This is a genomic window from Variovorax sp. F042 (assembly GCF_057814215.1).
In genome coordinates this window covers 54,795-110,488 of sequence record NZ_JBVASX010000010.1, presented here as the reverse complement: position 1 = coordinate 110,488, position 55,694 = coordinate 54,795, and the positions used below count along the sequence as shown (strand labels likewise).

55 protein-coding genes (2 of these 55 cut by a window edge) are annotated in these 55,694 nt (G+C 65.9%); 14 read left to right on the top strand and 41 right to left on the bottom strand.

Annotated features, from left to right (window positions below):
• The 11 genes from mraY to dksA form a co-directional block, all read right to left on the bottom strand.
• Nucleotides 1-1,081 carry the 5' portion of a phospho-N-acetylmuramoyl-pentapeptide-transferase gene (gene mraY / locus ACZYSP_RS25825; RefSeq protein ID WP_093056272.1) on the bottom strand. Its footprint begins 98 nt before the window's first position, so only the first 1,081 of its 1,179 coding nucleotides appear in the window; it begins with the start codon at nt 1,079-1,081; the stop codon falls past the left edge of the window.
• A gap of 15 nt (nt 1,082-1,096) precedes the next feature.
• Nucleotides 1,097-2,533: a UDP-N-acetylmuramoyl-tripeptide--D-alanyl-D-alanine ligase gene (locus tag ACZYSP_RS25820; protein ID WP_307616375.1), complete on the bottom strand. Its 1,437-nt coding sequence runs from the start codon at nt 2,531-2,533 to the stop codon at nt 1,097-1,099.
• Entirely contained in the window at nt 2,530-4,089 is a 1,560-nt protein-coding gene (locus tag ACZYSP_RS25815; RefSeq protein WP_489017384.1) for a UDP-N-acetylmuramoyl-L-alanyl-D-glutamate--2,6-diaminopimelate ligase, read from the bottom strand. The genes ACZYSP_RS25820 and ACZYSP_RS25815 overlap by 4 nt, the downstream gene beginning before the upstream one ends.
• 2 nt (nt 4,090-4,091) lie before the next feature.
• Nucleotides 4,092-5,846, bottom strand: a complete 1,755-nt coding sequence (locus ACZYSP_RS25810; RefSeq protein WP_093056277.1) for a peptidoglycan D,D-transpeptidase FtsI family protein — start codon at nt 5,844-5,846, stop codon at nt 4,092-4,094.
• Nucleotides 5,843-6,199: a cell division protein FtsL gene (ftsL, locus tag ACZYSP_RS25805; protein ID WP_440533483.1), complete on the bottom strand. Its 357-nt coding sequence runs from the start codon at nt 6,197-6,199 to the stop codon at nt 5,843-5,845. Before ftsL ends, ACZYSP_RS25810 begins: the two co-directional genes overlap by 4 nt.
• A gap of 2 nt (nt 6,200-6,201) precedes the next feature.
• The gene (gene rsmH / locus ACZYSP_RS25800; protein ID WP_093078604.1) at nt 6,202-7,125 is read right to left on the bottom strand and encodes a 16S rRNA (cytosine(1402)-N(4))-methyltransferase RsmH; all 924 of its coding nucleotides are present in this window, start codon (nt 7,123-7,125) and stop codon (nt 6,202-6,204) included.
• An 8-nt stretch (nt 7,126-7,133) separates the two neighbouring features.
• A complete protein-coding gene (mraZ, locus tag ACZYSP_RS25795; protein ID WP_081270207.1) occupies nt 7,134-7,562 on the bottom strand; it encodes a division/cell wall cluster transcriptional repressor MraZ in 429 nt (142 codons plus the stop codon).
• A gap of 271 nt (nt 7,563-7,833) precedes the next feature.
• Nucleotides 7,834-9,156: an ATP-dependent protease ATPase subunit HslU gene (gene hslU, locus ACZYSP_RS25790; protein WP_093056283.1), complete on the bottom strand. Its 1,323-nt coding sequence runs from the start codon at nt 9,154-9,156 to the stop codon at nt 7,834-7,836.
• 2 nt (nt 9,157-9,158) lie between these two features.
• On the bottom strand, nt 9,159-9,704 hold the full coding sequence (gene hslV / locus ACZYSP_RS25785; RefSeq protein WP_042578379.1) for an ATP-dependent protease subunit HslV: 546 nt from the start codon (nt 9,702-9,704) through the stop codon (nt 9,159-9,161).
• Between the two features lie 56 nt (nt 9,705-9,760).
• The gene (locus tag ACZYSP_RS25780) at nt 9,761-11,443 is read right to left on the bottom strand and encodes an STAS domain-containing protein (RefSeq protein WP_097200140.1); all 1,683 of its coding nucleotides are present in this window, start codon (nt 11,441-11,443) and stop codon (nt 9,761-9,763) included.
• 49 nt (nt 11,444-11,492) lie between these two features.
• Complete coding sequence (dksA, locus tag ACZYSP_RS25775; protein ID WP_256216869.1) at nt 11,493-12,467, bottom strand: RNA polymerase-binding protein DksA; 975 nt, start codon at nt 12,465-12,467, stop codon at nt 11,493-11,495.
• Nucleotides 12,468-12,850: 383 nt separating this feature from the next.
• On the opposite strand from dksA, the gene ACZYSP_RS25770 reads away from it, so the two are divergent.
• Entirely contained in the window at nt 12,851-14,368 is a 1,518-nt protein-coding gene (locus ACZYSP_RS25770; RefSeq protein WP_489017380.1) for a YdgA family protein, read from the top strand.
• A gap of 76 nt (nt 14,369-14,444) precedes the next feature.
• Here the strand turns inward: ACZYSP_RS25770 and ACZYSP_RS25765 are convergent, their stop codons facing one another.
• The 12 genes from ACZYSP_RS25765 to ACZYSP_RS25710 all read right to left on the bottom strand — a co-directional run bounded on the left by ACZYSP_RS25765 (nt 14,445) and on the right by ACZYSP_RS25710 (nt 25,955).
• Entirely contained in the window at nt 14,445-15,497 is a 1,053-nt protein-coding gene (locus ACZYSP_RS25765) for a CobW family GTP-binding protein (RefSeq protein ID WP_093056291.1), read from the bottom strand.
• A gap of 119 nt (nt 15,498-15,616) precedes the next feature.
• Nucleotides 15,617-16,831 carry a class I SAM-dependent rRNA methyltransferase gene (locus tag ACZYSP_RS25760; protein ID WP_489017378.1) on the bottom strand — a complete coding sequence of 405 codons (1,215 nt, stop codon included), beginning with the start codon at nt 16,829-16,831 and terminating at the stop codon, nt 15,617-15,619.
• A 10-nt stretch (nt 16,832-16,841) separates the two neighbouring features.
• Nucleotides 16,842-17,858: a tyrosine recombinase XerC gene (locus ACZYSP_RS25755; protein WP_489017376.1), complete on the bottom strand. Its 1,017-nt coding sequence runs from the start codon at nt 17,856-17,858 to the stop codon at nt 16,842-16,844.
• Nucleotides 17,842-18,477, bottom strand: a complete 636-nt coding sequence (locus ACZYSP_RS25750) for a YdcF family protein (protein WP_489017374.1) — start codon at nt 18,475-18,477, stop codon at nt 17,842-17,844. The genes ACZYSP_RS25755 and ACZYSP_RS25750 overlap by 17 nt, the downstream gene beginning before the upstream one ends.
• Nucleotides 18,474-19,178 (bottom strand): DUF484 family protein, encoded by a 705-nt coding sequence (locus ACZYSP_RS25745; RefSeq protein ID WP_093056297.1) that lies wholly within the window; start codon nt 19,176-19,178, stop codon nt 18,474-18,476. The genes ACZYSP_RS25750 and ACZYSP_RS25745 overlap by 4 nt, the downstream gene beginning before the upstream one ends.
• Entirely contained in the window at nt 19,175-20,050 is an 876-nt protein-coding gene (gene dapF, locus ACZYSP_RS25740; protein ID WP_489017372.1) for a diaminopimelate epimerase, read from the bottom strand. Before dapF ends, ACZYSP_RS25745 begins: the two co-directional genes overlap by 4 nt.
• A 72-nt stretch (nt 20,051-20,122) precedes the next feature.
• Complete coding sequence (locus tag ACZYSP_RS25735; RefSeq protein WP_489017370.1) at nt 20,123-20,944, bottom strand: alpha/beta fold hydrolase; 822 nt, start codon at nt 20,942-20,944, stop codon at nt 20,123-20,125.
• Between the two features lie 51 nt (nt 20,945-20,995).
• Nucleotides 20,996-22,597, bottom strand: coding sequence for an MFS transporter (locus ACZYSP_RS25730; RefSeq protein ID WP_489017368.1), 1,602 nt, complete (start codon nt 22,595-22,597; stop codon nt 20,996-20,998).
• Entirely contained in the window at nt 22,590-22,988 is a 399-nt protein-coding gene (locus ACZYSP_RS25725) for a DoxX family protein (protein ID WP_093056393.1), read from the bottom strand. Before ACZYSP_RS25725 ends, ACZYSP_RS25730 begins: the two co-directional genes overlap by 8 nt.
• 2 nt (nt 22,989-22,990) lie before the next feature.
• Nucleotides 22,991-24,886, bottom strand: coding sequence for an amidohydrolase (locus ACZYSP_RS25720; RefSeq protein ID WP_489017474.1), 1,896 nt, complete (start codon nt 24,884-24,886; stop codon nt 22,991-22,993).
• A 95-nt stretch (nt 24,887-24,981) separates the two neighbouring features.
• Nucleotides 24,982-25,275, bottom strand: coding sequence for a DUF1427 family protein (locus ACZYSP_RS25715; RefSeq protein WP_489017366.1), 294 nt, complete (start codon nt 25,273-25,275; stop codon nt 24,982-24,984).
• A gap of 26 nt (nt 25,276-25,301) precedes the next feature.
• Nucleotides 25,302-25,955 carry a hydrolase gene (locus ACZYSP_RS25710; protein ID WP_489017364.1) on the bottom strand — a complete coding sequence of 218 codons (654 nt, stop codon included), beginning with the start codon at nt 25,953-25,955 and terminating at the stop codon, nt 25,302-25,304.
• A 198-nt stretch (nt 25,956-26,153) separates the two neighbouring features.
• Here ACZYSP_RS25710 and ACZYSP_RS25705 point away from each other — a divergent pair, with 198 nt between their 5' ends.
• Nucleotides 26,154-27,071, top strand: a complete 918-nt coding sequence (locus ACZYSP_RS25705; RefSeq protein ID WP_093056309.1) for a LysR family transcriptional regulator — start codon at nt 26,154-26,156, stop codon at nt 27,069-27,071.
• A 9-nt stretch (nt 27,072-27,080) separates the two neighbouring features.
• Here ACZYSP_RS25705 and ACZYSP_RS25700 read toward each other — a convergent pair whose 3' ends face one another.
• Nucleotides 27,081-27,710 carry a 2-hydroxychromene-2-carboxylate isomerase gene (locus ACZYSP_RS25700; RefSeq protein WP_093056311.1) on the bottom strand — a complete coding sequence of 210 codons (630 nt, stop codon included), beginning with the start codon at nt 27,708-27,710 and terminating at the stop codon, nt 27,081-27,083.
• Between the two features lie 85 nt (nt 27,711-27,795).
• Between ACZYSP_RS25700 and ACZYSP_RS25695 the strand changes: the two genes are divergently transcribed.
• Entirely contained in the window at nt 27,796-28,986 is a 1,191-nt protein-coding gene (locus ACZYSP_RS25695; protein WP_489017361.1) for an MFS transporter, read from the top strand.
• 27 nt (nt 28,987-29,013) lie between these two features.
• Nucleotides 29,014-29,952 (top strand): LysR family transcriptional regulator, encoded by a 939-nt coding sequence (locus ACZYSP_RS25690; RefSeq protein WP_093078584.1) that lies wholly within the window; start codon nt 29,014-29,016, stop codon nt 29,950-29,952.
• Here ACZYSP_RS25690 and ACZYSP_RS25685 read toward each other — a convergent pair.
• The 5 genes from ACZYSP_RS25685 to ACZYSP_RS25665 form a co-directional block, all read right to left on the bottom strand.
• Nucleotides 29,915-32,053, bottom strand: coding sequence for an alpha/beta hydrolase domain-containing protein (locus tag ACZYSP_RS25685; protein ID WP_489017359.1), 2,139 nt, complete (start codon nt 32,051-32,053; stop codon nt 29,915-29,917). The two genes, ACZYSP_RS25690 and ACZYSP_RS25685, sit on opposite strands and share 38 nt — an antisense overlap.
• Before the next feature lie 133 nt (nt 32,054-32,186).
• A complete protein-coding gene (locus ACZYSP_RS25680; RefSeq protein ID WP_489017357.1) occupies nt 32,187-32,903 on the bottom strand; it encodes an anti-sigma factor in 717 nt (238 codons plus the stop codon).
• Complete coding sequence (locus ACZYSP_RS25675; RefSeq protein ID WP_489017355.1) at nt 32,900-33,475, bottom strand: sigma-70 family RNA polymerase sigma factor; 576 nt, start codon at nt 33,473-33,475, stop codon at nt 32,900-32,902. Before ACZYSP_RS25675 ends, ACZYSP_RS25680 begins: the two co-directional genes overlap by 4 nt.
• Before the next feature lie 49 nt (nt 33,476-33,524).
• Nucleotides 33,525-34,094: a DUF3455 domain-containing protein gene (locus ACZYSP_RS25670; protein ID WP_489017353.1), complete on the bottom strand. Its 570-nt coding sequence runs from the start codon at nt 34,092-34,094 to the stop codon at nt 33,525-33,527.
• 789 nt (nt 34,095-34,883) lie between these two features.
• The gene (locus tag ACZYSP_RS25665) at nt 34,884-35,294 is read right to left on the bottom strand and encodes a hypothetical protein (protein ID WP_489017351.1); all 411 of its coding nucleotides are present in this window, start codon (nt 35,292-35,294) and stop codon (nt 34,884-34,886) included.
• A 432-nt stretch (nt 35,295-35,726) separates the two neighbouring features.
• Between ACZYSP_RS25665 and ACZYSP_RS25660 the strand changes: the two genes are divergently transcribed.
• The 3 genes from ACZYSP_RS25660 to ACZYSP_RS25650 are packed head-to-tail and all read left to right on the top strand — an operon-like array spanning nt 35,727 to nt 37,154.
• Nucleotides 35,727-36,221 (top strand): OmpA family protein, encoded by a 495-nt coding sequence (locus ACZYSP_RS25660; protein WP_489017349.1) that lies wholly within the window; start codon nt 35,727-35,729, stop codon nt 36,219-36,221.
• Complete coding sequence (locus ACZYSP_RS25655) at nt 36,218-36,682, top strand: hypothetical protein (RefSeq protein WP_489017347.1); 465 nt, start codon at nt 36,218-36,220, stop codon at nt 36,680-36,682. Before ACZYSP_RS25660 ends, ACZYSP_RS25655 begins: the two co-directional genes overlap by 4 nt.
• Before the next feature lie 4 nt (nt 36,683-36,686).
• A complete protein-coding gene (locus tag ACZYSP_RS25650; RefSeq protein WP_489017345.1) occupies nt 36,687-37,154 on the top strand; it encodes a hypothetical protein in 468 nt (155 codons plus the stop codon).
• Nucleotides 37,155-37,390: 236 nt separating this feature from the next.
• On the opposite strand, the gene ACZYSP_RS25645 is transcribed toward ACZYSP_RS25650, so the two are convergent.
• The 3 genes from ACZYSP_RS25645 to ACZYSP_RS25635 form a co-directional block, all read right to left on the bottom strand.
• A complete protein-coding gene (locus ACZYSP_RS25645) occupies nt 37,391-37,681 on the bottom strand; it encodes a putative quinol monooxygenase (RefSeq protein ID WP_489017343.1) in 291 nt (96 codons plus the stop codon).
• A gap of 147 nt (nt 37,682-37,828) precedes the next feature.
• A complete protein-coding gene (locus tag ACZYSP_RS25640) occupies nt 37,829-38,764 on the bottom strand; it encodes an AraC family transcriptional regulator (protein WP_489017341.1) in 936 nt (311 codons plus the stop codon).
• Nucleotides 38,765-38,866: 102 nt separating this feature from the next.
• A complete protein-coding gene (locus tag ACZYSP_RS25635) occupies nt 38,867-39,178 on the bottom strand; it encodes a hypothetical protein (protein ID WP_489017339.1) in 312 nt (103 codons plus the stop codon).
• A 364-nt stretch (nt 39,179-39,542) separates the two neighbouring features.
• Between ACZYSP_RS25635 and ACZYSP_RS25630 the strand changes: the two genes are divergently transcribed.
• From ACZYSP_RS25630 to dkgB, 3 genes are all read left to right on the top strand, one after another.
• The gene (locus ACZYSP_RS25630) at nt 39,543-40,325 is read left to right on the top strand and encodes a cyclodeaminase/cyclohydrolase family protein (protein ID WP_489017337.1); all 783 of its coding nucleotides are present in this window, start codon (nt 39,543-39,545) and stop codon (nt 40,323-40,325) included.
• 149 nt (nt 40,326-40,474) lie between these two features.
• On the top strand, nt 40,475-41,677 hold the full coding sequence (locus tag ACZYSP_RS25625) for an MFS transporter (protein ID WP_489017335.1): 1,203 nt from the start codon (nt 40,475-40,477) through the stop codon (nt 41,675-41,677).
• A gap of 40 nt (nt 41,678-41,717) precedes the next feature.
• Nucleotides 41,718-42,536 carry a 2,5-didehydrogluconate reductase DkgB gene (gene dkgB / locus ACZYSP_RS25620; RefSeq protein WP_489017333.1) on the top strand — a complete coding sequence of 273 codons (819 nt, stop codon included), beginning with the start codon at nt 41,718-41,720 and terminating at the stop codon, nt 42,534-42,536.
• A 19-nt stretch (nt 42,537-42,555) separates the two neighbouring features.
• On the opposite strand, the gene ACZYSP_RS25615 is transcribed toward dkgB, so the two are convergent.
• The 3 genes from ACZYSP_RS25615 to ACZYSP_RS25605 form a co-directional block, all read right to left on the bottom strand.
• Complete coding sequence (locus tag ACZYSP_RS25615) at nt 42,556-43,098, bottom strand: hypothetical protein (RefSeq protein ID WP_489017331.1); 543 nt, start codon at nt 43,096-43,098, stop codon at nt 42,556-42,558.
• A gap of 44 nt (nt 43,099-43,142) precedes the next feature.
• Nucleotides 43,143-44,144: a patatin-like phospholipase family protein gene (locus tag ACZYSP_RS25610; protein WP_489017329.1), complete on the bottom strand. Its 1,002-nt coding sequence runs from the start codon at nt 44,142-44,144 to the stop codon at nt 43,143-43,145.
• Between the two features lie 188 nt (nt 44,145-44,332).
• Nucleotides 44,333-44,596, bottom strand: coding sequence for a hypothetical protein (locus ACZYSP_RS25605; protein ID WP_489017327.1), 264 nt, complete (start codon nt 44,594-44,596; stop codon nt 44,333-44,335).
• A gap of 214 nt (nt 44,597-44,810) precedes the next feature.
• On the opposite strand from ACZYSP_RS25605, the gene ACZYSP_RS25600 reads away from it, so the two are divergent.
• Entirely contained in the window at nt 44,811-46,646 is a 1,836-nt protein-coding gene (locus tag ACZYSP_RS25600; RefSeq protein ID WP_489017325.1) for a hypothetical protein, read from the top strand.
• Nucleotides 46,647-46,665: 19 nt separating this feature from the next.
• Here ACZYSP_RS25600 and ACZYSP_RS25595 read toward each other — a convergent pair whose 3' ends face one another.
• The 5 genes from ACZYSP_RS25595 to ACZYSP_RS25575 are packed head-to-tail and all read right to left on the bottom strand — an operon-like array spanning nt 46,666 to nt 51,355.
• Nucleotides 46,666-47,160, bottom strand: a complete 495-nt coding sequence (locus ACZYSP_RS25595) for a nucleoside deaminase (protein ID WP_489017323.1) — start codon at nt 47,158-47,160, stop codon at nt 46,666-46,668.
• A gap of 5 nt (nt 47,161-47,165) precedes the next feature.
• Complete coding sequence (locus tag ACZYSP_RS25590; RefSeq protein ID WP_489017321.1) at nt 47,166-48,434, bottom strand: cyanate transporter; 1,269 nt, start codon at nt 48,432-48,434, stop codon at nt 47,166-47,168.
• Between the two features lie 5 nt (nt 48,435-48,439).
• Nucleotides 48,440-49,642 (bottom strand): amidohydrolase family protein, encoded by a 1,203-nt coding sequence (locus ACZYSP_RS25585; RefSeq protein WP_489017319.1) that lies wholly within the window; start codon nt 49,640-49,642, stop codon nt 48,440-48,442.
• A 25-nt stretch (nt 49,643-49,667) separates the two neighbouring features.
• The gene (locus ACZYSP_RS25580; RefSeq protein ID WP_489017317.1) at nt 49,668-51,143 is read right to left on the bottom strand and encodes a sodium:solute symporter family protein; all 1,476 of its coding nucleotides are present in this window, start codon (nt 51,141-51,143) and stop codon (nt 49,668-49,670) included.
• Nucleotides 51,140-51,355: a DUF3311 domain-containing protein gene (locus ACZYSP_RS25575; RefSeq protein ID WP_093173126.1), complete on the bottom strand. Its 216-nt coding sequence runs from the start codon at nt 51,353-51,355 to the stop codon at nt 51,140-51,142. Before ACZYSP_RS25575 ends, ACZYSP_RS25580 begins: the two co-directional genes overlap by 4 nt.
• A 167-nt stretch (nt 51,356-51,522) precedes the next feature.
• Here ACZYSP_RS25575 and ACZYSP_RS25570 point away from each other — a divergent pair, with 167 nt between their 5' ends.
• Together ACZYSP_RS25570 and ACZYSP_RS25565 are read left to right on the top strand one after the other, a co-directional pair.
• A complete protein-coding gene (locus ACZYSP_RS25570) occupies nt 51,523-52,287 on the top strand; it encodes a GntR family transcriptional regulator (RefSeq protein ID WP_093056332.1) in 765 nt (254 codons plus the stop codon).
• A gap of 61 nt (nt 52,288-52,348) precedes the next feature.
• Complete coding sequence (locus ACZYSP_RS25565) at nt 52,349-53,260, top strand: DMT family transporter (protein WP_489017314.1); 912 nt, start codon at nt 52,349-52,351, stop codon at nt 53,258-53,260.
• Nucleotides 53,261-53,287: 27 nt separating this feature from the next.
• Here the strand turns inward: ACZYSP_RS25565 and ACZYSP_RS25560 are convergent, their stop codons facing one another.
• Nucleotides 53,288-54,289: a Bug family tripartite tricarboxylate transporter substrate binding protein gene (locus ACZYSP_RS25560; RefSeq protein ID WP_176928812.1), complete on the bottom strand. Its 1,002-nt coding sequence runs from the start codon at nt 54,287-54,289 to the stop codon at nt 53,288-53,290.
• A gap of 141 nt (nt 54,290-54,430) precedes the next feature.
• Here ACZYSP_RS25560 and ACZYSP_RS25555 point away from each other — a divergent pair, with 141 nt between their 5' ends.
• Nucleotides 54,431-55,694, top strand: partial view of an MBL fold metallo-hydrolase gene (locus ACZYSP_RS25555; protein ID WP_489017312.1) — the 5' portion only. The gene runs 401 nt beyond the window's last position; 1,264 of the gene's 1,665 nt are visible here — the first part of the coding sequence; it begins with the start codon at nt 54,431-54,433; its stop codon lies beyond the right edge, outside the window.

Below are 55,694 nucleotides of genomic sequence, written 5' to 3'. Positions count from 1 at the left end.
CGAAGTGATGGTGCAGCGGCGCCATCTTGAGCACGCGGCGGCCTTCGCCGTAGCGCTTCTTCGTGTACTTGAAGTACATGACCTGCGCCATCACCGAGATCGCCTCGACCACGAAGATGCCGCCCATGATGAAGAACACGATCTCCTGGCGCACGATGACCGCGATGGTGCCCAGCGCGCCGCCCAGCGCCAGCGCGCCCACGTCGCCCATGAAGACCTGTGCCGGGTGCGTGTTGAACCAGAGGAACGCGAGCCCCGCGCCGGCCATTGCCGAGCAGAACACCAGCAACTCGCCCGAGCCCGGGATGTTGGGGAACAGCAGGTACTTGGAGTACACCGCGCTGCCCGTGACATAGGCGAACACGCCCAGCGCCGAGCCCACCATCACCACCGGCATGATCGCCAGGCCATCGAGGCCGTCGGTCAGGTTCACCGCATTGCTCGCGCCCACGATCACGAGGTACGTGAGGATCACGAAGCCGATGCCGCCCAGCGGGTAGCTCACCTCCTTGAAGAACGGCACCAGCAGGTTGATCTTGGGCGGAAAGTCGAGGTCGAAGCCCGACTGCACCCACGCGAAGAACAGCTGCACCACGCGCCAGTTGGAGCTCTCCGAGATGCTGAAGAGCAGGTAGAAGGCCGCAATCAGGCCGACCACCGACTGCCAGAAATACTTCTCGCGCGAGCGCATGCCTTCCGGGTCCTTGCGCACCACCTTGCGCCAGTCATCGACCCAGCCGATGGCGCCGAAGCCCATCGTGACCCACAGCACGATCCACACGAACCGGTTCGAAATATCGAACCACAGCAGCGTGGCGAAGGCGATGGCGAACAGCACCAGCACACCGCCCATGGTGGGCGTGCCGCTCTTGGTCAGGTGCGTTTCCATGCCGTAGCCGCGAATCGGCTGGCCGATCTTGAGCGCGGCCAGGCGGCGGATCACGTACGGGCCGGCCACCAGGCCGACCACGAGCGCGGTCAGCGCAGCCATCAGCGCGCGGAAGGTGAGGTATTGAAAAACGCGCAAGAACCCGAACTCGGGCGAGAGCGTCTGCAGCCATTGGGCCAGGGTCATCAGCATGTGGTTTCGCGCGGCTCATGCGTCATGACCGGCCTCCTTTTGTTGTTGTGGTTGTGCTTGCGCCTCGACGACCTGCACCACGCGCTCCATCTTCATGAAGCGCGATCCCTTGACGAGCACGCTGCCGAGTTGCGGCAGGCGCGCGAGCACGGCCGCGCCGAGCGCGTCGAACTCTTCGAAATGGCGTCCGTCGGCACCGCCGAAAGCAGCGGTGGTGTGCGCCGTCGCGGCGCCCAGCGTGTAGACGGACTCGATACCGCGCTGGCGCGCCCGCTCGCCGACTTCGGCGTGGAACTCGGGCGAGCGGTCGCCCACCTCGCCCATGTCGCCGAGCACCAGCAGGCGCGGGCCCGGCAGGGCGGCGAGCACGTCGATGGCGGCAATCACGGAATCGGGGTTGGCGTTGTAGCTGTCGTCGACCAGCGTGAGCGCATGGCCACCGGCCAGCACGATCTCGTTGGCGCGCGAACGGCCCTTGACCGGCTCGAAGGCCGACAGGCCCGCTGCAATGGTCTCGACCGACACGCCGGCCGCGAGCGCACAGGCCGTGGCGGCCAGCGCATTGACGACGTTGTGCCGGCCCGCGATGTGCAGGCGCGCATCGAAGGCGCCGATCGGCGTGCGGATGCGCACGGCCCAGGCACCCTGCTTCCATTCGGCGCTGTCGAGCGAGATGTCGGCATCTTCCGATTCGCCGAAGGTCATGCAGCGGCGCGAGCCGCCGGCGTGCGCCATGTCGGTCCACAGAGAAGTGAAGGCGTCGCCGTAAGGGAACACGGCGGTGCCGCCTTCGGGCAGCACCGCGAACACGGCGGCATTCTCGACGGCCACCGCCTCGACGGTGGCCATGAACTCCTGGTGCTCGCGCTGGGCGTTGTTGACGAGTGCGATGGTCGGGCGCGAGATGGCGGCCAGCCGCGCGATCTCGCCCGGATGGTTCATGCCCAGTTCGAGCACCGCGCGCTGGTGCTGCGCGCGCAGGCGCAGCAGCGTGAGCGGCACGCCGATCTCGTTGTTGAAGTTGCCGGCGGTGGCCAGCGCGCGTTCGGCGCGGAAGGCGAACAGCACGGCCGCGATCATCTGCGTGACCGTGGTCTTGCCGTTGCTGCCGGTCACGGCGATCAGTGGCAGTTCGAACTGCGCGCGCCAGCCCGCGCCGAGCGCGCCGAGCGCGACCAGCGAGTCGGGCACTTCGAGGCCGCTGAGGCCGGCGGCCTCGAGGCCGTGGTGCGCAATGGCGGCCACGGCGCCGCGCTTCTTGGCGTCCGCCAGGAAGTCGTTGGCATCGAAGCGCTCGCCCTTGAGCGCGACGAACAGGTCGCCCTGCGCGAGCGTGCGCGTGTCGGTGTGCACACGGGCGATGACGGTCGAAGCGTCACCCACCAGGCGCGATCCCGGAATCCATTGCTGCACCTGGGCCAGCGTGATGTTGAGAGGCGTCGTGTCGGTCATGCCGCGGCCCCCCTCTTTGCCAGCGCCTGCAGCGCATGGGTCTTGTCTGAAAATTCGATGCGCTGGCCGGCGATTTCCTGCCAAGCCTCGTGGCCCTTGCCGGCGATCAGCACCACGTCTTGCGGGGCTGCCTGCGCGATCGCATCGGCGATGGCGGCTGCGCGGTCGGGCTGCACCTGGGCGGCTTCGGGACTGGAGAAGCCGCGCAGCACCTGGCTGATGATCGCGTCGGGCTTTTCGCTGCGCGGGTTGTCGCTGGTGACGACCACGCGGTCGGCCTGGCGCTCGGCGACGGCGGCCATCATCGGGCGCTTGATCGGGTCGCGGTCGCCGCCGCAGCCGAACAGGCACCAGAGCGCACCGCCGCGCTGCTTTGCCAGCGGGCGCAGGCCGATCAGGGCCTTGTCGAGCGCGTCGGGGGTGTGGGCATAGTCGACCACGGCGAGCGGTGCGCCTTCGCCGGTGCCTGCGCGGTCCATGCGGCCCGGCACGCTGGTGAGGTTGGCGCAGGCTGCCACGGCCTGGGCGAGCGTGAGGCCCAGCGCGCGCAGCGTGCCGAGCACGCCCAGCAGGTTGGCCACGTTGTACTGGCCGATCAGGCCGGTCGACAGGCGCTCCACCGCGGCGGTGCCGTGCTCGGCCACCGAGAACTGCAGGCCCTGCGCGTCGTAGCCGATGTCGCGCGCCACGAGGCGGGCCGGCTTGCCGCCGGCAGAGACGGTCCACACGTCGAGTGCGCCGATGCCGGCGTCGATCAGGTTCGCGCACAGGCTGGCGCCGTGCGTGTCGTCGATGTTGATCACCGCCGCGCGCAGGCCGGGCCAGCGGAACAGCTCGGCCTTGGCTTGCCAGTAGGCGTCCATGCTGCCGTGGTAGTCGAGGTGGTCCTGCGTGAAGTTGGTGAACACGGCCACGGCGATCTGCGCGCCGTCGAGGCGGCGCTCGGCGATGCCGATGGACGAGGCCTCGATGGCGCAGGCGCCGAAGCCGCGCGTGACCAGCGAGCGCAACTCGCGCTGCATCATCACCGGGTCGGGCGTGGTGAGGCCGGTGTAGGTCAGCTCGGGCGGCACGCCGATGCCCAGCGTGCCCATCACCGCGCAGGGTGACGGCGCATCGCGCTGCATGGTGCCGTCTGGCCGCATCGCGCGCACGCCGCCCGCCGCCCGCAGCGTGGAGAGCGATTCGGCCAGCCACCAGGCGGTGGAGGTCTTGCCGTTGGTGCCGGTCACGGCCAGCACGTCGAGCAGGGCCGAGGGGTTGTCGTAGAAGGCCGAGGCGATCGGGCCGGTGGCGGCCTTCAGGCCGGGGTAGCTGACGATGCGGTCGTCGCCTTCGAAGCCGAAGGCCTCGACGCCCTCGTGTTCCACCAGGCAGACCGCCGCGCCCAGCGCCAGCGCGGCCGCCACATGCTTGCGCCCGTCGGTGGCGGCGCCGGGCCAGGCGATGAAGACGTCGCCCGCGCCCACGGCACGGCTGTCGGCGTGCAGCGCGGCCTGCGGCACGCGCTCCTTGAGCCAGGCCGCGGCGAGTTGGGGGGAAGTGAAGCTCAGCATGTTCAGAAACTCTCGTCGACGCCCTGCGTCATCACAAGCGGTTTGACCGCCAGATCGGGCGGTACGTTCATCATGCGCAGCGTCTGCTGCACGACTTCGCTGAACACGGGCGCCGCAGCGACGCCGCCGAAATACTGGCCGTCGCTGGGCTCGTCGATCATCACAGCGACGATGATGCGCGGCTTGTCGATGGGCGCCATGCCGGTGAACCAGGCGCGATATTTGTTACTCGCGTAACCCTTGCCGACCTGCTTGTGGGCCGTGCCCGACTTGCCGCCGACCGAGTAGCCGACCGTCTGCGCGCGTGTGCCGGTGCCGCCGGGGCCGGCAGCCATCTGCAGCATCTTGCGCACCGCCAGTGCGTTCGACGGCGAGAACACGCGCACGCCGACCGGTGGCTCGGAATTCTTCAGGATGGTGACCGGAATGATCGAGCCGTCGTGCGCGAACGAGGTGTACGAATGCGCCATCTGGAACAGCGACGCCGACAGGCCGTAGCCATAGGCCATGGTGGCCTGCTCGACCGGCTTCCAGGTCTTCCACGGGCGCAGCCGGCCCGTCACGGCGCCGGGGAACTGGATCTGCGGCTTCTGGCCGTAACCGAGCGCGGTGTAGGTGTCCCACATCTCGTGCGGGGTCATCTTCTGGGCGATCTTGAGCGCGCCGACGTTGCTCGACTTCTGGATCACGCCTTCGACCGTCAGCGTGCCGTAGTTGTGCGTGTCGCTGATGGTGAAGCCGCCGATCTGGAATCGGCCGGGGCCGGTTTCGATCAGGGTCGAGGGCTTCACGCGGCCGGCTTCGAGTGCCATGCCCACCGTGATCGGCTTCATGGTCGAACCGGGCTCGAAGGTGTCGGTGAGCGCGCGGTTGCGCAATTGCTCGCCGGTGAGGTTCTGGCGCTTGTCGGGCACGTAGCTCGGGTAGTTGGCCAGCGCCAGCACTTCGCCGGTGACGGAGTCGAGCACCACCACGCTGCCGGCCTTGGCCTTGCGCGCGGTCACGGCATCGCGCAGCTTCTGGTAGGCGAAGAACTGCACCTTGCTGTCGACGCTGAGCTGGATGTCCTTGCCGTCGAGCGGCGGCACGGTTTCGCCAACGCCCTCGACCACGCGGCCCAGGCGGTCCTTGATGACCCGGCGCGACCCGGCCTTGCCGGCCAGCTCCTTGTTGAATGCGAGCTCGATGCCTTCCTGGCCGTTGTCTTCCACGTTGGTAAAGCCCACCACGTGCGCGGCAGCCTCGCCCTCGGGGTACTGGCGCTTGTATTCCTTGCGCTGGTAGATGCCCTTGAGATTCATGGCCGCAATCTGCTTGGCGATGGGCTCGTCAACCTGGCGCTTGATCCAAACGAAGGTCTTGTCCTCGTCTTCGAGCTTCTTGTCGAAATCCTTCTGCGACATCTCCAGCAGCTTGGCGACCTGCTTGAGCTTGGCGCGCACTTCGGGGTCGTCGCGCTCGATGTCTTCCGGAATGGCCCAGATGCTGGGCGCCACCACGCTGGAGGCCAGGATGAGCCCGTTGCGGTCGAGGATGCGGCCGCGGTTGGCCGGCAGCTCGAGCGTGCGCGCAAAGCGCACTTCGCCCTGCCGCTGGAAGAAGCTGTTGTTGAGCACCTGCACATAGGCCGCCCGGCCCGCGAGCATGACAAAGCCGAGCGCAATGCCCGCGACGATGAACTTGCTGCGCCACACCGGCGTCTTGCTCGCGAGCAAGGGGCTGGTGGTGTAGCGCACGCTGCGGTTGCCCCGGTTCATCGTGCGGCCCTCGCTGCGGTGACGGGCTTGGCCGCCGGCTTGGGCGCGGTCGGCGCAGGCGCCACCGGCGCGACCGCGGGGATCACCGTGCCGTCAGGGCGCACGTACTGCGTGATTGCCGGCGAGGTGGTGCGCATCTGCAGCTGCTCCTTGGCGAGCTTCTCGACGCGCAGCGGCGTGGCCTGTGCGCGCTTCTCGACCTGCAGGCGATCGCGGTCGGTCTCCAGGCGACGGGCTTCCTGCTGCACGCGGTCGAGCTCGGTATAGAGCTGACGCGACATGTACTGCGTGTGCACGAGGTACAAAGCCGTCGCAATGACGGCCAGCAGCAGCAGGATGTTGAGGCGGGCCATGGTCAGCTGGCCCCGGTGCGTTCTGCGACGCGAAGAATGGCGCTGCGCGAGCGCGGGTTGCCGCCCACCTCGGCGTCGGACGGCTTGATGCGCTCCAGCGCGCGCAGCTTCATGACCTTCGGGGCGGCAAACGGCGCGCGGCGGTCGTAGACCTCCTTCGAGTGCTTGGCGATGAACTGCTTCACGATGCGGTCTTCCAGCGAGTGGAAGCTGATCACCGCGAGCCGCCCCTGGGGTTTGAGCACGGACAGACTCGCTTCTAGCGCCTGTTGCAGCTCTTCAAGCTCGGCGTTGATGAAAATCCGAAAAGCCTGAAATGTGCGCGTTGCAGGGTTCTGGCCCTGCTCGCGGGTTTTGACCGTGCCAGCCACGAGCTCGGCCAGTTCGGTGGTGGTTGAAATTGGGCCCCGTTCTTGTCGGCGAGCAACAATCGCCTTTGCAATCTGAACAGCAAACCGTTCTTCGCCATAGTCACGGATCACCTCTGCAATCTGCTGAAGTTCGGCCGTTGCCAGCCATTCGGCCACGCTCTCGCCGCGCGTGGTGTCCATGCGCATGTCGAGCGGGCCGTCGAAACGAAAACTGAAACCGCGCACCGGGTTGTCGATCTGCGGCGAGCTCACGCCCAGGTCCATCAGCAGGCCGTCGACGCTCGCGTCGGGCAATTCGCCCAGCGAGCGGAATCCCTGGTGGCGGATAGAAAAACGCGCATCGGAGATGCGCGCTGCTTCGGCCACTGCTTCCGCATCCTTGTCGAATGCGATCAGCCTGCCTTCCGGCGCCAGCCTGGAGAGGATTGCACGCGCATGCCCTCCCCGCCCGAAGGTAGCGTCCACGTAGGTGCCGGTTGCCGCCGTGCTGCCGGAAAGAAGGGCTTCCACCGCTTCGTTCAGCAAGACGGTCGTATGGGTCCATGGGGTGTTCACTTGGGTCCTCAGAACGCAAAGTCCTGAAACACATCCGGCATCTCGCCCTGGGTGGCCTCGGCCTCCTTGGCCTCGTACGTGGCCTTGTCCCAGAGTTCGAAGTGGTTGCCCATGCCCAGCAGCAGCGTCTCTCGCGTGATGCCGGTGGCCGCGCGCAGTTCGGGCGACACCAGGATGCGGCCGGTGCCGTCCATCTCGACGTCCATCGCGTTGCCCAGGAAGACGCGCTTCCACCACTGCGCCGACATCGGCAGTGCGGCGATGCGCTCGCGGAATTTTTCCCATTCGGGACGGGGAAACACCATCAGGCATCCGTGCGGATGCTTGGTGATCGTGAGCTGGCCGCCTGCCGTCGCGCTCAGGACGTCACGATGCCGGGTCGGCACGGAGAGCCGCCCCTTGGCATCCAGACTGAGCGATGAAGCGCCTTGAAACACGACCACGAACCCCTGTGTTGGGAGTGCTGCAGCACCCGAAAGGAGCACTACCCGCACTTTTTCCCACTTAACTGCACTTTTTTGCACTGTAGCAGGAAACACTTCGGAAGCAACTGGCCGTTTGGGCTATTTTTTGTAATGGAATCAACGACTTAGCGCCGATTCCAAAACCATGGAATCGGCGAATTTCGTTGAAAATGAAGTACTTAGCTCACGCAATGAATGTGATGCGTGAAGGATTCCCCCGTTACAGGGGGAAGGAGAAGCGGCTTCAGAGAATGAAGCGCGAAAGGTCTTCGTCGTGACTTAGTGCCGCAAGGCGCTGGTCGACATAAGCGGCATCGATGCGGATCGATTGCCCTTCGAGGCGGGTCGCGTCGAAGCTTACCTCATCCAGCAGGCGTTCCATCACGGTCGACAAACGGCGTGCGCCGATGTTCTCGGTGCGCTCGTTCACCTCGAAGGCGATGGCGGCCAGCCGGTTCACGCCTTCGGGCGTGAATTCGAGCGTCACGCCCTCGGTGGCGAGCAGCGCCTGGTACTGCTTCACCAGCGACGCGCGGGTCTGCGTGAGGATGCTTTCGAAGTCCGCCACCGAGAGCGACTGCAGCTCCACGCGGATCGGAAAGCGCCCCTGCAGCTCGGGGATCAGGTCGCTCGGCTTGCTCAGGTGGAAGGCGCCGCTCGCGATGAACAGCATGTGATCGGTGCGCACCACGCCGTATTTGGTGGTGACGGCCGTGCCCTCCACCAATGGCAGCAGGTCGCGCTGCACGCCCTGGCGCGACACGTCGGAGCCCTGCGCTTCGCTGCGCGTGGCAACCTTGTCGATCTCGTCGATGAAGACGATGCCGTTCTGCTCGGCATTGGTGATCGCCTGCGTGCGGATCTCGTCCTCGTTCACCAGCTTGGCCGCTTCCTCGTCGATCAACAGGCGCAGTGCCTCGGCGATCTTGAGTTTGCGCGTCTTGCGCTTGCCGCCGCCGATCTGGCCGAACATGCCGCGCAACTGCTCGGTCATTTCCTCCATGCCGGCGGGGCCCATGATTTCCAGCGGGGTGCGGGTCTCGGCGAGGTCGAGTTCGATCTCCTTGTCGTCCAGCTGGTGCTCGCGCAGTTTCTTGCGGAAGGCCTGGCGGGTGGCGTTGCCCGTGTCGGCCACAGCGCCATCGGCACCGCGTGCGGGAGGCAGCAGCACGTCGAGGATGCGGTCTTCGGCGGCGTCTTCGGCACGCGCGCGCACCTTGGCGCTTTCCGATTCGCGGGTCTGCTTGACGGCGATTTCGGCGAGGTCGCGAATGATCGAATCGACGTCCTTGCCCACGTAGCCGACCTCGGTGAACTTGGTGGCCTCGACCTTGATGAAGGGCGCGTCGGCCAGGCGCGCGAGGCGGCGGGCGATTTCGGTCTTGCCCACGCCCGTGGGGCCGATCATGAGAATGTTCTTCGGGGTGATCTCGTGGCGCAGCTTGTCTTCGACCTGCTGGCGGCGCCAGCGGTTGCGCAGGGCGATGGCCACGGCGCGCTTGGCGGCCGGCTGGCCGACGATGTGGTTGTCGAGCTCGGAGACGATTTCCTGGGGGGTCATGGACATGGTCAGAGCGCTTCCACCGTGTGGTTCATGTTCGTGTAAATGCAGATTTCTCCGGCGATCGCCAGCGATTTGCGCACGATCTGCTCGGCCGAGAGGTCTGTGTTGTCGATCAGCGCCTTGGCCGCCGACTGGGCATACGCCCCGCCCGAACCGATGGCGATCACGCCGTCTTCGGGCTCCAGCACGTCGCCGTTGCCGGTGATGATGAGCGAGGTGGTGGCGTCGGCCACGGCGAGCATGGCCTCGAGCTTGCGCAGCACGCGGTCGGTGCGCCAGTCCTTGGTGAGTTCGACTGCCGCGCGGGTCAGGTGCCCCTGGTGCTTTTCGAGCTTGGCCTCGAAGCGCTCGAAGAGCGTGAAGGCGTCGGCCGTGGCGCCGGCAAAGCCTGCGAGCACCTTGCCGTGATAGAGGCGGCGCACTTTGCGCGCCGTGCCCTTGATGACGATATTGCCGAGAGTGACCTGCCCGTCCCCACCGATGGCGACCTGATCGCCTTGGGGGGTCTTGCGGCGCACGCTCACGATGGTGGTGCCGTGAAACTGTTCCATCGCAGCCATCTGGGGGTGCGCCGCGGCAATGCAACCGCCATCGGGCGGCGCAGGTTTTAGTTTTTCCTAACCGTCACTGTCGAATGATCGGCAATGCCTACCAGGTTGAACAGCGCAGCAATCAACCGGTGCGCATCGACGAACTGCACGCGCTCGCCATTGGCATCGCGTGCGCGCACCCAGCTCAGCAGCGTGCCCACGGCGGCCAGGTCCATGCGCAGCAGCGCGGCACACGAAATGACCGGGGCCGTGGTGTGGCGCAGGTCGTTGTCCAGCCGTTGCCAGCTCGACAGCGATTCGCCCCGCAGATCGCCCGCCAGCGCGGCAAAACCGCTGTCGGTGGACGGAAAGCTCTCCGAATCGCCACCGACCGACAGCAGCGACCACACCGAGCTGGGCCGGCTTGCGGGCGGCGCGGCCAGCGTGGTGCATTCGCCCTTCGGGTCTTGCCAGGAAGGCGGCGACACCTCGTAGGTGATGCAGTAGTTGAGCGCCACCAGCTCGAAGTCGTCGGGCAGGTGCATCAGGCGAAGCGCCGCAAGGTGCAGCTGCCACCAGATGTCGTCGGTGCCACGCTCGTTGTTGGGTGCGGCCTCGGACAGCACGGCCAGCAGTTGCGCCGAGCCCATGAACCGCAGCTGCACCGGCGAATCGGCCCAGTGGGTGAACAGCACGCGCAGCGGCGCAGCAGCCTCAGGCTCGACGGCGTGCAGCCCGCGCCAGTCCAGCGTCCATACCGAGCCTGCCTTTGACAGCGCACGGGTGAGCTCCATCAGGCCTTCGCGCGCCAGGCGCGTGGGACAGGTCCAGTCGGCATGGGCGCTGCTGCCTTCAGCAGCGGCCCCGGCCGCCTCTTCGCTGGCAGTGACGGCCTTGACGCTGCGGGCCAGCTCATCGAGCGAAACCCAGTCGGGGCCCATGCGCCGCATGCGCTGCGCATAGCGCATGCGGGCGGCTGCGAACTTGGCGGCGTCACCGGTTGCGCGGTACAGATCGAACAGGGCGCGCCAGCGGTTGTCGTCGCGTTCGGCCGCGGCGTCGTGCCCACCCTCGGTGGGCGTCGTGCCTTCGGTGGAGGCCAGGGCCTGCAGCAGGATGGCTTCGGCACCGGTGTCGTCGCCGTGCGCGAAGCGGATCACCGCCTCTTCCAGCGCACCGTCGTGCGCAAGGCGCGACGACAGCAACGGCACGCTGGCGGCCACCGCCGGGGCATCGTCACCAGCCTCGGCTGCAGCCGCTGGCGGGATGATGGGCAACACGGCAGGCTCGGACAGCAGATCGTCGGTATGCACCGGCGGCAGCGTCTCGGCGCCGGCGTCAGGCGGCGGGTTGACCAGCGTTTCGCCGTTCGGGCCCCGCCCCTTCCACCACTGCTGCGACATCTGCTGCTCGATCTCGTCGATCTTCTTGAGCGTGAGCGCGCGGCCTTCCGATTTCTCGGAGGTGCTGTTGATGTTGAAGGAAGACGGCGTGACCGTCGCCTCGAAGGCGTGGGCGGCGGCCTCGCGCTGGCGCAGCTTGCGCAGCATGTCGAACTCGCGCCGGCGCACGAAATCGTTGCGCTGGCGCCGCTCGATCATCTCCTTCAGCATCTCGCGGCTGTAGGTCTGCTGGGCGGGCAGCGAGGAGTCCGAGGTCGAGGCGGAGGCAGGGGCATCCAGCTCCGACCAATCCTTCAGGGGATTGCGGACAAATTTGGCCACCTTGGAAAAAAGGCGGCCCGATTCTTCCTTAGGCATTCGGCGAAGGCTATCGAAGTCGCTGGGTTCTATCTACCTTGACCCTGTTTCAATCCCCGAACATCTTTTGCTTGAGTTCGCGGCGCTGTTGCGCTTCGAGCGACAGCGTGGCAGTCGGGCGGGCCAGCAGGCGGCCGACACCGATGGGTTCGCCGGTTTCGTCGCAGTAGCCGTAGTCGCCGGCGTCGATGCGCTGGATCGACTGCTCGATCTTCTTGAGCAGCTTGCGCTCGCGGTCGCGGGTGCGCAGTTCGAGGGCATGTTCTTCCTCGATGGTGGCGCGGTCGGCCGGGTCGGGCACGACCACCGTGTCTTCACGCAGATGCTCGGTGGTCTCGCCGGCGTTCTCGAGAATGCCGCGCTTGAGTTCTTCGAGCTTCAGGCGGAAGAACGCCATCTGCTTTTCGTTCATGTACTCGTCGTCGGGCATGGCGATGACTTCAGCGTCGCTCAGCTCGGAAGGAGTCTTGGTCTTCCAGTTGTTGGCCAGCTTCGGGTCTTTCTTCACGGCCAGGGGCGGCGGCGGCACCAGCGCGGTGGAAGGCGCCTGCGAGAAGCTGGACTTGGCGGCGGTCGATGCGACAGATTGCGGCATCGAGGGCACGGTAAGTTGCGACAGCCGGGACACGCGGCCACCACGCGCGGCGGGTGCGGGCGTGGGGGTTTGAACGGGCATCGAGGGTGTCGCCGGGGCGGAAGTGGAGGCGGCAGCCGTTTTTTTCATGGGGATCGAGGGGGCAGAAGGAACGGCAGCAGGGCGGCCGACGGGTTTGGATGACGATGAGCCCGCGCCTGCGGTCTTGGTGGCGGCAGTTGCAGGCTTGGCGGACTTCTTGGTCGCAGCGGTCGCGGCCTTGGCCGGTGGTGCTGCGGGCTTTTTGGACGGCGCGCTTTTCTCCTTCGCTGCGGGGCCATGTGCGGTGGCGGAAACCTTTTTGGCCGCAGGTACAGCCTGCTTCGCAGCCGGCGCCTTCTTTGTGGCGGGCTTGGGTGCTGGCGTGGCCTTGGCGGCGGGTTTCTTCACGGTGACTGGCTCCTTGGTCGAACTGGAACGCGCTTTCACTGGGTGTCTCCTCCCATGGGAGCCACTTGCGGCTTTCAGACCACGCAGGCTCCCCGTTGTCGGGGTGCTCGCCAGTGGCGAACCCCGGGGTTATACCCCCGAAAGCCCACCAGGAACGTGCGGCGCCCCGTGCCGGAAGTCACATCTTGTCCACGAGAACTGGACATGGCTGCCGGAACAGGCGCGCGATTGTATAGAGAACTCGCAGGCGCGGGCGATGTCCAGGCGTGCCGGCCAACTCCGTTAGCATCGCGCGGCGCTGTCTGTGGGAGCAGCGCGGCCCCGGGCCTTTGTCCATATGGCGCAGGGGGCCTATCCGTTCATTCGCAAAAAGAAAGCAAGTCTTGAACAAGAAAGTAGTTTTGGGAGTCCTGGCCGCGGCTATCGCCGTCGCCTACGGCGGCAGCACCTGGTGGGCCGGCACGCAAATCAAGTCGCGCTACGACATCGCCTTCGACGAGCTGCCGAAGCAGACCGCGCTGGTGCGCGTGACCGAGCGCAAATATGAACGCGGCTTCTTCGGTGCCGTCAGCACCGTGACGCTGGAAATCGGCTGCGCAGCCGATGCCGCCGCCCCGGCAGCAGCAGCACCCGCCGCCGCCGACAAGCCCGCCGAGGGCGAGGAAGCCGAGGCAGACGAAGAGGAAGACGCAGGCGGCATCAAACCGCCCAAGCAGCTGCGCCTGACCATCCGCGACACCATCCATCACGGCCCGCTGGCCGGCGGCACGCTGGCAGCGGCCACCATCGACAGCGAACTGGTGCTCGACGAGAAGACGCAGGCCGCGGCGAAAAAGCTGTTCGGCGACGCCAAGCCCCTGAGCGCGCGCACCAAGGTCGGCTTCAGTGGCGCCTTCACGACCGACCTCACCGTCGCCCCCGCCAAGCTGGTCGAAGAAGGCAAGGGCCGCCTCGACTGGCAAGGCGTGCAGGCCCGCCTGGAAGTCAACGCCGCGCGCACCCAGGCGCGCTACGACCTGACCGTGCCCGGCCTGGACTTCAGCGAAGCGCGCAGCGGCGTGACCATGAAGATGGGCAAGCTCGCCGCCAAGGCCGACATGGACATGAGCGCCGGCTGGTTCCTGGCCACCGGCAAGACCGAAGGCCGGCTCGACACCCTCGAGTTCGCCGTCAAGAAGAAGGCTGCCGAGGACGGTGCCGCACCGGCAGAACCACCAAAGGCGCTGCCGGCAGTCGTGCTCCAGAACATCGAACTGGTCGGCGAAGCCAGCACCAAGGACGGCCTCTATGCGTCGAGCGGCACGTTCAGGGGCACCGGCAAGATCGGCGAGACGAAGATCGACAAGTTCGAACTGACCAGCGGCGCGCGCCGCATCCATGCCGCCGGCTACAAGAAGCTGGCCGACGCCTGGATGCAGTCCAGCGCCGCCAGCGGCTGCGGCAAGGGCGGCAGCAAGGCATCGCAGGCAGCCATGCAGGCGCTGGCCGAGCAGCTCGCCCCCGACCTCAAGGCCATGGCGAAGTACGGCCCCGAAGCCGGCCTCGACAAGATGCTGGTCGAAATCGACGGCAAGCGTGCCGAAATCGGCTACACGGTCAGCATGGCCGGCGTGACCGACGAAGACCTGCAGATGCCCGGCACCGCGCTGCTCATGAAGCGCGGCGTGCTCAAGGCCCACGCGCGACTGCCGATGAAGTGGATCGAGAAGCTGGCCGAAACCGGTGCAGAGAGCGGCCAGACGCCTCCGCCCGAAATGGTGGCCGGCCTGGTCGAGCAAGGCGAGCAGAGCGGCTTCGTGAAGCGCGACGGCGACGACGTCACCGCCCAGGTCGAGTACAGCGAAGGCAGCCTGAAGGTCAACGGCAAGCTGCTGGGCGGGATGGGGGCAACCGGCAAGTAAGCCGGCCCCGGCCCGAATGAAAACGGCGCTGGCCTTTTGGGGCCAGCGCCGTTTTCTATTTCAGCAAGCCTTCAGCTCAGACCAGGCACTGCTCCAGCCCCTGCTCCAGGATTTCGCGCGGCAGCTCGATGCCGATGAACACCATGCGGCTCTGGCGCGCCTCGTCCTTGCCCCACTCGGGGCCCAGGTCGCTGCCCATCAGCTGGTGCACGCCCTGGAAGATTACCTTGCGCTCGGTGCCCTTCATGTTCAGCACGCCCTTGTAGCGCAGCATGCGCGGGCCGTAGATGTTGACGATCGCGCCCAGGAAGTCTTCCAGCTTGGCCGGGTCGAAGGCGCGGTCGGCCTTGTAGACGAAGCTCTTGACGTCGTCGTCCGTGTGGTGATGGTGGCCGTGGCCCTCGTGCTTGTGCGAGGGGTGGTCGCACGCCTCGCCATGCGCGTGGTCATGGTCGTGATGGTCGTGGTCGTCTTCCTTCAGGAAGTCGGGGTCGATGTCGAGCTTGGCGTTCAGGTTGAAGCCGCGCAGATCGAAGATGTCCTTCAGCGGCACGTCGCCGAAATGCGCCTTCTGCTGCGGCGCGCGCGGATTCATGTGCTTCAGGCGGTGAATGAGCGCATCGGTCTCTTCGGCCGACACCAGCTCGCTCTTGCTGATGAAGATCTGGTCGGCAAAGCCCACCTGGCGGCGCGCTTCCTGGCGGTCGTTGAGCTGCTGCGGCGCGTGCTTGGCGTCGACCAGCGTGAGGATCGAGTCGAGCAGGTAGCTCTCGGCGATCTCGTCGTCCATGAAGAAGGTCTGGGCCACGGGGCCGGGGTCGGCCAGGCCCGTGGTCTCGATCACCACGCGGTCGAAATCGAGCAGGCCCTGGCGCTTCTTGGCGGCCAGCATTTGCAGCGCTTCGCGCAGGTCTTCGCGGATGGTGCAGCAGACGCAGCCGTTGCTCATCTGCACGATCTGCTCCTTCGATTCGGTCACGAGGATGTCGCTGTCGATGTTCTCTTCGCCGAACTCGTTCTCGATGACAGCGATCTTCTGGCCGTGGGCCTCGGTCAGGATGCGTTTGAGCAGCGTGGTCTTGCCCGAGCCGAGAAAGCCGGTGAGGATGGTCGCGGGAATGAGGGCCATGGGGATAGTGCTCCGGAAGCGGAAAACAGGAGATGGGGGCGGGAAATGGGACGAAAAGGCGTGGCCCGGCAGTTTAGCCAATGCCACTGAGTTGCGTTGGCGGCAGGGTCAAGACGGCGTCAGGCGGGCTTCCTGACCACCACCAGGCCCTTGAGGTACTCGCCCTCGGGAAACTCGATGGTCATCGGATGGTCGGGCGCGGCGCCCAGGCGCTCGGCGATGTAGCCGTCCACGCCTGCATCGAGCCCCGCCGAGGCCACGATCTTGTGGAACAGGTCGGCGCTGATGCCGCCCGAGCACGAGAAGGTCAGCAGCACGCCGCCCGGCTCCAGCAGCTTCAGCGCCAGCCGGTTGATGTCCTTGTAGGCCCGCGCAGCGCGCTCGGCATGCGCCACCGTGGGCGCGAACTTGGGCGGATCGAGCACGATGGCGTCGAAGGTGCGGCCCTGGTCGATGAACTCGCGCAGCACGGTGTTGACGTTGGCATCGAGAAACTCGGTCTGTATGCCCTGCCCCTCGAAACCATTGAGCGCGAGGTGGCCACGCGCCCGCTCCAGCGCGGGCAGCGACGAATCGACCGACACCAGCTGCACGCCTTCGAGCGCGCCCGCGGCCTTGAGCCCCGCCAGCGCCGCAACGGTGAAGCCGCCCGTGTAGCAGAAGCAGTTCAGCACGCGCCGGAAGCGCCGGTGCTGCGCCAGCTCGGCAAAGCGCTGGCGGCTGTCGCGCTGGTCGAGATAGAAGCCGGTCTTGTGGCCGGTCGCGATGTCGAGCGAGAGCTTCCAGCCGTGCTCGCGAATGGTGATTTCGGTGGGGCCATCACCGCGCAGCCAGCCCGTGACGGGCTTCAGGCCTTCGCGCTCGCGGCCGCTGGCGTCGGAGCGTTCGTAGAGCTTGCTCAGGCCCGTGGCCTTGAGCAGCGCGTCGGCCAGAACATCTTTCCAGCGCTCGACGCCGGCCGAGAGGAACTGCGCCACCAGCGTGTCGCCATAGCGGTCGACGATCAGCCCCGGCAGGCCGTCGGCCTCGCCGTGCACCAGCCGCACGCCGTCGCTCTGCAGGTCGAACAGGCCGCGGGCGGCCACGGCGCGCGCGCACACCGAGGCGAAGAAGGCAGCGTCAATGCGCTGCGTTTCGACGAAGCTCCAGGCCCGCGCGCGGATCTTTGAAACGGGGCTGAAGGCCGCCCACGCGAGGAAGGCGCCCTCATGCGACTCGACGCGCACCGTCTCGCCGGAATCGGCGCCACCGCGCGCGATGGCCGATTCGAAGACCCACGGGTGGCGGCGCTGCATCGAGCGCTCTTTGCCGGGTTTGAGGCGAAGTGTTTTCATTGTTCTTTGCTTACTTGTCGTTCTCTGGCTTGGCCTTGGCACGCGAGGACTCGGGGCGCGCCTTCGCGCGCGGATGTGCCGCGTCATAGACCTTGGCCAGGTGCTGGAAATCCAGCCGCGTATAGACCTGCGTGGTCGCGATGTTGGCGTGGCCCAGCAGCTCCTGCACCGCGCGCAGGTCGCTGCTCGATTGCAGCACGTGGCTCGCGAAGGAATGGCGCAGCATGTGCGGATGCACCGGCGCCGCAAGGCCGGCCTTGAGGCTGCGCTCGCGCAGCAGCCTCCACACCGCCTGCGACGACATCCGCATGCCCTTGGCGCTGATGAAAAGCGCAGCCGCCGCTTGCGGGTCGCGCAGCCGGGCGGTGGTCAGCCCGGCGCAATCGCCGCGCACCGCGAGCCAGTCGCGCACCGCCTCGGCCGCCTTGCTGCCCATCGGCACGATGCGGCGCTTGCTGCCCTTGCCGAGCACGCTGGCTTCCATCGCATCCAGATCAACCCAGCCCCGCGCCGTGTTGCTCGCCTGCGCATCGAGCCCCGTGAGCTCGCTCACGCGCAGGCCGCAGCCGTAGAGCACTTCGACGATCGCGCCATCACGCGCTTCGGTCCATGGGTCGGCCTCGGGGTCGTACAGCTCGGCGAGGCGCACCGCGTCGTCCACGCCCAGTGCCTTGGGCAGCGGCCGGCCGGCCTTGGGTGCGTGCACGTCCTGCACGGGGTTGAAGCCGATCAGCCCTTCATTGCCCAGCCAGCGGTAGAAGCTGCGCCAGCACGACAGCACCAGCGCAATGCCACGCGGCTCGCGCCCGGCGCTGTGCAGTTGCGCCATCCAGCGGCGGATGTGGGCGGTCTGCACGCGGTCCAGCGGCAGCTTTGCCTCGGCGGCGCGGTCACGCAGGGCCTGCAGGTGAAAGGCATAGAGCTCGACCGTGCGCGCCGCGAGCCGGCGCTCGACGCGCACATGCTCCAGGTATTTTTCGATCCAGTCCGGGGGAGTGGATGCGACCGGCTCAGAAGAGATAGCCATGGCCGGCATTGTTGATGATGGCTGCCGGCTCGCGCAATGCGCCTTTCGAGAACGGGCCCAGCGCCCGCCAGCACGACGTGGGCGCCGCCGCGTACTGCACGTCGAAGCTCTGGTCGAAGCCGCTCTTCTTCACGAGCCGCTCGATGCGCCACAGATGGAAGGGCTCCGACACGATGACCACGCTGCGCACGCCGGCTGCCAGCAGCAGCGGACGCGACAGCGACAGATTCAGCCGCGTGGAGGTCGATGCAGGCTCCAGCACCATCGGCCCCGCAAAGCCCGAGGCCACCGCGTGTTCCCCCATCGTGATGGCCTCGATGCGGCTGTCCTCGGAATCCACACCACCCGAAAAAGCCAGCTGCCTGACCAAGCCGGCTTTCGCCATTGCCAGGGCCACGTCGACCCGCCCCGTGAGGCACGGATGCGGCTTGCCGTCGAGGTACGCGCGGCTGCCGAGCACCAGCGCCGCATCGGCCGGGCGCTGCGGCGGATGCGCCAGCAGCTCTTCGGCATGCCACCAGAGGAAGGCTCCGATGGCCGCATACACCACCGCAACAGCCAGCACCCCGCCGGCCAGCACGACCTGCCAGGGCCGCCGCAACCAGCGCGGGCGCTTCAAGGACGAAGCCGCGAAAGTCCGCCCGAGGCCAGCTCGGCGATGCGCTCGAGAAAGTCGGTGCCCATCTCGGCGTTGAAGCGCTGCGCGTCGGGCGACGCCAGCACCAGCATGCCGAAGGCCGGCGACTCGGCATCGGGGCGCAGCGGAATCAGCGCGATCGACATCGCGGCCTGCGGTTCAGGCAGCCAGTTGGCCGCCTCGAAGCCCGAATTGAGCCCGCAGTACGGCGAGGTCAGCGAGGTGGCCAGCGCCTTCACGTCGTCGCTCACCCACTGGGCATAGGCCTCATTGAGGTATTCGCTGCCGCAGTCCCACACCTTGATGGCGGTCTGCGGCACCAGGAACAGCGACTGCAGGTCGACCGCGATACGGTACGGCAGGCTGCGCGGGTCGCGCGTGGTCAAGAGGCCCTTGGTCCAGCGCTGCAGGCGGTCGGCAATGACGACGTTCTCGGTGCCGTGGCGCACCATGTCCATCAGGCGGTGCTCCAGCGCCTTGATCTTTTCGCGCAGCATCTCGGCCTGGCGCTCCTGCAGGCTCACGGCACGGTTGCCGTGCGGGCTGGTGAGCTGCACCTGCGCCAGCAGCTGGGCATGGCGCTCGAAGAAGTCGGGCGTGTTCGCCAGGTAGTTGGCGATGTCGTCTTCGGTGATCGGGTTCATGGCGTTGGCGTCGTTGTTGTTCGTGAAGTTGGTCGTCATGGCAGCTCCGGCACCTCGATGTCGCCTTCGAAGACTGTGGTGGCCGGCCCGGTCATCAGCACCGGCTGCCCTTCTCCCTGCCACTCGATCGTGAGAATGCCGCCGTGTGTCTGCACGTCGACCCGGCGCTCCAGCAGTCCAAGGCGAATGCCCACCACCACCGCCGCGCAGGCACCCGTGCCGCAGGCCAGTGTTTCGCCAGCGCCGCGCTCGAACACCCGCAGCCTGATGTGCGAGCGGTCGACCACCTGCATGAAGCCCGCATTCACCCGCTGCGGAAAGCGCGGATGGTGCTCGATCTGCGGGCCCTGCTCGGCCACCGGGGCGGTGTCGACGTTGTCGACCACCTGCACGGCGTGGGGGTTGCCCATCGACAGAACCGCTACCGAAACGATAGCGGTGCCCGCGCGCGTGCCAAGGGCAAGGTGCCACTTGTGCCAGGCGCCTTCGGGCTGCGGGTCGAGCCCGGCGATGTCGAAAGGCACGCGCTCGGTTTCGAAGACGGGGGCGCCCATGTCGACCGTCACGCGGCCATCGGCGCCCATGCGCGGCTCGATCACGCCGGACAGCGTCTGCACGCGCACTTGCGTCTTGTCGGTCAGGTGGTGTTCGTTGACGAAGCGCATGAAGCAGCGCGCGCCGTTGCCGCACTGCTCCACCTCGCCGCCGTCGGAGTTGTGGATCACGTATTGAAAGTCGACGCCTGCCGCAGGCGAAGGCCGCACGGTCAGGATCTGGTCGGCGCCGACGCCGAAGTGGCGGTCGGCCAGAAAGCGGTATTGCGCGGCACTGAGGCCCAGCGTGCCGCGTGTTTCGTCCAGCACGACGAAATCGTTGCCGGCTCCCTGCATCTTGGTAAAGCGGATTCGCATCCCGGGATTATCGCCACCGGCACTACCCTTGGCGACCACGGGCCCAAGCCCGTGGCCACGAAGACGGAACGATCAGGCCTGGATGAACGCCAGCAGATCGGCGTTCACCTGGTCCTTGTGGGTGGTGCAGGTGGCGTGCGGCGCACCTGCATAGACCTTGAGCTGACTGCCCTCGATCATCCCGGCCGCAAGCTTGCCGGTGGCCTCGAAGGGCACGACCTGGTCGTCGTCGCCGTGGATCACGAGCGTGGGCACGTCGATCTTCGCCATGTCGGGGCGGAAGTCGGTTTCCGAGAACGCGGTCACGCAGTCGATGGTGGCCTTGATCGAGGCCTGCAGCGCGATCTGCAGCGTCTGCTTGAAGACGCCCTGCGACACCTTGGCGCCGGGGCGGTTGGTGCCGTAGAAGAGCGTGCTGAAGTCGTCGAGGAACTGCGGGCGGTCGGCGGCCAGGCCGGCGCGGATGCCGGCGAACAGCGAGGCGTCGGGGCCCACGGGGTGGTCGGCCGTCTTCATGAACAACGGAGTCACGGCGCTGATGAGCGCGAGCTTGGCCACGCGAGCGCTGCCCTTGCGCGCGATGTAGCGCGTCACGTCGCCGCCGCCCATCGAGAAGCCCGCGAGGATCACGTCCTTCAGGTCGAGCTTTTCGATCAGCTCGGCGATGTCGTCAGCGAAGGTGTCGTAGTCGTAGCCGGTCCAGGGCTGGCTCGAGCGGCCGAAGCCACGGCGGTCGAACGCGATGGTGCGGTAGCCACGCTCCGCGAAGAACAGCATCTGGGCGTCCCACATGTCGGCGCTGAGCGGCCAGCCGTGGCTGAAGAGAATGGGCTGGCCCGAGCCCCAGTCCTTGTAATAGAGCTCGGTGCCGTCGCGCAGTGTGAGTGTGGTCATGGTTTTCCAGTGGAGTGAAAAAAAGAAAGAAGGAAGGAAGGGAAGGAAAAATCAGATCGCAAGAAAGTGATGCACCTCGGGCTTGCCCGGCCCGATGTGAAAGCGCAGCGCCTCGCCCTGCAGGTCGGCATCAGCCTTCGACACGCGATGGTGCTGGCGCAGATGCTCCGCCCACGATTCGACGAGGAACCACTCCATCACCCGCTCGGGGTCGGCTGTGTGCTCGTGCACGCCCCAGGCATAGGCGCCGTCGCGGCGGCGTTCCAGAGACAGGCGCTTCATCGCATCGAGAAACGCAGGGCGGTCTTCCTTGCGGATGCGGTACTCGACCTGGATCATCACCGGCCCGCGGTCATTCGCCACCGGTTCGGCGAGCAGCGGCTCGGGCCAGTGGTTCGATGCCTGCAGGTCAGCCTCGCCGGCCGGCAGCCGCACCCGATGGAAGACCAGCCCGGCCACCACGAGCCCCACAGCCCCCGCCACCAGCGTGGCCGGCACGCCGATCTGCTGCGCCACCAGGCCCCAGCCCAGGCTGCCCGCAGCCATCGCGCCGTTGAACACCGTGAGGTACACGGCCAGCCCTCGCCCTCGCACCCAGTTCGGCAGGATCGACTGCGCCACGCCGTTGAGCGTGGTCAGCGCAACGATCCAGCCCAGGCCCAGCAGCAACAGCAGCAGCACCGCCAGCCACTTCGGCGGCGCGAAGACCAGGCTGCCCATCACGGCAGCGGTAAGCAGCGCGGCCAGCAGCAGCATGCCGTCGGCGTCGAGCCGGGCGCGCAGGCGCGGCAGCACCAGCGCGCCGCCAATGGCGCCCGCGCCCACGGCGCCGAGCAGCACGCCATAGAAGCCCGCGCTGCCGCCGAGCATCTGCCGCGCCACCAGCGGCAGCAGCGCCCACACCGAGCTGGCGAACAGGAAGAACACCGCCGCGCGCAACAGCACCACGTGCAGCTCCTTGCTGGCGCGCGTGTAGCGCAGGCCGGCGCGGAAGGCGCCGAAGAAGTTTTCCGACAACCCGCTGTCGACCGGCGCGGGGCGCTTCCACCACAGCAGCGCCGCGATCACGAACACGTAGCTCAGCACGTCGACGCCATAGGTGGCGGCCGCGCCGAAGCTCGCAAGAATCAGCCCGCCCGCAGCCGGGCCGATGGAGCGTGCGATGTTGATGCCCAGCGAGTTCAGCGCCACCGCGCTCTTCAGATCGCTGCGCGGCACCAGCTCCGGCACGATCGATTGCCAGGTCGGCCCCATCAGCGCCGCGCCGATGCCGCCCACGAAAGTCAGCGCGATCAGGTATTCGACCGTCAGCGCGCCTGTGTGCGAAAGCACCAGCAGCGCACCGCTCACGGCCGCGAGCACCACCTGCACGAAGATCAGGAAGCGCCGCCGGTCGAGGATGTCGGACAGCACCCCCGCAGGAATCGCCAGCAGGAAGATCGGCAGCGTAGCCGCCGTCTGGATGAGCGCCACCGCCGTCGGGTTGGCGGACAGGTCCGTCACCAGCCACGAGCTGGCCACGTCGCGCATGAAGCTGCCGATGTTGCCGAGCACGGTGGCAGCCCAGAGCACCGCGAACACCGGCTGGCGCAGCGGCGCGAAGGCGCCTGCTTGCGGTGCCGGTGCGACCGCATTGTGCGAAGGTTCAGACATGGGCGCGCTCCTTCAGGTCATGCCAGGCGACGAGCAGAAAGCCGCCGACCAGCCCGAGATGTTCGAAGAAGGAGTTTGCCGCCATGAAGCGCTCCTGCCCGATCGGCATCTGCCAGAAGCGCAGCGCCACGAAAGTCGCCATCAGCGTGAAGCCCGCAAGCGCCAGCGCACCGAGCCAGCGCAGGCGACCGGCGAGGATCAGCGCCGAGGCCCCGAGCTCCAGCACGATGACCGCCACGGCCAGCGGGCCGGCGGGCGACAGGCCGAAGTGGTTCATCTCCGCGAGGGCCGAGTTGAAATCCATCGCCTTGTTCAGCCCGCCCTGAAGATAGGCGGCGCACAGCAGCAGCAAGGCGATCCAGCGAATCGCAGGCGAAGTGGTCCAGCGCATCGTCACACCGCCCAGCAGGCGCAGCCGAGCGCGCCCCAGAAGCTCTTCAGGTCGGCAATGGGCAGCTTGCTGCTCCAGGCCGTGGCGTGCTGGTGGCCGTGCACGTTGCAGTTGTTGGCGCAGGCGCAGGCCGCGGCGGCATTGCGCAGAACCTTTTGCATCGGCGCGCCCTCGGCGGTGTCGGCCCAGCCGGCATAGCCGCCGAAGGTGCGCGCGGGCGACCAGTCGGGCATGGCCGGTGGTGGCGCGCCTTCGTAGTGCGCGGCGAAGGCGCCGGCGCCGTAGACCACCTTGCCGCCCACCATCGTGAGCAGCGCGGTGGTGTCGGCAATCTCCGATTCGGCGCAGGCGAAGAAGTCGCGGTCGGGCACCACGAGGTCGGCGAGCTGGCCGGCCTGGATGCGGCCCTTCTTGCCCTCTTCGTTCGAGAACCATGTGACGTTCTCGGTCCACATGCGCAGCGCCTGTTCGCGGTCGATCAGGTTGCGCTGTGGCGTGATCTGCAGGCCGCCCACCGTCTTGCCCGTGACCAGCCACGACAGCGACACCCACGGGTTGTACGAGGCCACGCGCGTCGCGTCGGTGCCGGCCGACACCTTCACGCCCTTCTCGAGCATGCGCTTCACCGGCGGCGTGGCCTCGGCCGCGCCCGGGCCGTAGCGCTCGACGAAATACTCGCCCTGGTAGGCCATGCGGTGCTGCACCGCGATGCCGCCGCCCAGCGCCGCGATGCGGTCGATCGACTGGTCGGAGATGGTCTCGGCGTGGTCGAAGAACCAGTTCAGGCCGGCCAGCGGCGTGTCCTGGTTGACGCGCTCGAACACGTCGAGCGAGCGGCTGATGGTCTCGTCGTAGGTGGCGTGCATGCGCCAGGGCCAGCGGTTCTGCACCAGCACGCGGACCACTTCCTCCAGCTCGCCTTCCATCTCGGGCGCCATGTCGGGGCGCGGCTGGCGGAAGTCCTCGAAGTCGGCGGCGGAAAACACGAGCATCTCGCCGGCACCGTTGTGGCGGAAGTAGTCGTCGCCCTGCTTGTATCTGGATGCCGCGGTCCAGTTCAGGAAGTCCTGCTTCTCCTGCTTGGGCTTCTGCGTGAACAGGTTGTAGGCCAGGCGGATCGTCAGCTGCCCGTCGTCGGCCAGCTTCTGGATCACCGCATAGTCGTCGGGGTAGTTCTGGTTGCCGCCGCCCGCGTCGATGGCACCGGTCACGCCCAGCCGGTTGAGCTCGCGCATGAAGTGGCGCGTGGAATTGAGCTGGTAGTCGAAGGGCAGCTTGGGCCCCTTGGCCAGCGTGGCATAGAGGATGGCCGCATTGGGCTTGGCCAACAGCAGGCCCGTGGGGTTGCCGGCGCTGTCGCGCACGATCTCGCCGCCGGGCGGCGCGGGCGTGTCCTTGGTGTAGCCCACCGCGCGCAGCGCAGCGCCGTTGAGCAATGCGCGGTCGTACAGGTGCAGGATGAAGACCGGCGTGTCGGGCGCAACGGCGTTCAGCTCCTCGATGGTCGGCAGGCGCTTTTCCACGAACTGGTGTTCGGTGAAGCCGCCCACCACGCGCACCCATTGCGGTGCCGGCGTGTTCGCAACCTGCCGCTTGAGCATGCCCATGGCATCGGCCAGGCTGCGCACGCCGTCCCAGCGCAGCTCCATGTTGAAGTTCAGGCCGCCGCGAATGATGTGCAGGTGGTTGTCGATCAGCCCCGGCAGCACGCGCTTGCCGTGCAGGTCGATCACGCGGGTGGCGCTGCCGGCCAGCGGCAGCACGTCTTCGGCGCGGCCGACGCGGGTGAAGCGGCCGTCCCTGATGGCCACGGCGTCGGCCACGGGGTTGGCGCGGTCCAGCGTGGTGAAACGGCCGTTGTGCAGGATCAGGTCTGGGGTTTCGGTGTTGGTGGTCATGTTGTCGGAGAAAGAGGCGACGGCAAGGCCGGGAGCTGCGAGGGTGGCGCCGAGCGCTCCGAGGAGGCGCCGGCGGCTGGGGTCTGCGGACGGCTTCATGCGTCGCGCCTGCCGGAAGACTGGGCTTCGGCGGTGTTCACCGCCGTCGGCTGCGCACACTTCGGCAGTTCGCCGAACACGTGCGGCTTGACCTGGTGGTGCAGCCACGAGGTGGCCGCCGCATCGGGCTTGATCACGCTCTTGATGAGCGGCGGGATCTGCTCGCCGAGCAGGATCCCGAGAAGCCCCACCAGGGCGATGACCGGCGGCGCCGGCGAGCGCACCTGGAACAGTGCGTAGATCACGCCGACCAGCAGGCCGAGCGCGAGCGACAGGACATAGGGCTTCATGATTTCGTTCGCCTCGGCGTTGTCGATCAACCTTCGTGTGCGCCGAACATGGTCTTGGCGTAAGTCACGCCAAGGCCGTAGGCGCCGCCCACCTTCTTCGCGATACCAGTGGTCAGCTCGTAGGTGTCGCCACGAGCCCAGTCGCGCTGCAGCTCGAGCAGGTATTGCAGCGAGGTCATCGGCTGCGCGCCGGCCTGCACCATGCGTTCCATCGCGCGGTTGTGCGCCTCGGTCGACACGTCGCCGCAGGCGTCGGCAATCACATACACCTCGAAGCCCTGGTCGAGCGCCGACAGTGCCGGCCCCACGATGCACACGCTGGTCCACAGGCCCGCCAGCACGATGCGCGGCTTGCCGATCTGGTTCACGCGCTCGATCACGGCGGCGTCTTCCCAGGTGTTCATCGAGGTGCGGTCGAGCATCTTCTGGCCCGGGAAGGCGTCGGTGATCTCGCTGAACATCGGGCCCGAGAAGCTCTTCTCGGCCACCGTCGTGAGAATGGTCGACACGCCGAAGCCGGCCGCCGCCTGCGCCACCAGCGCGGCGTTGTTGCGCAGGTTCACGGCGTCGATCGAGTGCGTGGCAAAGGCCATCTGCGACTGGAAGTCGATCATGACCAGCGTGTGGTCGGTGGGGGTGAGCAGCTTGGCGCCGGCGGTGGGGGTGGCCTTGATGGACATGTGAAGCTCCTTGCGGTTGAATGGATATTCGATTGAATTCACAATTGCTTTCGGAGGGAATCTCCTTGGCATGGGCTGAATCATCGGGTCCGCATCAACTGTCATCGACGAAACTTTTCACAGGCAATGATCGAAGTTTTCGATCATTCTTTTTCCACCCCTTTCTCACCCCTTTGTTCTTCTTCAAGGAACCGCAGCGTGCTCAAACTCAGCCTGGAAGCCATCGAGGTCGTCGACGCCATCGCCCGCCACGGCTCCTTCGCCGCCGCCGCCACTCGCCTGAACAAGGTGCCCTCCACCATCTCGTACGCCGTCGGCAAGTTGGAGGAGCAACTGGGCATGCTGCTGTTCGAGCGCAACGGTCCGCGCGTGACCCTCACTGCCGCCGGTGAAGAAATGCTCAAGGAGGGCCGCTGGCTGCTCAGCGCCGCGAGCGATCTCGAATCGCGCATGCGGCTGATAGCCACCGGCTACGAGTCGGAGCTGCGCCTCGTGCACGACTCGCTGATTCCCACGCAGGCGCTCATCGACGACATCCGTGCCTTCGAAGACCTGCGCTGCGGCACGCGGCTGCGCATCGGCTGCGAGGCGCTCACCGGCAGCTGGGAGGCGCTGCGCGAGGGCCGCGCCGACATCGTCATCGCCGCAGGCGAAGGCCCGGCCGGCGGCGGCTACCAGGCGGTGACCGTGGGCAGCCTCGACTTCGCGTTCTGCGTCGCGCCTTCGCACCCGCTCACGCGGCTCGGCCGGCCGCTGCAGCGCGGCGACCTGCTGGAGTGCAACGCCATCGTGGTGGGCGACAGCGCGCGCACGCTGTCGGAGCGCACCGTCGGCCTGCTGGCCGGCCAGCCGCGCATCACCGTGCCGTCGATGCCCGCGAAGATCGCCTGCCAGGTGGCAGGCCTGGGCCACGGCTTTCTGCCGCGCGCCTGCATCGTGGGCGAACTGAAACGCGGCACGCTGGTCGAACTGCCCACCGAAGAACCGCGCCCGCCCGAGGCGTTCTGGCTGGCGTGGAAGACCGGCGCGCAAGGGCAAGCGTTGCGCTGGTGGCGCGAACGGATGAACCGCACGCTGGTGCCGGCGCTGCTGCCGCGCTCGGCCGGATGGCAGTGAGCGGGAGCGTCAGCCAGCCGCGCGCAGCTTGTCCAGCGCCCGGTCCAGGAACGCCAGCCGGTCCTGCCCCCAGAAGCGCTCGCCGTTCAGGATGAAAGTCGGCGCCCCGAACACGCCCGCCTCCACCGCCTCCGCGCTGTAGACCCGGTAAGCCGCCAGCGTCTCGGCCGCCTGCTCCAGCGCCTGCAGCGAGGCACCGTCGTAGCCGGTCTCGTCGGCCACCGCGATGCGTACCTCGGCCTGCGAGGTGTCGCGCTCCTCGGCCCACAGCGCGCGCAGCAGCGCATGCGACAGCGGCTGTGCGTCGAGCCCCTGCAACTGTGCGGCGATCACCATCCAGCCCGGGTACTTGTTCCAGTTCGGGTCGCTCGGCGCGCCCTTGGGGTAATGCGCGGGCGCCAGGTTCATGGGCATGCCGAGGTAGTCGCTCCATCGGGCGAGCTCCAGCGCGTGGTACGTGCGGCGCGGCTCGGGCCGGGTCTTGAGCGGAATGCCGCCTGTCTGCGGCACCACGGCCTGGAAGTCGTAGGGTTTGAGCGTGAGCCGCACGTGGTGGCGGCGCACGATGTCTTGCAGTTGCGGGCCGCCGAGGTAGGCCCAGGGGGAAGAGAGGCTGTAGTAGCAGTCGAGCGCGATCATGTTTCGATTATCTTCAGCGCATGCCCGACGCCACCGCGCTCCCCACCCTTCTCCCCTTGGGGTTTGCGCAGGCCATGCCGGCGCGATGAAGTTCCCCGCTTTTCTCTTCTCGCTGTTTCTCTCCAGGCTGGCCGACCAGATCCTGCTGTTCCTGGTGCCGCTCGTGGTGTTCCAGGTGACGCAGGACGTGGCTTGGTCGGGCTACGCCTTCGCGGCCGAGACGCTGCCGCGCTTTCTGTCGTTTCCCGTTTGCGGCGCGCTGTGCGACCGGGTGTCGCCGCTGAAGCTGCTGCGCGGCAGCCAGATCTTTCGCGCACTGGCCTGCGTGCTCGGCGTGCTTGCCAATGAGGCGATGGGTGGCATCGGCTGGCTGGTGGGCTTGTCTGCCGTGTGCGGCGTGCTCACCACGCAGGGCGTGATGGCGCGCGAAGTGATACTGCCGCAGATCGCAGGCAACAAGGGCTTCGACAAGGTGCTGGCCTATGCGCAGACCGCCGAGCAGGCCGGCATGGTGCTCGGCCCGCTGCTGGCGGCAGCGCTGTTCGCGCTGTGGCCGTGGCAGGCCGTGATCGGTGCGGCGGCCGCGCTGTTCCTGCTGGCCGATGTCGCCACCGCGTACTGGCGGCGCGGCAACCCGCTGCAGCTGCACCAGCCGCAAGGCGAGGCGGGCCATCTGCTGAAGCCTATTGCAACGGCCCTCGGCCATCTGCTGCGCCTGCCGGGCCTGCTGCGACTGACCATGCTGACAGCAGGCGTGAACCTGATGCTCGGCACCACGCTGGCCTCTTCCGCCGCGATGGTCACCGGGCTGCACCAGCGCTCCGCCACCTACTACGCGTGGCTGCAGACACTGGGGGCCGTGGCCACCATCGTGATCCTGCTGGCGATCATCCGGGGATCGATCGCGCTGAAGCACATGGGCATCACCGCCTACCTGCTGATACTGGCCGGCGGCCTGCTCACGGCCGCAAGCACCAGCCACTGGGGCTATGCGGCCGGCTTCCTGCTGGTCATCGGGTTCGACAAGATGTTCAGCATCTACATCCGCATCCACCGGCAGCGGATCATTCCGGCGCAGGACTACGGCAAGACCACCGGAGTGATCGTGCTGCTGAACAACCTGACGCAGCCGCTTGCGGGGCTGATCGTCGGTGCGTTTGCCGATGCAACGCAGACGCGTGGGGTGATCTTTTCGGTGTGCCTGCTGGTGGGAGCCATCGGCATCGTTGCCGCCGTTGTGGCCAGCAGGAGCGCCGCTGCTGCTGCAGAGCCTTGATGGCAACGGTGGTCAAATCCAACCGCCATGCTCAACCTGAACCGTTTCGATCTCATCTCCCTGCGCCTTTTCGTCGCAGTCGTCGATGCAGGGAGCCTGACGGCGGGCGCGGATCGATTCGGCGTTTCGCTCCCGGCGGTGAGCAAGCGCATCACCGACCTCGAACGGCATTGCGGCGTCGCCCTGCTCCAGCGGGGGCAGCGCGGCGTGACCGCCACGCCGGAGGGACAGACCCTGCACCGGCACGCCATCGAGGTGATCGCGCGGCTGGAGCAACTCGTGCAGGCCGTCGACGATCTTCAATCGGGTGCCACTGGCCACCTGCGGTTGTGCGCCAATCCTTCAGCCTTCGGAGGCTTCCTGCCGAGCGTGCTGGCGGCGTATGCCCGCCGCTATCCCCATGTCGTGATCGACATGGAAGACGCATTGAGCGAGGACGGTATCCGCGCCGTGCTTAAAGGCACGGCGGAGCTTGCCGTCATCGGCGACAACGTTCCGCGTGAAGGCCTGGAGACCATCGTCTGCAATATCGACCAGCTGGTCCTGCTCGTGCCGGCAGGCCATGCGCTGGAGGGCCGGCAGAACGCCTCCATCGAGGACGTGTTCGACCACGACCTCGTCACGCTGGCACGAAGCGCGTCGCTCACGCGCAAGGTAATGGCGGCGGCCGACGCGGTACAGCGCACGCCCCGCATCCGGGTGCAGGTACGCAGCTTCGATTCGATGTGCCGCATGGTCGCATCGGGGCTGGGTCTGGCGATCCTGCCGCGCGCGGCCGCCGCCCTCTATGCCCAGGCCCTCGGCCTCGTGCAGGTTGGCCTCGAAGGCATCGAGATGGAGCGCGTGCTGCTGCTGGCCATGCGCAGCCGCTCGGAACTGTCCGTACCGGCAGCCGCCCTCGTGGAGATGATCGAAGGCACGGCCGCGTTCAGCGAAGCACAGCGCTCTCGGACGCCTGCCGGATGAGCCGGTCACGATCGGCAGGCAGAAGAAAGCCCTCGGCAAACGCCTTGCCGGCTACGGCGCGAACCGCAGCCTCGTAGCCCTCGTGGCTGCCGTAGCGCTCCTCGAGCGACAGGCGCGGGTCGCCGCGGGCGATGCGCTCGGCACGCGTTCGCGCGAACGGCACATAACCGCCCACGTAGTTGCACACCTGCCCCTGATGGAAACCCCCGGCAGTGATGTTGAAGCCCAGGTAGGTGCCCAGCGGCGCCATCACGAGCACGGTGGGCACACCCCCGATCTCGTTGCCGTCGGCATCGACCTTCGGCACCTTCATCGGGATGACCTTCCTGATGACCGGCGGCACGTTGGTAGGCACGCCAGAAGCTTCCGCGTGATCGAATTGCGGGCCCCAGTCGTAGTCGAACACCGGAAACGCAAAGTTCTCCCGCTGGAAGATCGAGTCCGGAACGCCGGGCACGGCGCCCGGAAAGCCCATTGCGGCCCTGTTCGCGTCAACCAGCGTCTTGCCCGCCAGCGTGGGCCATCGGCTCGGCGGCGGCGGTGTGCCCTTCAACACCCAGTCGCGCATGGCCATGCGCAGCACGTTGGTGATCTCCGTGTGCGGCACCGGGTTCGCCGCCAGCGTGCCGCGGCCAAAGCTGTTGCCGGGGCAGGTGGGGCTGGTGGGGCTGGTGGCAGTCTCCGGCGGCATGTGCGCGAAGCCACCAGATCCGCCGCCGTGGCTGCTGCTCGGCACGTAGTAGCGGCGAACGTTGCGTGGCAACGGAATGTCCGCGTCGCCGGCCGTGCCGATCCATTCCGGCGTCAGCTTCAGCGCGTACACCTCGGCCGACCCGAAATGCTCGATCACCTTCGGGCAGGTGCTGTTCTTGTCGCAACGCGAGAAGATGCTGCCGGTGGGCTGCTTGCGCACCGGGTCTGGCCAGTCCGCCCACCACTGCGGGCCTTCGCTGCCCTGCTGGTAAAGCTCCAGCACCCCGTCCGGCTGGGCCCAGCGCGAGTTCGCGGCCACCCGGCGGCCCGCGATGATCGGCCAGGCTCCGTCGTAGACCATGCGGTTGCGTTCGTCCTGGTTCAGGCCCATGAAGATGAACTGCCGCACCATGTTTCCGGACTGCGACACACCCCGCACGGCCGTGCCCTTGACGAAGCCTGCAACCGGATTGCGCGTGCCGGAGTCGTCGGCGGCTTCGTAGCGGAAGAAGGTGCCGACGTCGCGGAATGCCGCCATCCCCACGCCCAGGACGTAGGCGTTCTGTGCCGGATACACCACTTGGTACAGCAGCTTGGGATCGAAGCCGTTGCGCAGACAGATATGCACCGGCAGGTTGCCAGGTGCGTTGGCGGGGTTGTTGTCGATCGGCGTACCGGGAAACGGGTTGCCGGCGTCGCATTTCGCGAATGCCCAGTCGCCCGGGGCGATGTCAGGCCCCTCGGTGACAACGCCGTCGACAGTCTCCTTCGTGTGCGTCTTCAGCGTCGCCTTGGTCGTGTCCAGCGTGGCCGGGAGATACGGCACGGGGTTCGTCTGCACCATCAGCGGCTTGGAGTCCGGGCCGCTCTGATTGACGATTCGCGCGAGCACATTGCCTGTGACGGCCACGCCACCCACCTTCGCGATGGGCGCCGCCACCCAATGATTGGTGCCCGAGGCGCGGTTGACAGGAACGCCTGTGTTGCCGGCGTTGTCCGCCTGCCAGCCGCTGCGCAGGCCAATGTCGCCCAGTTCGCGCTCTTCGACGACGATGGTTCCGGCGCCGCCGCGATTGGGTACGTCATGCCAGAGAAAGCCGCTGGCGCGGTTCATGTCGACCGGCTTCACCAGATTGAACGAGGTTTCGTAGCGCACCTTGCCATCGGCATCTGCCCCCAGCTTGATGTCGGTAACGATGCTGTTGTGCGGATCGTTCGGGTCGAGCTCGCCGAAGGCGCGACCGCGGATCTGCTCGTACGGAATCGACTGCCCCGTGAGCGCCGAGACATCGTCGATCACGATGCGGGTGACACGGGCCTCGGCCGGTGCGGCAGCCACGATCGCCGCCACGGCCGCCGTGAGCCAATGCAGGCGTGACTGGCGCCCGCTCAGGTTTCTGGGGTGCATGCTGTCTCCTGTTTTTATGCTGCTCCGAACGTGTCGGCGCCTTGCATCCTCACGATTCGGAGGCACGCCGACAATTCGCGTCTTGTTTAGCCGGTCTTAACCGATGGTTAAGGACAGGCGCAAGCGAGCGCTGCTACATCACCTTGACGGCGCGGCCGATGAACTGGATCGGCCCCGTCGGCCTGTCGATAGGCGAGCCGTTCTCGGGCTCCAGCGTGAGCTCGAACAGCTGGTTCGGCTCCAGCGGCGGCAGCTTGTCGATGGGAATGCGCAGCGTCTGCCCCTGCTTGACCAGCCCCAGCGACACCGGGCCACGCCACTGATCGGCCTTGGTCCAGAACTGAAGCGCCTTCTGCGGCGGCACCTCGAACGTGCCCAGCGGCACCAGGCTCAGCTGACGCGACGAGGTGGTCTGAATCACCCAGCCCGGCGACTTGTCCTGCGGGGCGACCAGCACCACCATGTACTGCGGCTGAGGCAACGGGCGAGTGACGAGCACCGCAACCATCAGTGCGGCGGCAGCGAACCCGCCGGCGGCCAGGCCACGCCAGAGCTGAAGGTTGTTCCACCAGCTCGAGAGGGCCGACGGACGCGCAGGCTTCGGCTCTGCAACGTTGCCAAGGCTCTGCTCGATGCGCGCCCACAGCGCGGGCGACGGGTCCGCCGGCGGCGCAAGCGCGGTCAGTGGCAACAGCCGTGCCTCCCAACCCTGCACGGCTTCGCGCAAAGCCGGCTCGGCATGCATACGCGCTTCGACCGCCGCACGCGCGCCAGCCGACAGCGTGCCCAGCACGTACTCGCCCGCCAGTGCGTCGATGTCGTCATCGGCCGGGTTGTTGCTGCCGCTCATGCCATGCACTCCCGCAGCGCGCGCATGCCGCGCTGGATCCAGGCCTTCACCGTGCCCAACGGCGTTTGCAGCCGCTCGGCGATTTCGCCGTGCGAGCAGCCTTCGACATACGCATAGAGGATGCAATCGCGCCGCGCCGGCTCCAGCCCTTTCAGGCAGTTGTCGAGCCTGCCCAGATCGGCGCGCAGTTCGAACGGATCGCCAGCCGAGGCGTAGGCCACCAGCGCGGCCTGGTCGTCGATGGCTTCGGCAGCGTCTTCGCTCACGTCCACCTGGCGCGCACCGCTGCGCACCATGTTCAGCGCCGCATTGCGCACCACGCTGTAGACCCACCCGCGGCCTTCGCCGCGCGCCGGATTGAAACTCTCCGCGCGCTGCCAGATGCTGATGAACGCGTCGTGCAACACGTCTTCAGCCTGCTGGCGCTGGCGCACGATGCGCAGCGCCACGCCCATCAGGTAGCGGCTCTCGCGCTCGTACAGCTGCTGCAAAGCCTGGCGATCGCCGCGTGCGCAAGCCATGAGGGCGGCGTCGTAGTCGAAAGGCGCGACGGGAGGCGGCGGGTTTTGCACGGGCCGATGGTAGTGGAGCCCATGGCCCCACTGCTGAATCACCCGCCGATCAGGACGCCTTCCAGAAGATGTAGTCGGCCTGGTACTGCACGACCTGCTTCTGGCCCTTGGTGGCCGGCGTGCACGGCACGGCAGCCGGAGCCACGCCGCCCTGCAGCGCCACGCGCTGGATATAGGTAACGCCAGTCATCGCTCCCGAACCCACGGCCGGATTGGCCTTCACGAGCTGGAACGGCAGGCTGGTCGGCCCCGAGGGTGCGACAGCCAGCTGAGTGGCCGTGAGCTTGGAGCCGTCGTTCGACTCCCAGGTGGCCGGCGGGCCGTAGTACTTGCCAACCTGCTTGCCGCCGCGGTCCCACAGCTTGGCATCAGGGCCGACGAACACCCATTCGGTCTGGCCGGGGGTGTTGGCCTTGTCGCGGCATTCATACGTGATGTCGCCCTTGCCGATGGTTTCCATGGCGACCTTGTTGCCGGCCGGCACCTGGATGGTCGGCGGCAGGCTGGACTGGTTGAAGGTGGGGCCTGAAGACATCGAGCCGCAGGCAGTGAGTACGGCGGCAGCGGCGGAGACGGTGCCGAGAACGGCGAGTGAACGGGCGGAACGGGAGGTGTGCATGGAAATACTCCTGGGTTGTAGATGGGCAGCAGCAGCTCCTCGCTGCTGAAGGGTCTACACGCCAGGGGTGGGTTTGGATGCAGGGGAAGCGAAAGATTTTTTGGACGAGCAGCGAGCCCTGAATCGAATGTGCGTCGTACCGTGAAATACGAACGGCCGGTTGACGATAGACAACAGTGCTTACTCGCTCGGCCACGTACACCTCCTGGGTCATCAACTCTGGGTGTATTGAATGGATCGAGAAATTCGCGGCCCGCATCGCAGGCGCCACGTGAGAAGGAGCCAACCAACTGTCTGGCGGACTGCCTGGCATTTGGCTGCAGTCCTCGCAATGTTGGTCGCCCCATCCGCTTATGCATGTCGCCCGATCAAGGTCGCGTACGTTTACTTCGAGCGAAACTCCGCTGCGGTGTCCGCAGTGCAGGTCTCGAGCTTGGCGAACTGGATGGCCGATCTTCGGGTGAGGTATCCGAACCACGGGTCCATCACCCTCCATGCGTCTACCGAGCCCGGAGAGCATTCGCCTGATAGCCTGGGGATGGAGCGAGCACACAACGTTGCTCGCGTTCTCCGGGACAACCTTGGACTCGAAGAGACAAAGGTCCGTCTTCCCGAGCGGGCTCACGTGATTGCTCCCTTTTCGGTAACTAATCTGATGGGAGAGAAGAAGCAGGGCGTGAACGGCGTGGACCTCGAATTTCTGCCTGCTTGCCCGCATGAATGCCCTTGTCAAAGGGACGATCCGCTCTACAAGCCACCGGCACCACGGTGACGAAGACCTTTGCGCTTTCAGCGCTTGAAGCCCGTGATCGGGACCGGTCTGCAATCAGGAAGGTCGGACTGAAAGGGAACGAGATCGATCGCTGCATAGTTCCCATCTTTGAATGTCGATGAAGGCGAGCTGAGATGAGAGGTGATGTGAATCGGCACTTCATCCAGAAGCATCCGGAGCGCACGTTCCGTTTCCATGGCCCTGCGATCCGCAAGCGCCTTGGCTCCCTTGGCATTCGCAGGAGCGATCCCATCGACCCTGACGCTCTCCAGACGCGGGAACTCCTTCCGCCACCTATCAAGCCAGCTAACCAGCCTCACTACTTCCGACTTCTCGAGGATGGCAGATGCAGGCGAAAAGTCGAGGTCGATGGCAAATGCGCGAGAACATGCCTGGGCGGTACTCGCTGCCAACATGCCGGTGAGCAAGAAGAAGATTGACGGCCTAACTCGCATAGCTGACTCCCAAAGCGACGTAGCCTGCAACGCTGTCGGCTTTCTTTGGCGCACACCGTGTCTCTTCAAAAATCGAAAACTACGGTCGGCGTGAAAAATTTCTAGCCGGTTGACACTAGGCCACCGTGTCAACACGCGCTTCCTCCTACAACTCCCGGACACAACAGGGAGCTTTCAGGATGATGCGTAAATTTCTCGTGGTCGGCGATCCGCCAGCTCCTGGTGGGAGGGTGCCAACTCGCAGCTCGTGGTCTTGATCCACGAAGTGACCCACTTCAACGACACCTTCGGATCGAATGACACCTGGAACGGAACAGCAAATTCAAGGCGACACGTGAGAAGCGAAAACCACGCGGCCCTTCTATCCAATGCAGACAGCATCGTGGCCTACATACTTGGTGTCCCATGAAAAGATACCTCCTGCCCATTTGGCACGTGACTGCAATCCTCTTGGTGTTGGTTGCCGCGCCTCCCGCCCACGCCTGCAGTCCGATGAAGGTCATTGGTGTGTACTTCGATCGCGACTCCGCCACGGTATCCGCGGCACAAGTGTCGAGGCTGGCCAATTGGATGGCCGACCTGCGCGCGAGATATCCGAGCCATGAATCCATCGACATCAGCGCCTCCGCCGAACCCGGCGAACAGTCTCCAAGCAACCTGGCGATGGAACGAGCGCGCAATGTTGCACGCGTTCTCCGGGAAAACCTGCAGTTCGATGGAGTGAAGATCTATCTACCGGACCAGGGCTATGTCAAAAAGCCCGTGTCCGCATATCTCAAACAGTTGGAGAAGAGTCAAGGCGTCAGGGCCGTGCAACTCGACTTTCTTCCTGCCTGTCCGCATGAATGCTCGTGCCAAGCGGGTGCCCCCCTCTACGAACCGAAGGCTCCCGCACAATGAAAGGCCAATTCCTTGCCCTCGCCTGTACTCTGACTCCCGCATGGGCAGTCGCGTGCTCGTTCGCCGGCCTCCAGCACGATCTGCAGTTCACCCCCGCAAGCACGCATCTGGAACCGCAGCAGGTCCTCTCGCTGACGAACTGGTTTGTCGAGCAGCAGAACCCAAAAAGGGCGACCGGCGGCATTTACCGCGCCGACATCTTTGCCCCCGCCATCAAGGGCGATGCCGCTTCGCTGAAGAAGGCGAACCTCCGACTTGCCGAGATCGCCGATCTGTTGAAAACCTTGAGCACCACGGCCTCCGTCGAAGTGCAAGGGCACGTCGATGAGTTCGAAAGCCAGGCGATAAGGCACCCGGAGCGTCTGGATGTTCTGAACGCAACCGTTCAACCCGCGTGTGCCAAAACAGTCTCATGCTGCAAATGGTCTGAAGGACCTGCCGCGCCGCCCAGGCAGCAGTAAGCCGATGCACCGACGAATCATCTGGGCTTTGGCCACGACCCTCGCTGCGGGGCAAGCAACGGCATGCAGCTACATCGTGGCGACTCAGATCAGCTTTGAAAGCGGCGCGGCGGAACTGGATCGATCACAGATCATCAAGCTCTCGGAGTGGCTGAACCGTTCCTATGCAGCCTTTCCCAAGTACACGGGCGCGGGGGTAGAAACCGGCGCTTCTGGCGCCGTTCCCAGCGAGGCAAAGGCGTTGGCTGAACTGCGTGCGGCCAACACGGTAAGAGCGCTGCGTGTGTTGCTGCGCACCGACCTTCCTGTGGAGACGTACTCCCGGGCATACCGCTCTCCAAAGAGCCCATTCGGAGAGAGCAACGATTTCGCTGCGCTCCATCTCTATCCTGATGTTGAGGGATTGAAGCTACCGAGGTGCCATTCGCACATGGGCGCGGTCGTTGTGTGGGAGGTTCAACGGCTGAGCTGAACGATCACGTCGATGGTGTGCTCTGCGCAGCGAAATAAAGGAGGAGGCCGAAGGCCGGGGGACATTCGCGGAGCAGAGCACGCCGTCGGCGTGAGCGCGCCCCGACAAAGCCCCATGAGCTGTTTGAAACGCGCTCTCACCCCTTCCCCCGTATCAACTGCGCCACCAACAATGGCTGCTGAGGGAGGCAGGCGCACCGACTGCCTGATCGATCGCTCCCGCCCCAGCGTGCCGCATCAGAGCTCGTTGCAATAGCAACTGAGAGGCGGCCCAGCCAGCTCAGCCTCCATCGTGTCCCAAGCGCCGGACGACACCACGCCCGCGATATGCGCCTGATGCTTGCTCCGTGACTCCCACGACTCGACCAGCGTGAACATGCAGTCGTTGTCGCCGTGCCCGAACAACTGCACGCCACGGCATCCATCCGCCGATGGCAGCGACTGCTTGACCTGCTGCATGAGTTCGGCGAACGCGGATGCGCGCTCGGGCTTGGCTTCGAAAGTGATGATGACGTTGATCGGATTCATGAAAATTTCTTTGTCGTTGGCTTGAAGAAAAAGGCAGACGGCAGGTTAGCCAGCGCCCTCCCCCGCGCCTAGGCGCGAAGCTGCGAAGAAATTGACCATGGCTGCGAAAGACGCAGCCACCCCCACGTCGGTGAGTCAGTCAGTCAATCAGCCCGACTGAGCGCGCCGCACGTACTCGGCAGGCGTTGCCTCGAAGCGCCTGCGAAACGCACGATTGAAATGCGCCGCGCTCTCGAACCCCACCTTCGCAGCCGCATCGCCGGGCCGCAGCCCCGCGCCCAGCATCAGCATGCGCGCCTCTTCCAGGCGCAGGTCGCGAATGCAGCGCATCGGAGTGACTCCGGCCACTTCGCGAAAACTGTGCGCGAAGTGCGAAGGGCTCATGTGCACGTGGCTGGCAATCTCGGCCACCGACAGTGGCCGGCCCAGATGGCGGCGCATGAAGGCGATGGCCGTCTGTATGCGTGCACCGGCCTTGGTAACGGCGCCCGCGCTGCGGATGGCGGCCGCGGCCTCGGAGCGCAGCAGCCGCAGCACGATTTCTTCAACCGCCAGCGGCGCGAGCGTGCGGCGGTCCACCGGGTCGTCGGCCGCCAGCAGCAGGCGGGCGAAGGCCTCGACCACCTCCGGCCCCACCGCAGCCGTGAAGTTCTCGGTCACACGGGCGGGCTCGGCCAGCGTGCCGCTTTCTGCCAGCGCGACAAAAGACTTCACCAGCATGTCGGGCGGCAGGTCGAGATGAATCGCGAGGTACGGATGCTCGGCGCTCGCCCCGACGACCGTGCCGAGGCACGCGACCTCGGCCCCGAGCACCAGGCACTGCGTGGCGCCGTAGTCGAGCGAACGACGGTCGCCGAGGTGCGCGGTCTTGCGGCCCTGCAAGACCACCACCACGCCCGGCGTGAGGCGCTGGGTTTTCTCGTAACGCACCGGGCGCGAGAACCGGTAGCAGCGCAGCCCTGGATACGGCGCATCGGTGCGGCCGTCCGCAGGGGTTCGCGCCGCGACCATGTCGCGCAGACGGGCCCAGGCGGCGGTGGGCATGGCCTCGGGCTTGTTGTCGGCGACGGGCGCAGCTGGCATCGGTTCTGTTGTGGGGAGAAGAAGAGAAAGAAGAAAACAAGCGCGATGCGCAGCGTTGCCGGTCGACCGGCGCGTGCCCGTTGCCGGGGTGCGCGGCTGGCGCTATTGGGTGCTGCCGACGTTCTGTCGCAGCGCCTCGCGCACTGCGCTGGTGGCGCCGTTGACGGTATCAATGCGCGCCGTCAGCGCGTCGTTGAGCACACCGAGCAAGGCGCTCAGCTCGGTGCGGCTGGGGGTGAGCTCCTCGCTGTCGTTCAGGGCGCTGGTGTCGACGAGCTTCCTGAGCGCGGCGTAGGCGCGCATTACGTCGTTGAGGGTGTCGGCGTCGTCGCAGGCTTGTAGGGCGAGGTCGTCGAGGGTGGAGGATGTGGATCGAGCGCTCGACTGCGCTGACGCGGATGCAGATTCAGCCATGTATGGCCTCCCAGAACTTCGGTTTTGCAACAACCGCCGCAACCGCTTCCAAACGATGGCGGCAGCTCGAACGGGTTGGAAGACCGGGAAGCTCTGACGAGAACCGGCAAGGCTCGCGCCTTCCCGTTCGAGCCGCCAAAACTGGAGGCGCAAACAGAAAAGCCGCAGACCATGTGCGGTAGCTGCGGCTTTCGTCGCAGAACTTCGACGGGCTTCCAAACCCGGCCGCGCTTTGATGCCCGGCGGCGAAGTATATCGATCATTCAAGTCGATTGGGCAAGAACTCTCCCTACTTATACTTTCTGAGTGAAGCAGGAGTTTCCAAGTGAGAATCCCGAGATCAAGTGCTTCGCGATTCGAGTGCGTGCCGAAAGACAAAAATAAAAAGGCCCCTCTCAAACTTTATAAATTCTTTTCAATAAATAACAAGCACTCTCGAGGAGATATCAAATTGACAGATCAAATAGAAAAGAAACAACTTTCGCTCATGGAACGCCCCACAAGGCAATTATTAAATGATTTTGGCGCGGGAAAAGCCTCTCCAGGATCTGGAAGTGCTGCTGCACTTATGGGTCTTCTGGCGATCAAGCTTCTCGTCACTGTCTGCGAGAAAAGCACAACAAAGCCAGAATGTGACAAGGCTACGTTTGCATATCTAAAAGAGCAAATTCAATCCATTGAGCCAAAGTTGATCGAACTTTTCGAGAAGGACGCCAAAGAATTCGATGAAGTTGTAGCACTAAGAATTGCTCGCGACAAAGCGACCTCCTCCCAAGAAAAAGCAAAATTCTCTCGACAGTCACAGGAGCTACTAGAAACCGCCACAGATAATGCATTCCAGATAATCGATAATTGCATGAAGCTTATTGACTATGGCGTCATTGCGTTTGAATCGGGTTGGCATGCGGTTCGCGGAGATTCTGGAGCGGCATTGAGTGCATCGATTGCCGGCGTAATGTCTGGAATATTTATTGCCAACTTAAATCTCAAAACATTAAAAGGAAGAAAATACGCCTTGGAAAATGTTGACCGTTGCGATCAACTGTACAAGGAGCTAACTGCAAAGCAGACGAAGGCCTTTTCGTGCGTCACTTCACTGAACGCCGAAGCAATAGAGGCTATTCAAATAAGATTGGATGACGCTTGAATTGTTTAGTCCGTTACTTAAATAAATTACCAAACAGACGAATTTAGAAGACATCTTTGCTTCTGGCGCAACTGTCTTCTGTTTTATCCCCCCTTAATCCGCAAAGGTAACCGCAAGACACTCCTCCCCATCCAAGAAGGAGTGCCCTCATGCCCATCGCCCTACTAGCGCTAACCCTCAGCGCCTTCGCCATCGGAACGACCGAGTTCGTCATCGTTGGCCTCATCCCCACAGTCGCAGCCGACCTCCACATCGGCCTCCCCTCCGCCGGCCTGCTGGTCAGCCTCTATGCACTGGGCGTCGCCATCGGCGCGCCGGTGCTCACCGCCCTCACGGGCAAGCTGCCGCGCAAGGCGCTGCTGCTCGGGTTGATGGCGCTGTTCACGGTCGGCAATCTGCTGGCGTGGAAGGCGCCGAGCTATGAATCGCTGATTGCCGCCCGCGTGCTCACGGGGCTGGCGCACGGGGTGTTCTTCTCCATTGGCTCGACGATTGCCACCGGCCTGGTGCCGAAGGAAAAGGCGGCGAGCGCCATCGCGATCATGTTCACGGGCCTCACGGTGGCGCTGGTCACGGGCGTGCCGCTGGGCACGTTCATCGGGCAGCACTTCGGCTGGCGCGAGACTTTCCTGGCCGTGTCGGCGCTGGGCGTTATCGCCTTCATCGGCAGCTGGATCTTCGTGCCCAGCAACATCCGCCACACGCCGCCGGCCTCGCTGGCGCAGCAGGCCAAGGTGCTGGCCGAGCCGCGCCTGTTGCTGGTGTATGCGAAGACGGCCATCGGCTATGGCGGCTCATTCATTCCGTTCACGTTTCTCGCGCCGATCCTTACCGACGTGTCTGGCTTCAGCGCCGGCGCTGTGGGCTGGGTGATGCTGGTGTACGGCATCTCGGTAGCGGTGGGCAACATCTGGGGCGGCAAGCTGGCCGACCGCATGGGCCCGATTCCGGCGCTGAAGATCATCTTCGCGCTGCTGGCCGCGGTGCTGCTGGTGTTCAACTTCGCGGCACCGCACAAGTGGCTGGCTCTGCTGGCGGTGCTGATGTGGGGCGCGGTGGCTTTCGGCAACGTGCCGGGGCTGCAGGTGTATGTGGTGAAGCAGGCCGAACGCTTCACGCCGCAGGCAGTAGACGTGGCCTCGGGCCTGAACATCGCGGCTTTCAACCTGGGCATTGCCGGCGCGGCCTGGGCCGGTGGGCTGATCGTGACGCACCTTGGGCTGATGCACACGCCGTGGATTGGCGCGCTGGTGGTGCTTGTCTCTCTGGCTCTCACGCAGTGGAGCGGCTCGCTTGATCGGCGTGCAGGCATTCCGGTTCGCGCTTCGGGGCCGGTGCCGGTCGGTCACTGAACCTCCCCTCTTTTTTCAACACACAAGGACAACACACATCATGAACACGAGCAACAACACCATTCCCGCCTTCGGCCTCGGCACCTTCCGCCTGAAGGGCCAGGTGGTCATCGACTCGGTGAAGAACGGCCTCGACGTGGGCTACCGCACCATCGACACGGCGCAGATCTACGGCAACGAAGCCGAGGTGGGCCAGGCCATTGCCGAAAGCGGCGTGGCCCGCAGCAGCCTCTTCATCACCACCAAGATCTGGACCGACAACTACGCCAAAGACAAGCTGGTGCCCAGCCTGAAAGACAGCCTCGCCAAGCTGCGCACAGGCCATGTCGACCTCACGCTCATCCACTGGCCCTCGCCCGGCAACGCGGTGCCGGTGGCCGAGTTCATGGGCGCGCTGGCCGAGGCCAAGGCGCAGGGGCTCACGAAGCACATTGGCGTGTCTAACTTCAACATCGCGCTGATGAAGGAAGCCATTGCGGCCGTGGGCGCGGAGCAGATCGCAACCAACCAGATCGAGCTGCACCCCTACCTGCAGAACCGCAAGGTGGCTGAGTTCGCGAAGAGCCAGGGCATTCACATCACTTCTTACATGACGCTGGCTTACGGCAAGGTGCTGGGCGACCCGGTTGTCGAAGCGATTGCCAAGGCGCACGGCGCGACCACGGCGCAGGTGGTGCTGGCGTGGGCGATGCAGCTTGGCTATGCGGTGATTCCGTCGTCCACCAAGCGCGCGAACCTTGAAGGCAATCTGAAGGCTCTGCAGTTGAGGCTGACGGACACCGAGATGGCGCAGATTGCGGCGCTCGACCGCAATGAGCGCCTGACAGACCCGGCCGGTCTGTCGCCGGCCTGGGACTGAGCTCCCGACGCTCTTCCTCTCAACCCGCGCTGCCCACGGGCTTGAACCCCCAGGCCTGCGCCCGGAACCCGGTGAAGCTGATAGGGCCGGCCACGGCGCTGGCTTCCACCTTGTTGTCGGCGAGCCCGATGACCAGCGGCGCATTCGAATTGCTCGCCCCGGACTTGCACTGGATGTACCAGTAGCCGGGCTCCTCGGTGGACAGCAGGCTCCAGAGTTGCCTGTCGGCATCGGACAGGCCGACGGGCATCATCACGACGGGCGTGGGCACGACCGGGGAGTCGGGCTGCAACGTCAAGACGAACCCGGTGCCCATCTTTGTCTGCAGGTACCACCAGCCCGGTGCCTGGGGTGCGGGAACGAACAACCATTGCTGGTTGCCGACCTGCGGCAGCTTGAGCGTGTACCCGATGACCCCTGCGCCCTTGGCGGGATTGTTGCCGCTCACGTCCAGCACGTAGTGGTCGCCTGGCAGGTACTGGATGTTGTAGGGCCCGAGGTTCAAGTTCTCCACGGGGATAGCGGGTGCTGGCGCTGCAGCACCTGTTGCGGTAGTCGACATTGTCGTTTCTCCTTTCCTGGAATGCGTTTGCTTGCAGGTGATGCTCAGGTCCGCACCGAGCCGAGCGCGTGTTCGACCCAGTACAGCTGCAGCAGGGCTTCGGCGTCCGCGGTGTCCGCGTTCGCGCCCTTGTCCTGCAGCAGCTGCAGGGCCTGCGGGTAGACCGTGTTCTCCGGAATGAAGAAGGGCAGCGTCGGGTTGATGTTGGTGTAGCGATCGCCCAGCAGCATCTTGGCGAGCATCGGCATGAGTTCGGTCGAAGTGCCGTTCAGGCTCATGTCGAGCACCGGCGACGACTTCAACTGGTTCATGAGGAACGGCGGCGAATTGTTGAAGGGATTCGCATCGCCGTTCATCCACTGGTCCGCACCCCAGCCGTGGGTATCGCTGGCAACCCAGTCGGGCATGTAGCCAGTGCCGAAGGTGATGGCGGTAATGTCCTCGAGTGCATGGCCCGCCTTCACCGCCAGGGCGATTGCCGCGACCGTGGGGTCGTGGTTGAAGAAGCAGCCGTCGACGTTGCCGTCGAGCGAGCCCAGCTGCCCGGGCATCGCGCCGCTCGACGTGGCTGCCTTGGCGATGGTCACGTCGCCATGGTCGGGGATCATGTTCGTGTACATGACCGGCTGCCACGGTATGGCCGTCTGCACAGAGTTCTGCACTTCGAGTCCACCGACATTGAAGGTCACGAAGAGCGCTTTCTTCAGGTAGATATCCTTGACCTTCGCGTCGCCATGCAGCGCAAGCTGCGAGGCGTAGACCTCATCGATCGAATACGCGGGCGCCTTCGGATCGGTGTTCATCTTTTGGTAGAACCCGATCTCCCCGTTCTGGGAGGTGAAGAGATTGATGATGTCTTGCGGCGTCTTTCCCGCCAATAGCTCACTCGTGATGATCGAGCCCGTCGAGCATCCCGCGATGAGGTCGGTGTTGTCGATGATCTGAGGGAACTTCGCGTACAGCTTGTTCAGGACCGATACCGGCATCAACCCTCGTATGCCGCCGCCGACAAACGAGAGGATGGTGAATTTCTGCTTTTCCGCCATTGCCAACTCCTTTCAAGAGAAATGACTTCCATGAAATAAATTCCCGGCCGGGGAAGCGGAGTCTGGGCGCTGGTTGCGTTTGTCGCTACGAGTGAAATCCCGTTCAATCCATCAGCGTAATTCCGAAGGCCGCGCAACGATTCGGAACGCACCACAGTGGGACAAAAGCTGCGCGAAGGTACTCGTCTTCATGCAGCTGAGTTGCGAAATTCGTCGAGCGCGTACCTAAGTTCGCGCTCCTCTTCGAGGGTCAGCGCAAATGCCAGTTCGCGAAAGCTGGATTGGTAGCAGGGCAGCATCAGCGCTGCGGTGAGTGCGTTGGCGCTACTCCCGGTGCTGCTGCTGTTGTTTGCGATGTGTGCTTGGCACGAGGCGATGCTTCGATAGATATCGAGCGCCTGTGCAACCAGTGCGGAGGGTTGCGTTGTCGCGGTGTTCCTGATGCTGCTCATGCCGACTCCTCATCGCGCGCTTCGTATCGCGCCGTGAGGCAACTCTATTCACGCTGGCTTGCAGCGGGGAGTAACAACATCGTCGTGAATTGCGCTGCGAAGCAGCGATGGCTGGCCTGTTCTTTTCTCGCGGACCATGCGGATACAGTCCGCCATGACCGGCCAGGCACGACACAAGGATGATCATCGCCGGCCAATAACAGGAAATAGACGCATGCGATTCCTCCTCGGACTGCTGGCACTCGGAATTTATTGGACGGCCCATGCCAGCATGCCCACGTGGCGGGGCGTGGAGATCCGTCAAATGGTTCAATCCGCTGCGCAGCCGGATTGGGTGTACGCCATGGGCAACGGCCTTGTGTTTCGCTCCGACGATCACGGCAAGACATGGAGCCCGTTGCGAATGCCTCAGCCCGCCGAGTACACCGAACTGCACCTCGACCCGAAGGATGCACGGCACGTGCTGGTGCTTGCTCGCAGCACCGATGCCAAGGAGACACCCAAGCTGCAGGAATCATTCGACGGCGGGCTGCACTGGACTCAACGCGCGCCATTGAAGTTTTCGGAAGCGAATGGCTCGATCGGCGGCGACTTCTTCCCCACGCAGTTGGTCATTCCTGCAGGACGGCAAGCGGGCGACTGGTGGGCCTACGACGGTCGCTGGTTCCGCTCGCCGGATGGCGGTCAGACGTGGCTTCGACAACCCGGCGGCCGACCCGTCTTGGGCGTAGTGCGAGGGAACTCGTTCAGCTACAGCCTGGACGACAACGTACTCCAGCGGTCTGGTGATGGAGGGAAGTCCTGGGAGAAAGTCCACGAATTCGAGAGCCAGATAAAGCCTGGCCAACGCGCCCGCACAGTGTCCAATCTGATCGCTCTCAGCGACAGCGAACTTGTGGTGCGCAACGCCGAAGGCAATTGGCTTCAAAGCAGCGACCACGGGTCGAGTTGGACGCCGGCAAGCAATGGCTTCCAGAGTCTGGACCAGCAGCAACCGGCATCTGCAGGCCCAGAGTCTGCGGCCCAGTGGAGCGGGGAGACATGGTGCAGCGCGCAACAATCACCCGCCGTGGCAGACATGCTGCTTGCGCGTTGCATCTGGGACAACGGCTCATGGCCGAGCTCGACCTGTTTTCATGTCAGCACGGATGCGGGACGGTCATGGACACCCCCACGCACACCAGGAAGCAGATCGGACTCGGACTGCTATGCGCCAGGGCTGCGCATAGGATGGGCTCCGACAGCCGTGCTGCTCGACACGGCAGACCCGCAGCGCATGCTTGCCGCTTGGCAGGCCGGTGGCCTCTATCGGAGCGACGACGGGGGCAAGACCTGGCAGGCATCGGACACCGGACTCATGTTCCGCAGTCCGCGGGAGACTGCCATCGACTGGGCCGCGGTGGGCGAGCCTCCGCTTATCCAGGCTGTTCTCCACAGAAACCGCGAGTTGCTCATGCGCACGCTTGCGAGTGGCGTCGATATCAACAGTCCGGGTAATCACCTCGGGGGCGTACTCGACGCCGATCTGGCCGCACGCGAAACGCAGACCCGATTGGGGGAACCCATCCACCCGATGATGTGGCCCGAATTGCGCAAAGCGGGTGCAACATCTTTCGCTGTCGTGCGCCCACGCACACGGCTTCTTACACGCGCGCTGGACCTGAAACTGAATGACATCCCGGACGAACTGATCCGCTCGGGTTACGACTGGGGTGCCAGCGCCACCGAACGAACGGATCTTCCCCAGGGCGAACTTTTCGAGCTGCTGCGCCTAAGCGAGCACTTTGGCTTGACACCGGCTCAAGTCAAGCGATGGATAGATATGTACATCAGTGCGGCGCGGTTCCCCTCCGCGGACCAGACGACGCTGGACCTGCTGAACACCGGTCATCCCGAGCTGGCGGTCAGGGTGCTGAAGGCAGCCAGTCGACGCACTCCTTTTGATCGCCAGAGCACTGCGACCCGAACGCCGAGGCGGCTGATTGCAGAGGGGCTTGAGGCGGCAGGGAAGAAGTCCTGGGCCAAGCGGATCCTTGCCACCATGCAATGAGCGGCAGTCGTGGGTGAACTCAAGAACCCCGTCGCGTCGCAGCCCAGTCCGAAAGAATCTGCACAGCCTCGCTGTCAAGCTTCTGCTCCGCAGGCAGGCTGCGCCGAGCAAGCGCGGCACCAGCTTCGGCGCGAAGCGCATCGACATCGATGGGGTGCCGCGCCGCCACAGTCACACCCTTGAATGCCTCGCCCGACTGCGCGAGCGACGCGGCGTAGTACAGCTTGGCGATGCCCGCGATGTGCATCGCCGCCACGCACATGGCACAAGGCTCGCACGAGGTGTAGAGCTCGCAGCCCGACAGGTTGACGGTGCCGAGCTTGCGGCAGGCGTCGCGGATGGCTTCGACTTCGCCGTGCGAGGTGGGGTCGGAATGGGCGACTGAATGGTTGAAGCCTTCGCCGACGATCACGCCGTCTTTGACGACGACTGCGCCGAAGGGCTCGGTGCCTGGCTCCTGAAGCGCTTGTGCCGAGAGGGCCAGTGCGCGTTGCATGAATTGCTGTTGGTACATGGTGTTCAGGCCTTTCTGGCGCTGCTGTCGAGCGCCGTGAGCGTGTTGGTGGCGTGGTGCGCTTTCGGCGAGAAGAGCCCAGCCGTTGCCGCGGCATAGCGACGCGGGTCGAAGCACAGCATGAGCGGCAGCAGCACCACCACGACTACGGCAAGGTAAGCCCATGCAAGCGTGAAGCCGCCAGTCTGCTCGCGCACCCAGCCGGTAACGAAGGGCGCGAGCGCCGCGATCATGAAGCCCGCGCCCTGCATGAAGCCCGCGAGCGCGCCGGCCTGTGCGGGGTCTGGCAGGTGATCGAGCGCCAGCACCATGCACAGCGAGAACGCACCGCCAAGGCCGAAGCCCAGCACGACCGCGATGGCGACGGCCGGCACGGGCGCATCGAAGGTCAGCGCGCAGAAGCCCGCCAGTTGCGCAACCAGCGTGAGCACGAGCCAGGGCCGCAGGTCGCGCCCCCGGCTACGCGCGATGGCGGGCATGGCGAGCGCGGCGACCACCTGCGCGGCCGTCATCAGCGCGAGCACCGAGCCGCCCTGCTGTGCGGTCCAGCCCTGCTGGGCATAGAAGTGCGGCAGCCACGCGACGAGGCTGGTGTAGCCGCCGTTGATGAGGCCGAAGCACGCCGCCAGCAGCCATGCGCGGCGGCTTGCGAAGCAGCGCAGCCACGAGAGGTTCTGGCGCGGCGCATCGGCGACTGTGAATTCCATGCGCCGCATGTTGAGCCAGTACAGCAGCGCGAAGGTTGCGAGCAGGGCCCATATCGCGAGGCCCGCGTGCCAGTCGGGCTGCGCGCCGCCGAATGCGTGCGCCACCCACGGGCTGGCCATGGCGCCGAGCCCGCCGCCGCCCATGATCGCGGCGGAGTACAGCCCCGTCATCACGCCGATGCGCGTCGGGTAGGCCTGCTTCACCACGCCGGGCATCAGCGCCTGCACCAGCCCGACACCCGCGCCCGCGAGCGCCGCGCTCCACAGCAGTGCAGCCGCGCCGCCCGCCACATAACGGCTCGCACAAGCGAAAGCAATGGCCCCGAGCCCGAGCGCGACACCGCCGCGTGCGCCGATGCGCTGGCCCACTGCCGCGCCGCACAGCGACGTGGCTCCCATCGCGAACATCGGCAGCACCGTGAGCAGCGCCACCGCATGAAAGCCGATGCCGGTCGCAAGGCGTATGGGTTCGAGCAGCGGGCTGCTCGACGTGAGAAAGGCGCGCAGGTTGAGCGCCACCAGCACGATCACTACCGCGAAGGCGACGCCTCCGTCACGACTGCGCACTGCCCTCACAAGGCAGCCACGTCGGCCTGCAGCACGCTGTTGCGCGCCACGATGCGGCCGCCCGCCACCACCAGCTTGCGCACGGGCCGCGACACCACGGCCTGCGCGACCGTCTGCGCATCGACCAGCACCAGGTCGGCGCGGTTGCCTGGCACGAGGCCGTACGCCTCGAAGCCGCAGCCGCGCGCGCCGGAGTGCGTGACGGTGTCGAGTGCGACTTCGATCTCGTCGTCGCGGCGCAGGTTGTAGCGCAGGCCGATGATCATGGCGCGCTCGAGCATGTCGGGGTTGCCGTAGGGCGACCAGGTGTCGCGAATGCCGTCGTTGCCGCCGAGCACCGTCACGCCGGCCTGCCGGCAGGCCATGAGCGGCGGCACGGTGCGCGAGGGCGGCGCGCTGGTGACGAGCACCACGCCGAGCCTGGCCATGCGCGCGAGCAGCGCTTCGCGCTCGCGTTCGCTCACGTCGCCCAGACAGAAGCCGTGGCTGATGGCCACCCTGCCCTGCATGCCCAGCGCCTCGGTGCGCTGCAGGATGAGGTCGAGCGAAAATGCGCCCATGGCGCCGGGCTCGTGCAGGTGGATGTCGATGGGGCGCTGGTGCTTGTCGGCAATGCCGAACAGCACGTCGAGCGACTTCACCGGGTCGCCGTCGATGGCGCAGGGGTCGAGGCCGCCGAGCACGTCGGCGCCCAGCGCCAGCGACTGGTCGAGCAGCTCGGCCGTGCCGGGGCGGCCCAACAGGCCCGATTGCGGGAAGGCGACGATCTGGATCTGCTGCACATCGCGCAGCGCCTCGCGCGTGCGCAGGGTGCCTTCAAGGTGGCGCAGGCCGGCCTGCGTGTCGACGTCGACGTGCGTGCGCAGCCGCGTGGTGCCGAGCGCGAGAAAGGCCTTGGCGAGCACCAGCGACTGCGTGGCCGCGTCGTGCCCGCTGGAGTGGCGGAAGGCGCGCTCGTTCTCGATCTTGTCGGTGAGATTGGTGCCGACTTCGTTGCGGTACCAGTCCATGCCCCACATCGTCTTGTCGAGGTGGGTGTGGCCTTCGACGAGGCCGGGCAGCAGCAAGGCGCCCTGGCCGTCTTCGATGGTGGCGCCGGCCGGCGCGGCAAGCGCGGTGCCGATCTCGGCGATGCGCCCGTCCTGCACCCGCACGTCGACCGGGGAAGCGCCCATGGGGCGCACGTTGCGGATCAGGAGCGATGGCATGTTGAGAGTCCGTTCGTTGAAAGCATCAGGCAGGTTGCGCTGCAACGGTACGCGGCACGATGCGCGCCGTGAAGAGCGCCACGATCACGAACACCAGCGCATTCGTCGCCAGCGCCACGAGCCCGATGTTGAGCGACTTGAAGACGACCGGTGCAGCCGGGAACAGCGTACCCAGGTTCGAGCTGGTGGTCATCATGAAGGCCAGCACCGCGCCGCCCGCCAGGATGCCCGCGAAGGCCGCGTGCTTGTTGCCGAAGGGCTTCTTCATGAGGCTGAACAGCAGCGAGGGCAGCAGCTGCGTGAGCAGGCTCGACGCGAAGATGGCCACCGACACGATGGTGGTGCCGCCGCGCAGCACGAAGTACACCGCCACCAGCGCAAACACAGGCAGCACGCCGCGCGCCACGCGCGACACCTGCCTGTCGGTGGCATTGTGGGCGAAGCCTTCCTTGTAGACGTTCTTGCCGATCACGGTGGAGGCCGTGAGCAGAATCATCGAGCCCGGCACCAGCGCCGTGAGCACGCCCGTGCCGCCGATCACGCCGACGAACCATGGGTCGAAGGTGTGCTTTGCCAGCCCGAACAGCGCAAGGTCGACCTCCGAGCCCTTGAGCCCAGGCACCTGAAGGATGGCCGCGAAGCCGACGAGGAACAGGAAGGCGATGACCACCTGGTACAGCGGCATCAGGATGGTGTTGCGGCGCACCGCGCTCGCGCTCCTGGCGGCATACACCGAGGTGAGGTTGAACGGGTACAGGTAGTAGCCCAGCGCCGTCAGCAGGATGGTCGAGTTGTACCAGGTGAGGTTCAGGCCTTCTTTCGGGAACTCGAAGAAGCTGGGGTTGGCCGCGTGGATGGCGGTGAACATGGGCGTGACGCCGCCGTAGTAGTGCCACGGCAGGTAGATGCCGAGGAACACGGCGAGCGCGAGGATGAGCACGTCTTTCACGATGGCGATGCTGGCCGAGCCATGGATGCCCGAGAAGAGGATGTAGCTCACCATGACCACGGTGCCGATCCAGATGGCAACCTGCGGCGCGATGGAGCCGTATGAAGCTTCCGACACGATGATGCCGAGCCCGCGCAGCTGGATGGTCAGCAGCGCGACCATGCCCATGAGCGCGACGATGGACACCAGCACGCCGAGCGGGCGGCTGTCGTACTTGTGCGCGAAAAAGTCGGAGAACGACACCAGCTTGTGCGCGGTGGCGTAGCGCCAGATGGCCGGCAGCATCCAGAAGGCCATGAGATAGGCCAGCCCGCCGTAGGCCAGGATGTAGAAGGCCGGCGAGCCCTTGCTGTAAGACCAGCCGCTGGCGCCCAAAAAGGTGAAGGTGGAAAACGATTCGCCCGCCATCAGCAGGAACACCATGATCGCGCCCAGCCCGCGCCCGCCGAGCGCCCATTGCTCCAGGCTCATGGTGCGGCCGCGCCGGGCGAGCACCGCGAGGCCCAGCGCACCGACGACGAACAGGGCAATCACGCCGAGTGCGGCGTTCATCGGGCTTCTCCGTTGGCCGCTGTGGGCGCATCGAGGTCGCCTTCGGCGCGGTCGATGACCACCATGATCAGCGAGGTCAGCACCAGCCAGCTGACGTTCCACACCATCAGGAAGGGCATGCCGAACACAAAGGTGGGCGCGACGGAGGACAGCCATCCCCCGCTGAAGAAAGCGGCGACCGGCAGCGCGGCCAGCCATTTGGCGGATTTCATGGGTTGCCTCGATTCCTGTTCTGGTTGAGATTCGAATTCAGTTTTGGTTGACCATATACAATTATTTTGGTTAACCAAATGAGTCGAATGGTACGGAGCGAGAGGGGCCGAGTCAATCCGGGGGATTTCCCGGAGGCGACACGGCGCGGGCAATAATCCCCACGCCTATGCCTTCCACCGCACGCAAATCCCCCACTTCCGCCGCCCCTGCAGAGCCCACCGATGCCGACGAAGCCAACGTGGACGAACGCGTCTACGCCGCCGTGTCGAAGGCACTGCTCAGCGGCAAGCTGCGCCCCGGTACTCCCCTGCGCGAACGCGCACTGGCAGAGGCGCTGGGCTGCACGCGCGGCGCGGTGCGCAAGGTGCTGGCGCGGCTGGGGTCGGAAAAACGGCTGGTGCTGGAGCACAACCGCGGCGCCTTCGTGCCCAACCCGTCGATCGACGACATGCGCGGCATCTACCGCGCGCGCCGCATCGTCGAAGCCGGGCTGGTGACCACGCTGTTCGGCAACCTCGAACGCGAGCAGGTGGCCGCGCTGCGCAAGCACGTGCAGGCGGAGCAGAAGGCGTTCAAGGAAGGCAGGCGTGAAGACTCGATCCGGCTGGCAGGCGACTTTCACCTGCTGCTGGCGGAGATGGCAGGCAGCGATGAACTGCTCTCGTACATTCGCCGGCTGATTTCGAACACCGAGCTCTACAAGGCGCTGTACGACTCCGCCGAGGCCGCAAGCTGCGCGCCGCGCGAGCATGAGCAGATCATCGAGGCGCTGACGACGGGCAAGTCGCTCGACAAGGCGCTGGCCGTGGCGCTGGAGCACCTCGACGAGCTGGAGCAGCGCGTCATCGCAGGCGCGGCGGCCGAGCAGGAGGTGGACCTGGCGACGCTGCTGAACGGCGGTGGCACCACCGCGCACGGGCACAGCCACTGAGGCATCCACGCTTCGCTCGCGGGCGAAGTGTCGGTTGGCAGGGCTCGCGATGATCGGCGCCATGCACACACACTCCTGCGCCAGCAAGCCCCACACCAACGTCGCCTTCGAATGGGCACTGCTCGCGCTGCTGGCCACCTGCTGGGGCGCTTCGTACACCTTCATCAAGATCGGCGTGGCGACGATCCCGCCAGTCACGCTGATCGCGGCGCGCACGCTGATTGCCGGCCTGCTGCTGCTTGCGGTGCTGCGCATGCGCGGCGTGAAGCTGCCGAAGGAGCCGGCGATGTGGTGGCGCTTCGCACTGCAGGCCTGCCTGAACAGCGTGTTGCCCTTCACTCTCATTGCGTGGGCGGAACGCAGCGTGGATGCGGGCCTGGCGACCATCCTCAACTCGACCTCGCCGATCTTCATCTTCCTGCTGGGGCTGGGCCTTGGCGGCTCCGAGAGGCCCACGCTGCGGCGCCTGTTCGGCGTGGGCGCGGGGCTGGCGGGCATCTGCCTGATCGTCGGCTTCGAGGCGCTGAACGGGCTCGGGCATTCGCTGCTCGCGCAACTCGGGCTGGTGGCCGCCGCCGTCTGCTACGGCTGCGCCGCGATGTTCGGCCGCGTGTTCAAGGGGCTGGACCCGATGGTGCCGGCCGCCGGCTCGCTGCTGAGCGGCACGGCGATGCTGCTGCCCGCGAGCCTCGTGATCGACCGGCCGTGGACGCTCGCGCCATCTGCCGCTTCGATGATGGCGGTGCTGGCGCTCGCGGTGCTGTCCACCGCGCTGGCCTTCACGATCTACTTCCGGCTCATCAAGACGCTGGGGCCGATGTCGACGGCTGCGCAGGCTTATCTGCGCGTGCCTATCGGCGTGATGATCGGGGTGGTGTTTCTTGGCGAGGCACCGGCGCCCACGGCGTGGGCCGGCCTTGCATGCATCATGGCCGGCGTGATCGCGATGACGATGCCGGCGCGCCGGGCGTGAACTGAACCACGGCCCGTAGCTGGCAACTCAGTCGATGCTGATGTTTGCGGCCTTCGCGACCTCGGCCCACTTCACGCGGTTGTCGTGCACGGTCTTCTTGAACTGTGCCGGCGACTCGATGCGCACGGTGTTGCCCTGGCTCTCGAAGCGCTCGCGGATCTCGGGCTGCTCCAGCACCGCCTTCACGGCGGCATTGAGCTTGTCGACGATCTGCGGGTCGGTGCCCTTGGGCGCGAAGATGCCGAACCAGATCGAGCTGTCGAAGCCCTTGGTGCCCGGCAGGCCGCTCGATGCGATGGTGGGCACTTCTTTCACTGCCGGCACGGCCGCGGCGGTGGTCACGCCCAGCAGGCGCACCTTGCCGGCCTTGTAGTGCGGAAGGATGGTCTGCACCTGGTTCATGATGCAGCAGGTCTCGCCGCGCACCACCGAGGTAATGGCCTCGGGGCCGCCCTTGTAGGGCACGTGCACCATGTTCAGGCCCAGGCGCGAATTGAATTCGGCAAAGGCCATGTGCGTGCCGGCGCCGTTGCCTGTAGACGCATAGTTGTACTTGCCGGGGTTGGCCTTGACCAGCTCGACGAATTCCTTCAAGGTCTTGACGTTGATCACGTCGGGATTGATGGTGAGCACGTTCGACACGTCGAGCACCGGCGCCACCGGAATGAAGTCGGCTTCCACGTCGAAGGGCAGCTTCTTGTAGAGCGCGGCGTTGCTGCCGTGCGTGGCGGCTGTGCCGAAGGCAAGCGTGTAGCCGTCGGGTTTCGAGTGGGCCACGTAGTCGCTGGCGATGTTGCCTGCGGCGCCGGACTTGTAGTCGATGACGACGGGCCGCCCGAGCTGCTTTGCCAGCGGCTCCTGGATGACGCGGGCCACCACGTCGACGCCCGAGCCGGCCGGAAAGCCCATGATCAGCGTGACGGGTTGTTGCGGCCAGTCCTGTTGAGCGAGGGCGGCGGGCACGACGAGCGAGGCCGCTGCCAGCAGCAATACACGGCGGGCAAGACGAGTGAGTGGAGAATGGGCCATGACAGTCTTTCGGTCGTTCAGTCTTTTGTCTTCAATGCAGACGGTGCAGGCGCGAATTGTGGCGCGCCGCTGATGCCCGATTCCATATGAGCTTATGCGCGTCGACATGCATGTATCGCGCCTGCTCCCCATAATTGCCCCATGGTCCGTTCCTCCCAACAACTACACACCCCACGCGAGCCCGCGCCCCTGCGCGCGGCCGCCACGGTGCTGCTGCTGCGCGACAGCGCCGCCGGCATCGAAGTGCTGATGACCCGCCGCTCGGCCACCGCCAGTTTCGCGCCCGGCGCCTACGTATTTCCCGGCGGCCATATCGACGACGCCGACGAAGCGGCCAAGCGCATCGCCACGCGCCGCCCCACGCAAAGCCGCGTGCAGCGCACGCAGGCCATCGCGGCCATTCGCGAGGCTTTCGAAGAGCTGGGCATCCTGCTGGCGCACCATGCCGACGGAAGCCCTGTCAGAGCCGAAGAAGTCGCGGCAATGGACCGCGGCGACACCGCCGGCACCGCCTTTGCCGACCAGTGCGCGGCACGCGGACTGGTGCTCGACTCGGACCGCGTGTTCACCTTCGCGCACTGGATGACCGACCGCGACCTGCCCAAGCGCTTCGACGTGCCCTTTCTGGTGGCGCGCATGCCCGAAGGCCAGACGCCCACTGCCGACGAGAGCGAGCAATTCGAGCCCAGCTGGGTGCATCCGGCCGATGCGCTCGCGCGCCATGAGGCCGGCACCTTCTTCATGATCTTCCCGACCGTGCGCACGCTGCAGCGCATGGCCGCATACCCCACCGTCGATGCCCTGCTCGCGGCCTGTGCCAGCGAAGCCCCGCTGTGGACCAGCTGCCCGCGTGCCGGCCTGCTCAAGGGCGAGGACGCGCGCTATATGGAACACGAGTCGCCCTATGGCGAACTCGCTCTGGTGTGCCCCGACGGCCAGCTCCTGCACGCGCTCGACTGGCAGAGCGAGCACCCGGTGCCGCTGCTGAAGAACGTGATGCGCCTCACCGCGCCCAACCCGAGCGCGATGACTGGCCCGGGCACCAACAGCTACATCGTGGGCGACGCGGCAACGGGCTACATCGTGATCGACCCGGGCCCGAACGACTTCGACCACATCGGCCGGCTGTGGCGCGCCACGAAGGGCGACATCCGCATGATCGTCTGCACGCACTCGCATGCCGACCACTCGCCGGGCGCGGCGCCGCTGCAGGCACTGTGCAAGAACGGCAAGCCGCCGATCCTGGGCCTGGCCTCGAAGCCGACCGCGCGCGCCACCGCGCGCTTCACGCCCGAGCGCGAACTGGCCGACGGCGAACGCCTCGTGCTGTCGGGCGCCAACGCTGCCGGCGAAACCGTCACCCACACGCTGCGCGTGATACACACACCCGGCCATGCAGCCAACC

Bases quoted from the DNA above. Each gene is read 5' to 3' on its own strand.
- ACZYSP_RS25820 (WP_307616375.1), bottom strand. From the start codon at position 2,533: ATGACCGACACGACGCCTCTCAACATCACGCTGGCCCAGGTGCAGCAA.
- ACZYSP_RS25815 (WP_489017384.1), bottom strand. From the start codon at position 4,089: ATGCTGAGCTTCACTTCCCCCCAACTCGCCGCGGCCTGGCTCAAGGAG.
- ACZYSP_RS25810 (WP_093056277.1), bottom strand. From the start codon at position 5,846: ATGAACCGGGGCAACCGCAGCGTGCGCTACACCACCAGCCCCTTGCTC.
- ftsL (WP_440533483.1), bottom strand. From the start codon at position 6,199: ATGGCCCGCCTCAACATCCTGCTGCTGCTGGCCGTCATTGCGACGGCT.
- hslU (WP_093056283.1), bottom strand. From the start codon at position 9,156: ATGTCCATGACCCCCCAGGAAATCGTCTCCGAGCTCGACAACCACATC.
- hslV (WP_042578379.1), bottom strand. From the start codon at position 9,704: ATGGAACAGTTTCACGGCACCACCATCGTGAGCGTGCGCCGCAAGACC.
- ACZYSP_RS25780 (WP_097200140.1), bottom strand. From the start codon at position 11,443: ATGCCTAAGGAAGAATCGGGCCGCCTTTTTTCCAAGGTGGCCAAATTT.
- ACZYSP_RS25765 (WP_093056291.1), bottom strand. From the start codon at position 15,497: ATGGCCCTCATTCCCGCGACCATCCTCACCGGCTTTCTCGGCTCGGGC.
- ACZYSP_RS25760 (WP_489017378.1), bottom strand. From the start codon at position 16,831: ATGAAAACACTTCGCCTCAAACCCGGCAAAGAGCGCTCGATGCAGCGC.
- ACZYSP_RS25755 (WP_489017376.1), bottom strand. From the start codon at position 17,858: ATGGCTATCTCTTCTGAGCCGGTCGCATCCACTCCCCCGGACTGGATC.
- ACZYSP_RS25745 (WP_093056297.1), bottom strand. From the start codon at position 19,178: ATGACGACCAACTTCACGAACAACAACGACGCCAACGCCATGAACCCG.
- dapF (WP_489017372.1), bottom strand. From the start codon at position 20,050: ATGCGAATCCGCTTTACCAAGATGCAGGGAGCCGGCAACGATTTCGTC.
- ACZYSP_RS25735 (WP_489017370.1), bottom strand. From the start codon at position 20,944: ATGACCACACTCACACTGCGCGACGGCACCGAGCTCTATTACAAGGAC.
- ACZYSP_RS25730 (WP_489017368.1), bottom strand. From the start codon at position 22,597: ATGTCTGAACCTTCGCACAATGCGGTCGCACCGGCACCGCAAGCAGGC.
- ACZYSP_RS25725 (WP_093056393.1), bottom strand. From the start codon at position 22,988: ATGCGCTGGACCACTTCGCCTGCGATTCGCTGGATCGCCTTGCTGCTG.
- ACZYSP_RS25720 (WP_489017474.1), bottom strand. From the start codon at position 24,886: ATGACCACCAACACCGAAACCCCAGACCTGATCCTGCACAACGGCCGT.
- ACZYSP_RS25715 (WP_489017366.1), bottom strand. From the start codon at position 25,275: ATGAAGCCCTATGTCCTGTCGCTCGCGCTCGGCCTGCTGGTCGGCGTG.
- ACZYSP_RS25710 (WP_489017364.1), bottom strand. From the start codon at position 25,955: ATGTCCATCAAGGCCACCCCCACCGCCGGCGCCAAGCTGCTCACCCCC.
- ACZYSP_RS25700 (WP_093056311.1), bottom strand. From the start codon at position 27,710: ATGATCGCGCTCGACTGCTACTACAGCCTCTCTTCCCCCTGGGCCTAC.
- ACZYSP_RS25695 (WP_489017361.1), top strand. From the start codon at position 27,796: ATGAAGTTCCCCGCTTTTCTCTTCTCGCTGTTTCTCTCCAGGCTGGCC.
- ACZYSP_RS25690 (WP_093078584.1), top strand. From the start codon at position 29,014: ATGCTCAACCTGAACCGTTTCGATCTCATCTCCCTGCGCCTTTTCGTC.
- ACZYSP_RS25685 (WP_489017359.1), bottom strand. From the start codon at position 32,053: ATGCACCCCAGAAACCTGAGCGGGCGCCAGTCACGCCTGCATTGGCTC.
- ACZYSP_RS25680 (WP_489017357.1), bottom strand. From the start codon at position 32,903: ATGAGCGGCAGCAACAACCCGGCCGATGACGACATCGACGCACTGGCG.
- ACZYSP_RS25670 (WP_489017353.1), bottom strand. From the start codon at position 34,094: ATGCACACCTCCCGTTCCGCCCGTTCACTCGCCGTTCTCGGCACCGTC.
- ACZYSP_RS25660 (WP_489017349.1), top strand. From the start codon at position 35,727: ATGAAAAGATACCTCCTGCCCATTTGGCACGTGACTGCAATCCTCTTG.
- ACZYSP_RS25655 (WP_489017347.1), top strand. From the start codon at position 36,218: ATGAAAGGCCAATTCCTTGCCCTCGCCTGTACTCTGACTCCCGCATGG.
- ACZYSP_RS25650 (WP_489017345.1), top strand. From the start codon at position 36,687: ATGCACCGACGAATCATCTGGGCTTTGGCCACGACCCTCGCTGCGGGG.
- ACZYSP_RS25645 (WP_489017343.1), bottom strand. From the start codon at position 37,681: ATGAATCCGATCAACGTCATCATCACTTTCGAAGCCAAGCCCGAGCGC.
- ACZYSP_RS25640 (WP_489017341.1), bottom strand. From the start codon at position 38,764: ATGCCAGCTGCGCCCGTCGCCGACAACAAGCCCGAGGCCATGCCCACC.
- ACZYSP_RS25635 (WP_489017339.1), bottom strand. From the start codon at position 39,178: ATGGCTGAATCTGCATCCGCGTCAGCGCAGTCGAGCGCTCGATCCACA.
- ACZYSP_RS25625 (WP_489017335.1), top strand. From the start codon at position 40,475: ATGCCCATCGCCCTACTAGCGCTAACCCTCAGCGCCTTCGCCATCGGA.
- dkgB (WP_489017333.1), top strand. From the start codon at position 41,718: ATGAACACGAGCAACAACACCATTCCCGCCTTCGGCCTCGGCACCTTC.
- ACZYSP_RS25615 (WP_489017331.1), bottom strand. From the start codon at position 43,098: ATGTCGACTACCGCAACAGGTGCTGCAGCGCCAGCACCCGCTATCCCC.
- ACZYSP_RS25610 (WP_489017329.1), bottom strand. From the start codon at position 44,144: ATGGCGGAAAAGCAGAAATTCACCATCCTCTCGTTTGTCGGCGGCGGC.
- ACZYSP_RS25605 (WP_489017327.1), bottom strand. From the start codon at position 44,596: ATGAGCAGCATCAGGAACACCGCGACAACGCAACCCTCCGCACTGGTT.
- ACZYSP_RS25600 (WP_489017325.1), top strand. From the start codon at position 44,811: ATGCGATTCCTCCTCGGACTGCTGGCACTCGGAATTTATTGGACGGCC.
- ACZYSP_RS25595 (WP_489017323.1), bottom strand. From the start codon at position 47,160: ATGTACCAACAGCAATTCATGCAACGCGCACTGGCCCTCTCGGCACAA.
- ACZYSP_RS25585 (WP_489017319.1), bottom strand. From the start codon at position 49,642: ATGCCATCGCTCCTGATCCGCAACGTGCGCCCCATGGGCGCTTCCCCG.
- ACZYSP_RS25580 (WP_489017317.1), bottom strand. From the start codon at position 51,143: ATGAACGCCGCACTCGGCGTGATTGCCCTGTTCGTCGTCGGTGCGCTG.
- ACZYSP_RS25575 (WP_093173126.1), bottom strand. From the start codon at position 51,355: ATGAAATCCGCCAAATGGCTGGCCGCGCTGCCGGTCGCCGCTTTCTTC.
- ACZYSP_RS25570 (WP_093056332.1), top strand. From the start codon at position 51,523: ATGCCTTCCACCGCACGCAAATCCCCCACTTCCGCCGCCCCTGCAGAG.
- ACZYSP_RS25565 (WP_489017314.1), top strand. From the start codon at position 52,349: ATGCACACACACTCCTGCGCCAGCAAGCCCCACACCAACGTCGCCTTC.
- ACZYSP_RS25560 (WP_176928812.1), bottom strand. From the start codon at position 54,289: ATGGCCCATTCTCCACTCACTCGTCTTGCCCGCCGTGTATTGCTGCTG.